Here is a 43,287-nt window from a genome sequence, read left to right as displayed (position 1 = left end):
AGGTCGCGGGCGGGTCGCCGGGTCCTCCGGCCGAGCCGCCCGCGGGGCACGGCACCTCGCGGGGCGGCGAGGTGTCGGGCGGATCACCGGCGGGAGCTGCTTTCCGGCGAGGATCAGCTCCAGTCGACGCTGAGGTACTGCGGCTCGGTGAACTCCTCGATGCCGAAGGCCCCGCCCTCGCGGCCGATGCCGGCCTGCTTCACGCCGCCGAAGGGCGCGCTCGGATCCGAGACTGCGCCCCGGTTGATGCCGACCATGCCGGCCTCGAGCCGCTCGCCGATCTGCATCGCGTGCTTCAGATCGCCGGAGTAGACGTAGGAGGACAGCCCCACCTCGGACTCGTTGGCGCGGGCGATCATCTGATCCTCGTCGGTGTAGACGACCACCGGGGCCACGGGCCCGAAGATCTCCTCGCCCAGGATCGCCGCATCGGCGGGGACGTCGGCCAGCAGCGTCGGGGCCACGAAGGCCTCCAGATCCAGCCCCTCGCCCGCCGGCGCGGCGGCCTGGTGGGCGATGCGCGCCCCGGCGGCGACGGCGTCGTCGATCATCCCGCGGATGCCCGCGGCGGCCTTCGCATGGATCACCGGGCCGACGTCGGCCCCTGCCGCGGGGTCCCCGACCTGCAGCGCCTCGATCTTCGCGCCGAAGGCGGCGATGAACTCCTCGGCGACGTCGGCGTGGACGTAGAAGCGGTTCGCCGCCGTGCAGGCCTGCCCGGAGTTGCGGAACTTGGCGACCATCGCCCCTTCGACGGCGGCGTCGACGTCGGCGTCGGCGGTGACGATGAACGGCGCGTTGCCGCCCAGCTCCATGGAGGTGTTGACCACCCGCTCGGCGCACTGGGCCAGCAGCGTGCGGCCCACCGGCGTGGAGCCGGTGAAGGAGAGCTTGCGGACCCGCTCGTCGGCGAGCCAGGCGGAGACCACGCGCGAGGAGCTGGAGGTGGTGGCGACCTGCACCGCGTCGGCGGGCACGCCGGCGCCGATGAGCAGCTCGACGATCCGCAGGGCGGTCAGCGGGGTCTCGCCGGCGGGCTTGACCAGCACCGTGCAGCCGGCCGCCAGCGCCGGAGCGATCTTGCGAGTGGCCATCGCCGCGGGGAAGTTCCACGGGGTGATCAGCACCGAGACGCCCACCGGGTGGCGGGTCACCACATTGCGCACACCGCCGGCCGGAGCCTCGGTGTACTGACCGGGCGCCCGCACGGCCTCCTCGGCATACCAGCGGAAGAACTCCGCGGCGTATTTCACCTCGGCGGCGGCGTCGGCGCGGGACTTGCCGTTCTCGGCGACCATCAGGTCGGCCAGGTGGTCGGCGTCGTCGAGCATGGCCCGGTGGGCGGCCATCAGCACCTCGGCACGGTGCCGGGGCGCAGTGGCCCGCCACTGTTCGAAGGCGGCCTGGGCGGCGTCGACCTGGGCCGCGGCCTGATCGGCGGTGGTGTCGGGGACGCTGTCGATCACCGCACCGGTGGCGGGGTTGAGCACGTCGAAGGTGGTCATGGGGTTCCTCCCGGAGGACGAGATGCCCGGCGGGGCGCCGCGCGGGCGGATGGATGGTTCAGGCCGCGGCCAGGGCGTCGGTGATGATCTGCAGCCCTTCGTCGAGGAGCTCGTCGCCGATGCTCAACGGCGGCAGCAGGCGGATCACGTTGCCGTGGGTGCCGCAGGTCAGGGTGATGACGCCGGCGTCGCGGGCCGCGGCGGCCGCCCGCGCGGTCAGCGCGGCGTCGGGGGCGCCGGTGGCCGGATCCACCAGCTCGACGGCGAGCATCGCACCGCGACCACGCACCTCGGCGATGCGAGCATCGCGCTGCGCCGCCGCGCGCAGATGGGCGACGGCGCGCTCCTCGATCTCCCGCGCCCGCTGCAGCAGCCCGTCGCGCTCGATGGTCTCGATCGCGCCGACGGCGGCGGCGCAGGCCACCGGGTTTCCGCCGTAGGTGCCGCCGAGCCCGCCGGCGTGGGCGGAGTCCATGACCTCGGCGCGGCCGGTGACCGCCGAGAGCGGCATGCCGCCGGCGATGCCCTTCGCGGTGGTGATCAGGTCGGGCTCGATGCCCTCGTGCTCGGAGGCGAACCACCGGCCGGTGCGGGCGAATCCGGTCTGGATCTCGTCGGCGATGAACAGCACGCCGTTCTGACGGCACCAGTCGACGATCGCCGGCAGGAAGCCCGGGGCCGGGACGATGAAGCCGCCCTCGCCCTGGATGGGCTCCATGATCACCGCAGCCAGGTTCTCCGCGCCGATCTGGGTCTGCAGCTGGTCGATGGCCCGGGCTGCGGCGGCGGCGCCGTCGAGCTGGTCATGCAGCGGGTAGGAGCCCGAGGCCCGGTAGATCTCCGGGGCGAAGGGCCCGAAGCTGTGCTTATAGGGCTTGTTCTTCGCCGTCAGCGCCATCGTCAGCGTGGTGCGGCCGTGATAGGCGTTGTCGAAGGCGGCCACCGCCTGCTTGCCGGTGTGCGCGCGGGCGACCTTGACCGCGTTCTCCACCGCCTCGGCGCCGGAGTTGAACAGCGCAGTGCGGGTCTCGCCGGGCACCGGGGAGAGCTCGGCGAGCTTCTCGGCGACCTGCAGGTACCCCTCGTAGGGGGTGACCATGAAGCAGGTGTGGGTGAACTGCTCGACCTGCTGCTGCACGCCGGAGACCACCCGCTCGGCGCTGGCGCCCACGCTGGTGACCGCGATGCCGGAGCCGAAATCGATCAGTCGGTTGCCGTCGACGTCCTCGACGATCCCGCCCGCGGCGCGCACGGCGTAAGTCGGCATGATCGAGGAGACCCCGGCGGGCACGACGGCGCCCTGGCGCTCCTGCAGTGCGCGCGCCTGCGGACCGGGGATCTCGGTGGCCAGCCGGCGGGACTGCGGCAGCTCGGCGGTCTCGGCGGTCTCGGCAGCGGTGGGTGCAGTGCTCATGGCGGCTCCTCGGGCGGGGGGGGGGCGGGAACGTCTCCCCTCGATGATGACGGGACCCAGATATGCCGTCTAATGCCCATTCTTCATGATCTGTATGCTTGGTAGGCATGGAACATCGTCTGCTGCGCTACTTCGTCGCCGTCGCCGAGGAAGGCACCGTCTCCGCCGCCGCCGACACGCTTCACATGACCCAGCCCGCCCTCTCCCGGCAGATCCGCTCGCTGGAGGATGACCTGGGACTGACCCTCTTCGACCGGACCGGCCCCCGGCTGGCGATGACCAGCGAGGGGCGCGCCTTCCTGACCACCGCGCGGCAGGTGCTGCAGGCCCACGACCACGCCCGCGGATACGCCCGCCGGCTCGCCGCCGGACGTCTGGAGCATGTCGGCCTCGCCGCGCCAGGCACCACGCTGGTCGACGTCGTCGCGCCGTTCGTGGCCACCTTCACCGCCGGAGACCCCGTCCCCTCGGTGACCGAGATCCCCGTCGACGCCGATCCGCGCCTGCTGGTCTCCGCGCACGACCTCGTGGTGGTCGCCCATGCGCCGGGCGATCAGGTCGCCTCACGACGGCTGGCCGAGCTGCCGGTGTGGGCCTGCGTGCCCGCGGGCCACCGGTGGGCCGGACGCGACGCCGTCGCGCTGGAGGAGCTGGTCGAGGAGCAGCTGGTGCTCACCTCGCGCGACTATATGGCCCGCCGCCTGCTCGACGGCGCCCTGGAGGTCGCCGGATCGGCCCCGCGCGGAGTGGTCGAGGCCCGGCACAGCCGTGTGGCTCAGGCCCTGGCGGCGGCTGGCCGCGGCGTCGCCGTGGTCACCGACGACCCGCACTTCGCGCTGGTTCCGCTGCGCATCATCACCGCCGGCGGGGACCTGCGGGTGCGACTGACCGCCGCGTGGCGTCCGGCGCACCACGCCGCGGCGACGCTGGAGGCGCTCGTCGAGCGGCTCCGCAGCTTCAGCGCCGAGCGCTACGGCCCCACGGTGGGCTGACCTCTCGGCGCCGCGCCCAGTCCGGGGCGTGCTCCGGGCGCGGTCCGATGCCGATCAGCGCCGCCGGCCCGACGGTCAGCTCCGGACGTCGCCGCAGCAGCTCTGCCGCGGCGCCGGGCATCCGCAGCTCGGCGCCGTCGTCGAACAGCCGCGCCAGGCCGCGGTGCAGCACGCGCTGCAGCCCTTGGATCGCGATCGCCGGCGGCCGGCGGCGGCGCTGGACCGCGGCGACGTCGGCGTCGCTGAGCGTCCCCTCGCGCAGCGGTGCCGCGAGCAGGCGCGCGGCGGCCACACCGTCCTGGACGGCAAGATTGATCCCGACCCCGCCGACCGGCGACATCGCGTGGGCGGCGTCGCCGATGGCCAGCAGCCCGCGCCGCCACCACCGGCGAGCACGGTCCAGCCGCACGTCCAGCACGTGGACGTCCTCCAGCGACAGCCCGGCCGCAGCCTCGACGAACTCCGGGAAGGCGGCGGCGACCTGCTCGCGGAACCAGCCGACCCCGCGGGCGCGCAGCGCGGCGTCGGAGCCTTTGGGGATGAGCATCGCCGCCTGGAAGTAGGTCCCGCGCGGGATCGCGACCACCGGCAGCTCGCCGCCGGTGCGCGGGAAGAGCGTGTGGCCCGCCGCCTCCTCCGACTCCGCGTCCTCGGCGTCGAGACGGAACCACCAGGCATCCATCGGCACGGCGTGCTCGATCATCGACAGTCCCGCCTCCCGGCGGACGATCGAGCCGCGGCCGTCGGCGGCGATCGTCAGCAGCGCGGAGAGCTCATGGGCGCCGCCGTCGGCGTCGCGCCATCTCACCCCGGTGATCTGCTCAGTCCCGGAGGCGTCGCGGCGTCGCCGCAGCCCGGTGACCTCGGCGTCCATGATCAGTCGGAAGCTCGGCTCCTCGGCGGCGGCCGCGGCGAGCAGGTCCAGCAGATCCCACTGAGGAGCCAGCGCGACGTAGGGGTAGGGGTGGTCCAGCCGGCGGAAGTCGCCGGTGGTGACCAGCGACCCGTCGGCGGCGGGCACCCGCGCGGTCTCCATGCGATGCCAGTCGATCTGGGCGAAGCGGTTCATCAGCCCGAGCTCGTCGAGCAGCAGCAGCGTGGAGGGGTGGATGGTGTCGCCGCGGAAGTCGCGGAGGAAGTCGCCGTGCTTCTCCAGCACGACGACGTCGACGCCGGCGCGGGCGAGCAGCAGCCCGGTGACTATGCCGGCGGGTCCTCCGCCGACGATCACGCAGGTGGTGTCCCGGTCCATGGAGTCTGCCCTCCCTCGGGCTCGTCGGGTGCCTGCCGGGCCGCGGCACATGCGGTGGCTCAATCGTCACCCTCTGACGACCGATCGACAAGGGACGATGCACGGAACCGCCGCTTCGCGACGGCATTTTGTGCAACAATCCATTGCCCCGATTGTTGAACAACCGCTACTGTGTGGTGCATTCGCCGAATAGATCCACGTCACATCCGGGCGGCATCATCGCCCGCCGACCAGCACCACGTCCGAGGGAGCAGATCTGTGACCGACCCCGCCGCGACCCCGCCGACAGCCTCGCCCGCCGAGACGACCCGCCGTCGCACCCGACGCCGCCGCACCGCGCTGCTGGGCGCCATGTTCCTGATGGCGACCAGCGCCGTCGGGCCGGGATTCATCACCCAGACCGCGACCTTCACCCACCAGCTCGGCGCAGCCTTCGCCTTCGCCATCCTGATCTCGGTGCTCGTCGACATCGCCGTCCAGCTCAACGTCTGGCGCGTGCTCGGCCTCTCCGGGCTCTACGCCCAGCAGCTGGGCAACCGGGTGCTGCCCGGCGCCGGCTGGGCCCTCGCGGCCCTGGTGTTCTTCGGCGGCATCGTGTTCAACGTCGGCAACATCGCCGGTGCGGGAATGGGACTCAACGCGCTGACCGGCCTCGACGCCCGCATCGGCGGCGGGATCTCCGTGGTCCTGGCGCTGCTGATCTTCCTCTCCCGCAAGGCCGGCGTCGCCCTGGACCGTGTGGTGGTCGCCTGCGGGGCGGTGCTGATCCTGCTGATGATCACCATGGCGGTCACCACCGCTCCCCCGGTCGGCGAGGCGATGCGTCAGACCGTGATGCCGGAGCAGGTCGACTTCTTCGTGATCACCACCCTCGTCGGCGGCACCGTCGGCGGCTACATCACCTACGCCGGCGCCCACCGGCTGATCGCCTCGGGCAACACCGGCGCGGAGAACATCGGCGCGATCACGCGCACCTCGGTGCTGGGCATCATCGTCGCCAGCATCATCCGCTTCCTGCTGTTCCTGGCGATCCTCGGCGTCGTCGTCACCGGGGCCTCGCTGGCCGAGGACGACGTCGCCGCCGACGCCTTCGGCGCCGCCCTGGGGGAGATCGGGCTGCGGACCTTCGGCCTGGTCTTCTGGGTCGCGGCGATCACCTCGATCCTCGGGGCGACCTTCACCTCGGTGAGCTTCCTGGTCACCGCACGCACCGGCGAGCGCACGCGCAACTGGTTGGCCGGCGGCTTCCTGGCGGTCACCGGCGCGATCTTCCTGAGCGTCGGACAGGCCCCGCAGACGCTGCTGATCATGGCCGGAGCCGTCAACGGCGCCGTGCTGCCGCTGGGCTTCACGGTGATCCTCTGGGCCGCCTGGCGTCGCCGCGACCTGATGCAGGGCCGACGGCACCCCGCCTGGCTGCTGATCATCGGGGTGCTGGCCTGGGCGCTGACGCTCTACATGGGCGCGAGCTCGCTGGGCGGGCTGGCCGAGCTCTGGCAGGCGGGCTGATCATGGATGCAGACTGCGTTGCCTCTGGAGTTCGGGCCCGAACCCCTCCGAACAGCACGGGGTTAAGGCCCGAACTCCAGAGGCAAAGCCCGAGGAGGGAGCGACGATGACGACGCCGACCGATGACCGACTCTCCCCCGCGCAGGCGCGGGGCCGGTTCCGCGCAGGACTGCGCACGCCCACCAGCGGGTGGGTGCCGGGGGCCGCGCAGGCCAACGTGCTGGCCCTCCCCCGCGACATGGCCTTCGACATGCTGCTCTTCGCCCAGCGGAATCCGAAGGCCTGCCCCGTCCTCGGAGTCCTCGAGGCCGGGCAGCTGAGCTCGGAGCTGCTGGCCGGCGGCGACATCCGCACTGACGTCCCCGCCTACCGGGTCTACCGCGACGGCGCCCTGGTCGCCGAGCCGGACGACGTCGTCGAGCACTGGCGCGAGGATCTGGTGACCTTCCTGCTGGGTTGCAGCTTCACCTTCGAGACGCCGCTGCGCCGGGCCGGCATTCCGCTGCGACACCAGCAGCTGGGCATCAACGTGCCGATGTTCCGCACCACGCGCCGCTGCGCCCCGGCCGGAATGCTCTCCGGACCGCTGGTGGTCTCGATGCGGCCGATTCCGGCCGAGCAGGTGGCCGACGCGGTCCGCATCTCCTCCCGCTTCCCCGGAGTCCACGGGGCGCCGGTGCATGTGGGCGACCCCGCCGCACTGGGCATCGGAGACCTCGCGGCCCCGGACTTCGGCGACGCCGTCGACGTGCCCGACGGCTGGCTGCCGGTGTTCTGGGCCTGCGGCGTGACCCCGCAGGCGGCGGTGATGGAGTCGCGCCCCGAGCTGGCGATCAGCCACGCGCCGGGACACATGCTGATCACCGACCTGCCGGAGGCCGAGCTCCAGGTGCCCTGAGCGCGCCTGCCGACCGCACTGCGGCGCTCACACCCCGAGGCCGTGCAGCCCGTCGGCGCCGCGATAGGCGGCCTTCTCCGGCGGCCGCCGACGCTCCAGGGCGGCGTCGTCGACGGCGAAGACCTGCACGCCCAACGGGTGGCAGTGGGCCAGCTGCTCCTCGGTCGAGGCCGCCTCGGGGCCCCACATGTGCACCGAGAGGTCCCCGCCCGGACAGGTGGACAGCGCCATGAGCAGGTCGACTTCGGCGAAGATCTCCACGTAGTCGTCCGGCCTCGCCGGGCAGGCATCCATGAAGTACTCGTGGCGGTGGTTGAGCCCGGCCATCTGGAAGACGTTGAGCACGTCGTGGACGTCGAGCTCGGTCAGCCCGTGGGGCAGCACCGCCCGGGTGAGATTCGAATGGCAGTGCCGGTCGAAGTCCTCGCCGGAGAGCATCCGGTTCACATACGGATCGCAGCGGGTGCCCAGCAGATCGTGGATCACCGCGGCGTCCGGGTGGTCGGCGAGCGTGTCGGCGATCATCGTCGCCAGCGGCCGCAGCGCCGGCAGCGTGGACCAGAAGCGGTCGTGGACGGTCATCGAGGAGCGCTGCAGCTGCCGGGTCCGCGCCGCCCAGAACCGCTCCCGCGGGTCGTGCAGGTTCCACAGGTTCAGGTCGCCGACCTGCGGACCGTCGGTCTGGTGGATCCGCACGATATGCCCGGCCGGCACCTGCCAGGCCCGCCCGGAGCGGATCGGGATCTCGAACTCCTCCACCAGCCGCCGGTCCGCGGCGGCGACGGCGGCATAGAGGCCGCGGTCGACGTCGAGCGCCCCGCCGGGCGGCGACTGGTAGGCCGCGCGCCGGGTGTAGATCCGGCCGGCGGAGGCGTCGTCGCCGCCGCGCGCGGGGCTCGTGCCGGCGCCGGGGCCGGTGTCGTCGGCAGTCATGGGGCCTCCTGTCGTCTCGTGCCGGCGCGGAGCGGCTCCGGCCGTCAGCCGCGCGGCGTCCGGAGCATCGGGCAGTGCGGGATGCCGTCCTCGAGGTAGTCCTCGCCGGCGCGGACGAATCCGAAGCGTCCGTACCACTGCTCCAGATGCGCCTGCGCGCCCAGACGGATCGTCGCCTCAGGGCGGCAGAGTTCGATCCCCCGCTCGAGCAGCGCGCCGGCCAGCCCACGGCCGCGGGCGTCGGCGCGGGTGACGACGCGGCCGATGGACGGCTCGGCGTCGTGCACGCCCAGCACCCGCTGGGCGGCGACCAGCTCCCCGTCCTCATGGGCGAGGAGCTGGACGGTGTCATCGAGCAGGTCCCGGCCGTCGATCTCCGCATACGGGCATTCCTGCTCGACGACGAAGACGTCGACGCGCAGCTTCAGCACATCGTGCAGCTCGCGGACGGTGAGCTCCTCGGGCCGTCGGGTGGTGAAAGTCGTGGTCACCTGCTCAGGCTATCGCGACACCTCCCCGAGGGAATGTCCGACGCTGACGGCGCGCTGCACCCGTCCGGCGCCGCCTCGACGCGGCGCCGAGCCGCCCGCGCCCGTGTCCCGCACGGACGCCTCAGCTGCAGGAGGAACCACGCAGACGTCATCGCGCCCCGCCTCGAGTCTCTCGGAGGCCCCCGGCTCCCCCGCCCCGCCGTCGCCGTCGCCGCGGCGCCTGCTGGTCGGCTTCTTCGCCGCCTCCGTCTCCCTGGTGCTGATCTTCGTCGGCGCCGGGACTCCGATCCCGCTCTTCCCCACCTACCGGCTCGAGGACGGGCTGACCAACGCCGACCTCGCCGCCGCGGCGGCGACCTACATGGTCGCCGCGGCCTTCTCGCTGCTGGTGCTGGGCCGGCTCTCCGACCACTTCGGGCGCCGCCCGGTCGCCGTCGTCGCGCTGGTGCTGGCCGCCGGCGGGATGGGGGCGCTGCTGACCGTCGACGGCGAGGCCCCGCTGCTGCTGGGACGCGGGCTCCAGGGGCTGGCCACCGGCATCGCCACCAGCGCGCTGGGCGCCTATGTCATCGACTCTGCCCCGAGACGACCGCCCTGGCTGGCGGCCGTGGTCACCTCGGCGGCGCCGATGCTGGGCATTCCGACCGGCGCGCTGCTCTCCGGCGCCCTGGTGGACCACGGCCCCGATCCGCGGCATCTGACCTACGGAGTGGTGCTCGTCGGGCTGCTGGCGGCCGGGCTCGCCGTCGCGCTGAGCCCGGAGACGACGGCGCGCACCTCGCTGCGGCGCGCGGCGGCCTCGCTGCGACCGCGGATCACGGTGCCGCGCGGCGCCGGCCGCCCGCTGCTGGCGATGTCCGCGCTGATCCTGGCGACCTGGTCGGTCGGCGGCTTCTACCAGTCCTTCGGCCCTTCGATCACCACCGACCATCTCGGCTCGACCTCGGCGCTGGTGGCCGCGGCGGTGTTCTCCTCGTTCACCATGCTGAACATGATCGGCGGACCGCTGACGGCGAGGCTGCGCCCGGTCCTCGGCCTCCGCCTCGGCGCGGCCGCCTACGTGCTCGTCCTCGCCGGGATCCTGGCCTCGCTGGCGGCCGGGGCCATCGTGCCCTTCGTGGTCCTCAGCCTGGTCGCCGGCATCACCCAGGGCGCGGCCCAGACCGGCGGGATGCGCACGCTGCTGCCGATGACCTCTCCCGGCGAACGTGCTGGCCTGGTCTCGACGATCTACCTGGTCAACTACTCCTCGGCGGCGATCCCCTCGCTGATCGCCGGACGACTCACCGAGCACCTCTCGCTGGTGACGATCGGCCTGGGCTACGGCGTGCTCGCGCTGCTGGCGGTCACCGCCGCACTGGTCCTCTCGCGGAGCCCGCGGCAGGGCTGAGGACGGCACGGCCCGGCCGCTCCGCGGATGGGCTCAGGACAGGCGGGCGCCCAGCAGCTGCTCGGCGTGGTCGAAGTAGGACTCCATATGCCGTTCGGCGCCGTCGCGGTCGTCGGCGCGCAGCAGCCGCACCAGCTCGGCGTTGCCGGCGGCGAACTCCACGTGGAAGGTCGGCTCGCCGCGCATCACGTGGAAGACCAGGCGCATCCGCGCCAGGATCCGCTCCATGAAGGTGCTCAGCTGCTCCGAGCCGGCCTGGGCGACCAGCCGGCGGTGGAAGCGCTGGTTGGCCTCGGCGACGGCGGCGACGTCGTCGGCCGCGGCGCGCTGCTGCGCATGTTCGACCAGGGCGGCCAGCTCCTCCAACGCCGGGGCGTCGAAGGCCGCCTGACGCACGGCGCCGATCTCCACGACCCGACGGACCCGGTAGATCTCAGCGAGATCCTCCAGCGTGGGCGCGTGGACGAAGACCCCGACGTTCGGCCGCCGCTCGGCCAGCCCTTCGGCGCCCAGAGTCTGCAGCGCGCTGCGCAGCGTGTGCCGCGAGACCTCGAGCTCGTCACAGAGCTGGACCTCGGGCAGCTTCGCGCCCGGAGGGATCTCCCCGGCGGCGATCCGCGCGCGCAGCACCGCCGCGGCGCGTTCGGCGCGCTGGGCCGTCTCGCCGCGCGGTTCGGCGTCCTCGGTGCGATCCATGGGCTCCACACTATCGAGTCCGCCCGGAGGCGGCGGCGCGGCAGCACGACGACGGCGAGCGCCGGGGACCGGTGAGGCTCAGCGGATCGTGCCGAGCCGCTGCCCGACCTCCAGCATCTCGCCGGGCTCCAGCTCAGCGTGCTCCAGCGTGCCGGCCTGCGGCGCAGTGACCGTGTGCTCCATCTTCATCGCCTCGACGACGGCGAGCGCGTCGCCGGCCGCGACGACGGTGCCGTCCTCGGCGGCCCAGCGCACCAGCGAGCCGCCGACCGGAGTGGTCACCGCACCGACCTCGGCACCCGACCGGTCGACGTCGGCGTCGGCTCCTCCCGCTCCGCCCGCCGGATCGCCCCCGCCCAGTCGGCGCAGCAGCGCGGCGGGCAGCCCGAGCCCCACCGTCCGGCCGTCGAGCTCCACGGTGGTGCGCAGCATCTGCTGCTCGCGGTGGCGCAGTGCGGCGGCCAGATGCTCGGACTCGCCCAGCGCGGCGTCGAACTCCTCCTCGATCCAGCGGGTGTGCACGCCGAAGCTGCGCGCGCCGTCGGCGGCGCGGAAGGCCGGGTCCTCGAGCACCGCCCGGTGGAAGGGCAACACGCTGGGCACGCCCTCGATGCGCATCTCGGCCAGCGCCAGCCGCGCCCGGCGCAGCGCGGTCTCGCGGTCCGGGCCGGTGATGATCAGCTTGCCGATCATCGAGTCGAAGGCCGCCGGGATCTCGTCGCCGCCGCGCACGCCGGCGTCGAGGCGCACCCCGGGCCCGGTCGGCGGGTCGAAACGTTCGACGAGGCCGGGAGTGGGCAGGAAGCCCAGCGCCGGGTCCTCGGCGTTGAGCCGGAACTCGATCGCGTGCCCGCGCGGCGCCGGATCCTCGGGGAGGCTCAGCGGCTCGCCCGCGGCGACGCGCAGCTGCTCGACGACCAGGTCCACCCCGGAGGTCTCCTCGGTCACCGGGTGCTCGACCTGCAGCCGAGTGTTGACCTCCAGGAAGCTGACCAGCGGCTCCGAACCGGCATCGTCGACGTCGCTGAGCAGGTACTCCACCGTGCCGGCGCCGACGTAGCCGGCCGCCGAGCAGATCGCGGCCGCCGAGGCGCGGATCCGCTCCTCCACTCCGGCGGGCAGGAAGGGCGCCGGGGCCTCCTCGACGAGCTTCTGCCCGCGGCGCTGCAGCGAGCAGTCGCGCAGCCCCACGACGACGACGTTCCCGTGCGCATCGGCGATCACCTGCGCCTCGACGTGCCGCGGGCGGTCGAGGAAGCGCTCGACGAAGCATTCGCCGCGGCCGAAGGCGCCCTCGGCCTCGCGCACGGCCGAGGCCCAGGCCTCCTCGACGGCGTCGAGGTCGCGGACGACCCGCATGCCGCGTCCGCCGCCGCCGTGGGCGGCCTTGATGACCACCGGCAGCCCGTGCTCGGCGGCGAAGTCCCGCACCGCCTCCGAGCCGTCGACCGGCCCGTCGGTGCCCGGGGCCAGCGGGGCGTCCACGGAGGCGGCGAGCTCGCGGGCGGCGACCTTGTCCCCGAGCGTCTCGATCGTCTCCGGCGAGGGGCCGATCCAGGTCAGGCCGGCGTCGATGACCGCACGGGCGAAGTCGGCGTTCTCGGAGAGGAAGCCGTAGCCGGGGTGGACGGCGTCGGCGCCGGTGGACTGCGCGGCCTCCAGGATCTTCTGCTGATCCAGGTAGGTCTCGGCCGCCGTGGTCCCGGCCAGCGGCACGGCGACGTCGGCCAGGGCCACGGCGAGCGAGTCGGCGTCCTGGTCGGCATGGACGGCGACCGTCTCCATACCCTGCTCGGCGGCGGCGCGGATGATGCGCACGGCGATCTCTCCGCGGTTGGCGATGAGGAGTCGTCTCATGGGGAGTCCTGGGTCGTGGGGTCGGAAGGGCGCGCGGCCGGTACGTCGACGCCGTCGACGGCACGCAGCCGCAGGTGCTGGCCGGGAGCAAGCTGCGCGGCGGCCGTGAGGTCCGCGGCGAGGACGACGCCGATCACCGGGTAGCCGCCGGTGACCGGATGGTCGTTGAGGAAGAGCACCGGCAGGCCCGACGGCGGCACCTGCAGCGCCCCGCGCGGCACGCCCTCGCTGGGCAGCTCGCCGGTGCGGGCCCGGCGCAGCGGACGCGGCGCGTCGTCGCCGGCAGAGGCGGCGGCAGAGGCTTCGGCCTCGCCGTCGGCGGCGCCGGCCTCCTCCCCCAGCTCCAGCCGCACGCCGATCCGGTCGGCCTGCGTGGAGACCCGCCAGACCTGGCGCTGCAGCCGCTCCAGCTCCGCGGCGTCGAACCAGTCGTCCCGCGGGCCGGAGATCATCCGCAGCGTGATCGCGCCGTCCTCGTCGGGCTCCGGCAGCGTGCTCGGCTCCTCCGCGCCGACCGGGGTGAGGGCACCGTCGGCGAGCGCGAGCCGGTCGCCGGCCTGCAGCGGTGCCGGCCCCAGCCCGGACATGGTGTCGGCCGAGACGCTGCCCAGCACCGGCTCGGCGGCGAATCCGCCGCGGACGGCGACGACGCCGCGCAGCCCGCGGCGCGGAGCGGAGAGGGTCAGCGTCTCACCGGCGGTCACCGCGAAGGGGGCGCGCAGCGCCGGCGCGCGCGTGCCGCCGTCGCCGCCGTCGCCGTCGTCGACGCGCAGGCCGATCTCGGCGCCGGTCACCGCGAGCACCACCGTCCGCCGCGCCTGCAGGCGCAGCCCGCCCTGGAGGGCCTCCAGCACGGCGGCGTCGGCGGTGTTGCCCACCAGCCGGTTCGCCTGGCGCATCGCGGCCTCGTCGGCGACGCCGGCGCGCGAGACCCCGAGGTCGCTGAGGCCTTCGCGGCCGAGGTCCTGGACCAGCGTCTGCAGACCGGGGTCGAGCACCTCGAGCGCCGCCGGCTCCGTCGCGGCGTCCGGACGTCCCTGGACGGCCTCGTCGGCCGCCGAACCCGGCCGCAGCGTGGCCAGCTCACGCACCGGCCGATGGCGGACGACGTCGCCGGGGCGCACCAGCGCCGGCGACTCCCCCGCCGCGGCGCGGTCGAGATCCCACATCGCCGCAGCGGTGCGGCCGATCAGCTGCCAGCCGCCCGGCGAGACGCGCGGGTAGACCGCGGAGAACTCGGCGGCCAGAGCCACTGAGCCGGCCGGCAGCGCCGTGCGCGGCGTCTCCCTCCGCGGCACCTGCAGCGCGTGGGCGGCGTCGGCCGGAGTGCAGTAGGTGAAGCCGGGCGCGAAGCCCCCGAAAGCCCCGGTCCACTCCTGGCCGGCATGCCAGGCGATCAGCGCCTCGCGGCTCATCGACACGGCGGCGGCGACCTCGTCGAGATCCTCGCCGTCGTAGACGACGTCGAGCTCGACCACGCGGGCCTCGGCGGCGGAGAAGCCGGCCACGCGCAGCCGGGCGAGCCGCTCGCGCGCGGCGGCGGCCGACGACGGCGCGTCGAAGCACAGCAGGATCGTCCGTGCGGCGGCCACCGCCTCGCGCTGGCCGTCCAGCGGGTGGGCGCGCAGGTGCTGATGGTGGGCCAGCACGTCGGCGAGGTCGGCGTACTCGGCCAGCAGCGCCCGGTCGCCGGCGGCGCGGACGCCGATCGGCGCCGCCCCGGCCGTCGCGCCCAGGGACTCGACAGTCCGCCCCGCCCCGCTCATGCCACGAAGCTGCGGATCTCGACGCCGGCCTCCTGCAGCCCGGAGCGCACGGCCGCGGCCATCTGCACCGCGCCGTCGGTGTCGCCGTGGACGCATATGCTCTCGGCGTCCACGGGCAGCACCGTGCCGTCGCGGGCGACGATCTCGCCGGCGGTGGCCAGCCGGACCATGTTCGCCACCACCTGGTCGGCGTCGTGCAGCACGGCATCCGGCTCGCGGCGGGAGACCAGGGTGCCGTCGGGCTCGTAGTTCCGGTCGGCGAAGGCCTCGGCCACGCCGCGCAGCCCGGCCTCGGCGGCGAGCTCCAGCCCGCGCGAGCCCGGCAGCAGCAGCACGGGCAGCGTGTCGTCGACGGCGGCGATGGTGTCGATGACAGCCCGCGCGTGGGTCTCATGGGCGATCATCGCGTGGTACAGCGCCCCGTGCGGCTTCACATAGCGGATCCGGGCGCCGGAGGCGGCGGCCATGGAGGCCAGTCCGCCGAGCTGGTAGCGCACGTCGGCGGCGAGCTCCTCATAGGAACACTCCAGGTGACGACGGCCGAAGCCGGCGAGGTCGCGGTAGGCGATGTGGGCGCCGATCGCGACGTCCTGCTCGACGGCGGTGCGGGCGGTCTCGGCGATGGTCATCGGGTCGCCGGCGTGGAAGCCGCAGGCGATGTTCGCACTGGTGACCGTCTGCAGGATCGCGGCGTCGTCCCCCAGGCGCCACCGGCCGAACGACTCCCCGACGTCGGAATTCAGGTCGATCTGTGCCACAGGTGCTCCTCCTCACGGTCCGAACTCCCAGCATGCCGCAGATCACAGGATTGTTCAACAATCTGTGTTCGGAGGCCACGGCGTCCGCCGATCGTATGCTTCATGAAACAATCCCCTGGTGATGGACGATGAGAGGCAGACCCCGCAGACCGGACCGCAGCAGCCCGCCGTCGACGCCGCCTCCGCCGCTGCTCGCGAGGACCGCCGCGAGGAGCCCCCGGTCGGCCGCGAGAAGCTCTTCACCCGCGACTTCCTGCTGGCCATCATCATCAACGTCGTCCTGGCCCTGGTCTTCTACATGCTGGTCACCGGCATGGCGGTCTTCGCCGTCGAGGAGTTCGCCGCCGACCAGACGGCCGCGGGCTTCGCGGCCTCGGCCTTCGTCATCGGCGCGCTGATCTCGCGCTTCGCCGCCGGCAAATACGTCGACTTCCTGGGCCGGCGCCGCACGGTGATCGCCGGGCTGGTGATCTACGTGCTGGCCGGCGTCGCCTATCTCTGGGTGGACTCCTACCCGGCGCTGATCGCGCTGCGGATGGTCCACGGCGTCTCCTTCGGCTTCGGCCAGACGGCGCTGAACGCGGCGGTCTTCGCGCTCATCCCGGCCAGCCGCCGCGGCGAGGGCGCGGGCTACTACATGCTCGCCGTGGCCCTGCCGCCGGCAGTGGGACCGATGCTCACCCTGCAGCTGACCGAGCTCTTCGACTTCTGGGCGATGTTCCTGGCCACCTCGGCGATCTCGGTGCTGGGGCTGCTCGCCGCGCTGTTCATCCGCCTGCCCGCCCCGCCGCATGTGCCGGACCGGTGGAAGGACCGGCTGCGTCTGCGGCCGGGCGACATCATCGAGCCGCGGGCCATCCCCCTGGCGACGATCGCGATGATGCTCGGCTTCGGCTTCGCCTCGGTGATGACCTTCCTCAACGGCTTCGCCCGCAGCGAGGGGATGGTCGACGCCGCCTCGCTGTTCTTCCTCATCTACGCCGCCGCCGTGATGGTCACCCGGCTGATCGCCGGGAGGATCCAGGACCGCTTCGGCGACAACACCGTCGTCTACCCGACGCTGGTGCTCTACGCGGTCGCCCTGGGCCTGCTGGCCTGGTCTCCGAACCAGGGCGTGATGCTGCTCTCCGGGGTGCTCGCCGGGCTGGGCTTCGGCGCGCTGCTGCCGGCCTTCCAGGCGACCATCGCCGCGATGCTGTCGCCCACGCGCACCAGCATCGGCATCTCCACGTTCTTCATCCTGCTCGACTCCGGCTTCGGCCTCTCGCCGATGATCCTGGGCCCGCTGCTCGAGCTGGGCGGCTACCGCCTGATGTATGCCGCCTGCGCCGTGCTCGTCGCCGCCACCATCGGGCTCTACTGGATCCTCCACGGGCGCCACGGGGTCAAGCAGGGCGTGCCGCGCCGGCTGCGCACCGACTGAGAGCGGAGATGGGCCGGGACCTGTGACCTCGACGCGAGCCGCGCCGACGTCCGCCGGACACGACGACGGCGGGATCCGACCGTGCTGGTCGGACCCCGCCGCAGTGCCCGGATCCGCCTCAGCGGATCGGCGGGACGACGCGTGTGCGTCGCCGTCGGTCGGACATGATCACTCCGTGACGGAGTCGATCAGGTCCTGGTTGTTCTCCACGAACTCCTCGGCGCCGGCGGCCGGGTCGTCCTCGTGCTGGTTGACCACCAGGTCCTCCAGCTCGCCGTACTGCTCGTCGTCCAGCGTCAGGTTGCCCATCCACTCCGCGACGTCCGGGAACTCCGAGGAGAACTCGGCGTTGGCGATCGCGTTCAGCGTCTCCGGCTCGCCCATGGCGCCCTTCGGGTCCTCCAGGTCCTTCACCGGGTACTCGGCGTTGGCCCAGAACGGACGCCACAGAGCCACCAGGATGTCCTCCTCGTTCTCCGTGGCCTCCTCGAGCTCGGTGAGCATCGCGGTGGTCGAGGACGTGACGTGCTCATAGTTGTCCCCGAGGTTGTACTCCGGGATGGCACTGTCGTCGATGACACCGGTCAGCCCCGCCCCCGGCTCGATGCCGGTGATCTGGCCGTCGAAGAGATCGGCGTTGTCATTCAGCTCGGCGATGGAGTCCACCTCGGTGTACTCCGGCACGGCCATGGTGAGGACGGCGCCCTCGTAGTACGCGCCCAGGTCCTCGAGGTCGTCGCCGTACTCCTCCATGTAGTCAGCGTGGGTGACCTGCGGCCAGGCCGAGGGGTACACGTCGTAGTCGCCCTCGGCGACGGCCGTGTACAGCGGGCCGGCCTCGGACATCTCCTCGATCTCGACGGTGTAGCCCTCGTCCTCCAGGATCACCTTCCACAGGTGGGCCATGCTCAGCCCATCGGTCCACGAGGGGAGGATGCCCAGCGTGACGGTGCCGCCGTCGCCGTCGCCCGAGTCCTCGGAGTCTCCGGAGTCTCCGGAATCCGAGCAGGCGGACAGCGCCAATGCGGCGGCCGCGGTCAGGCCGACGAACTTCGTGATCTTCCCTGTCTTCATTTTCCTTACCTCTTTCTTCGAGTGATGCGAGGGGTCGAAGGGTGGTCTATGGGGGGGGGGCTCGACTCAGGCGGCTGCGGCGTTCTTCGCGTCCCGGCGCCGCTGCAGCAGCCGGCTGAGCCGCCCGCCGCCGGCCGGTCGATTGCCGATGGCCGCGGTCACCCGGTCCAGGTAGATGGCCAGGGCCACCACGGAGAGCCCTGCTTCGAAGCCGAGGGCGATGTCGATCGTGCTCATCGCCTTGGAGACTTCGCCGCCGAGCCCGCCGGCGCCGACGAGCCCGGCGATGACGGCCATGGAGAGCGCCAGCATGATGACCTGATTGACGCCGGCCATGATGGTCGGCATGGCCAGCGGGATCTGGATGCGGCGCAGGATCTGGCCCGGCGTGCTCCCGAAGGCGTGGCCGGCCTCGACGACTTCGGCGTCCACCTGGCGGATGCCGAGCTCGGTGAAGCGCACGCCCGGGGGCAGGCAGAAGATCAGCGTGGCCACCACGCCGGGGGCGAAGCCGACGCTGAACAGCGCGACGACGGGCACCAGCCAGACGAAGGGCGGCATGGTCTGCATCAGATCCAGGACCGGACGGATCGTGTTGCTGACCTTCTCGGACCGAGCGGCCAGAATACCCACGGGAATCCCGATGATCAGCGCGATCGCGGCGGCGATCACGACCATCACGAACGTGTCCATCGCCTCCTGCCACATGTCGACGCTGATGATGAACGCCATCAGCACCGCGCTGAGCACTCCGAGCTTCCAGCTCTTCAATGCCCAGCCGATCAGCGCGAAGACGACCAGGAGCACGAGCGCGTCGAAGGACGTCAGCACGGCCAAGAACCCGTCACCCACGCTTGTGATGAAGGTGCTGACGAAGTCGAAGAACACCTCGAAGGTGTCCTTCAGCCAGTCGAAGCCGGTGTCGATCCACTCGCCGACCGGCACACGCGGGATCACCCGCGAGCCGTCGGCCTCCGCAGCTGCGCGGATCATCCGATCACCTCCATGGATCCGGTGGTCGTCGACGTCGGGTCGGCGAGGGCGTTGAGCAGCGTCACCCGGGGGATGACGCCCTGCAGCCGCTGCTCGTCGTCCACGACGGCGAGCGCCATCGGCGACTCGGCCGCTGCGGTCATCAGGTCGACCAGCGGGGTCTCGGCCGCGACGGCCGGCACCGGACGGATGATCCCGTCCAGGCTCTGCGTGCCGCTGCGCACCGCCTCGGCGACGTCGGTCTCGGTGACCAGGCCGACCAGTCGACGGCCGTGGGCGACGACCATCAGCGAGGTCGTCTGCCGCTCGCGCATCAGCCGGTGGGCGCTGCGCGGGCCCTGCTCGGCGCCGAGCGTGACCGCCGGCGGCTCCATGATGCTCTCCGCGGAGAGCACGCGGGTGCGGTCGACGTCCTGGACGAACTGGGCGACGTAGTCGGTGGCCGGGTCGTTGAGGATCTGCTCGGAGGTGCCGATCTGCACGATGCGCCCGTCGCGCATCATCGCGATGTGGTCGCCCAGGCGCATGGCCTCGTTGAGGTCGTGGGTGATGAACAGGACGGTCTTGCCCAGCTGGTGCTGCAGCTCGATGAGCTGGTCCTGCATCTCCCGACGGATCAGCGGGTCGAGCGCGCTGAAGGCCTCGTCCATGAGCATCACGTCGCTGCCGGCGGCCAGCGCGCGGGCCAGGCCGACGCGCTGACGCATGCCGCCGGAGAGCTGGTCCGGGCGCTGGCCGCCCCAGCCGTCCAGGCCGACCATGCGCAGGGCCTCCTCGGCCCGCTGCTCGCGCTCGGAGCGGTTCACGCCCTGGACCTCCAGGGCGTAGGCGGCGTTCTGGCCGACGGTGCGGTGCGGCAGCAGCGCGAAGTTCTGGAAGACCATCGAGACCTTCTCCCGACGGACCTTCCGCAGGTCGGCCGCTCCCATGCGGGCGATGTCCTCGCCGGCGATCTTCACCGAGCCGGCGGTGGGCTCGAGCAGCCCGTTGACCATGCGGATCAGCGTGGACTTTCCGGAGCCGGAGAGTCCCATGACGACGAAGATCTCCGAGTCGGAGACGTCGAAGGAGGCATCGATGACGGCGGCGGTGATGCCGTCCTCACGCAGGTCGTCCCGCGTCTCGCCGGCCTTCAGGCGCTCGACGCCGCGTTCGGGGCGACGCCCGAACACTTTGTACGCGTCGCGCACGCTGACGACAGGATCAGATATGTCCTGAGTCACGTTGTTCCTTCATTCGGGGGCAGGGGGCGCCGCCGAGCCGGTCGCTCCCGCTCCGCGCGGCGGGGGCTGCCATGGTGGGCAGAAGGATCCCCCGGCGGGGAGATGAGAGGAGTGACGACGAACTCAGGGCGCGAGTGCTTCGAGCCTACCAATCCTTCCGACGCCCCCGGAAAACTCCGTCCGGATTCGAGATTCCGATCCGATCACGATGTGAGTACGGTCTCGCGCGGGCGCATGCCCGCGCGAGTCCGCCCGGCACTGCGGGGATCACCTGGCGAGGGGCCCCTGGCATCGCCCGGTTCACCAGGAAGGACAGTCGATCCCGCAGTGTCACATTTCCAACCTCTCCGAGAGCAGATTCTGCGCGTATTTCGCGCTCCTCCTGCGGATCGGCCGCGTTCGAACGCCGTCGTCATATTCGATGCCACTTGTGGGGTGAATCACGCCTGCACGACGCGGCACGACCGGCTGCGCCGCCGGCCGCCGAGGGCCGACGTCGACCTCACTCCTCCGGCCGGTGGCGCTCCAGGAACTCGTAGACCTCGGTGGTGTCGACGCCCGGGAAGGCGCCCTGCGGCATGGCGGCCAGCAGGTGGGTGTTCGCCCGGGCCGCCGGCCAGGCCCGCCCCTCCCAGACCGCGGAGAGCTCGGTGGGCGGGCGTCGACAGCAGCTCGGATCGTCCGGGCATCGCGAGCGAGTGCGCTCGGAGGTGTCGCCGCCGCGGAACCAGCGGGCGTGTTCGAAGGGCACGCCGATGCTCAGCGAGTACTGCCCCGACGAATGGCCCTCGGTCCGCGCGGTGCACCAGAAGGTGCCGACGGCGGTGTCGGTGAACTGGTTGAACGAGCGGAACTTGTCCTCGGCGTCGAAGACCGTCCGCGAGGTCCACCAGCGGCAGACCGTCTGCCCCTCGATCGCCCCGGAGTGGTCGGCGGGGAAGTTCACGCCGTCGTTCTCGTAGACCTTGTGGATGATCCCGGACTCATGGACCTTCTGGAAGTGACAGGTGATGCCCAGATGCTCGGTGGCCAGATTGGTGAACCGATGGGCGGCCGATTCGTAGGAGACCGCATAGGCGTCGCGCAGATCCTCGATCGCCAGCTCGCGCCGAGACTTGGCCTCGCGCAGGAAGGGGGCGGCGGTGCGCTCGGGCATCAGCAGCGCCGCGGCGAAGTAGTTCGTCGCCACCCGCTGGCGGAGGAACTCCGAATAGTCCTGCGGCTCGGCGTGGCCGAGGACCTGGTGGCCCAGCGCCTGGAGCAGCACCGAGCGCGCATCCTGCCCCTCGCCGCGGGACTGCGCCAGGTAGACGATGCGGTTCCGCTGATCGGTGACCGAGCGGGTCGAATGCGGCAGCGAGGAGACGAAGCGGACCGTGTAGCCCAGATGGTCGGCGATGTCGGCGACGACGTGGTGGGACAGCGGGCCGTCGCCGTGCCCGACGGCGTCCAGCAGTCCCTGCGCCTCCGCCTCGATCTCCGGGTAGTGGTTGTTCCGCGCACGCATCTCGCCGCGCAGCTCGGTGTTCGCCCGGCGAGCCTCCTCCGGCGTGGCCGCCTGCTCCTCCATGCGTCGCCACAGCTCGCGCTGCAGGGCGACCAGCGACTCGAGCACGTCCAGCGGCAGCCGCGGGCTCACCCGCGCCGTCGGCAGCCCGAGCGCGGAGTAGAGCGGACCGCGCTGAGCCTTCTCCAGCTCGATCTCCAGCGCGGCACGGCGCGACGGCGGCTCGGCGCCCAGCAGATCGTCGAGGCTCACCCCGAGCGTGGCGGCCAGCTGGGTGAGCTGGCTGAGCTTCGGCTCGCGGCGGCCGTTCTCCAGCAGCGAGAGCTGGCTGGGGGCGGTGTCCAGCCGCTCGGCGACGTCGTCGAGAGTCATCCGCGCCTGCTTCCGCAGGTGTCGCACACGCCGGCCGAGGGCGACGAGGTCGAGCTCCTCGTCACCCTCGGCGGGCGCGCCGGGCGCAGTCTCGGACCGGGTGTCCATGGCGGCCATTCTAGGCTCCCGTGGCTCAGCTCACAGCCGCGGCGGGCTCGCGGCGGGCCTCGTCACGAGCCTCGTCGCGGGCCGGACGGTCCTGCCGCAGATGCCGGTCGTAGCCCGGCAGCGTGAGGAACTCCGGAAAGTCCTCGGCCAGCGCGCATTCGGCGAAGAGCCGCACCGCGTCGTCGATCCTGTCGTCCTCGGTCCGCGGCAGCCGGGCGACCTCCTCGTCGACCAGCCGGGCGACGAACGCCCGGGTGATCTCCTGCCCCGACGAGGTGTGGCTGCCGGTGCGGATCCACTGCCAGACCTGCGAGCGGGCGATCTCGGCGGTGGCGGCGTCCTCCATCAGGTGGTCGATGGCCGCCGCGCCCCGGCCGCGCAGCCAGGACTCCACGTAGCGGATGCCGACGGCGATGTTCGCCCGCAGCCCGGCCTCGGTGATCTCCCCGGCGTCGAGCGGACGTCGAGCAGCGCCTCGGCGTCGGGGACGACGTCCTCGCGGCCGCGGTCGATCTGATTCTCGATGCCGCCCATGTGCTCGTCGAAGACCTCCTCGACGATCGGGACCAGATCCGGATGCGCGACCCAGGAGCCGTCGAAGCCGTCGGTCGCCTCGCGGGTCTTGTCCTCGCGGACCTTCCGAATCGCCTCCTCGGTGGCCTCCGGGTCTCGACGGTCCGGGATGAAAGCGGCCATCCCGCCGATCGCCGAGGCTCCCCGGCGGTGGCAGGCCCGGACCAGCTGCTCGGTGTAGGCCCGCATGAACGGCGCGGTCATCGTCACCTGCGCCCGGTCGGGCATGACGAACTCCTCGCCGCGGTCGCGGAAGTTCTTGATCATCGAGAAGATGTAGTCCCAGCGGCCGGCGTTGAGCCCGGCGGAGTGGTGCTGCAGCGCGTGCAGGATCTCCTCCATCTCGAAGGCTGCGGTGATCGTCTCGATCAGGACCGTCGCCCGGATGGTGCCGTGCGGGATGTCGAGCATCTGCTGGGCCCGGGTGAAGATGTCGTCCCAGAGCTGCGCCTCCAGGTGGCCCTCGATCTTCGGCAGGTAGAAGTACGGGCCGCGTCCCTGGTCGATGAGCCGCCGCCCGTTGTGGAACAGGTGCAGCCCGAAGTCGACGAGCCCGCCGGACATCGGCTCGCCGTCGACCAGCAGATGCCGCTCCTGCAGGTGCCAGCCTCGGGGCCTGACGATGATCGTGGGCATGTCGGTCAGATCCGCCTCGCGCAGCGCGTAGTGCTTGCCGTTCTCCGCGGTGAAGTCGATCCGACGCTCCAGCGCGTCGGCGAGGTTCAGCTGCCCCTCGATCATCGTCGACCAGCAGGGTGTGGAGGCGTCCTCGAAGTCGGCCAGCCAGCAGCGGGCACCGGAGTTGAGCGCGTTGATCGTCATCTTCCGGTCGACCGGACCGGTGATCTCCACGCGCCGGTCCTCCAGCCCCGGAGCCAGCGGGGCCACCAGCCACGAGGAGTTCTCGCGGATCTCGCGGGTCTCGGGCAGGAAGCCGGGGTCCTCGCCGTTGGCGAAGCGGCGACGGCGCTCGGCCCGGTGGCGCATCAGCTCGCGGCGGCGCGGCTCGAACTCGCGGTGCAGCGCGGCCAGGAAGCGCAGCGCGTCGTGGGTGAGCACCTCGCCGAGCCGGGGGATCTCCGGGCCGGCGATGGTGACTCCGTCGATGGTCGGAGAGGTGGGGTGCGTCGGTGTCGTCGGGACGGGCATGATGATCTCCTTCGATCAGCAGAGCGGGGTCGAGGTGGGGTCGAGAGGACCGAGGGCGGGGATCAGCTGAACTGTCCCTCCTCGGTGGAGCCGGCCAGGGCGACCGTCGAGGAATCGGGATTCAACGTGGTGGAGACGGCGTCGAAGTAGCCGGTGCCGACTTCGCGCTGGTGCTTGGTGGCGGTGTAGCCGTGGGCCTCGGCGGCGAACTCCTCCTCCTGCAGCTCCACGTAGGCGGCCATCTGCCGTTCCTTGTAGCCGGCGGCCAGCTCGAACATCGAGTGGTTCAGCGCATGGAAGCCGGCCAGAGTGATGAACTGGAACGTGTAGCCCATCGCGCCGAGCTCGCGCTGGAAGCGCGCGATCGTGGCGTCGTCGAGATTCTTGCGCCAGTTGAACGACGGCGAGCAGTTGTAGGCCAGCATCACGTCCGGGTGCTCGGCCCTGACCTCCTCGGCGAAGCGCCGCGCGGCCTCCAGGTCCGGAGTGCCCGTCTCCATCCAGATCAGATCGGCGTAGGGAGCGTAGGCCTTGGCCCGGGCGATCGAGGGCTCGATCCCGCTGCGGACCTTGTAGAAGCCCTCGGCGGTGCGCTCGCCGGTGAGGAACTGCGCATCGCGCTCGTCGATGTCCGAGGTGATCAGCGTGGCCGCCTCGGCGTCGGTGCGGGCGATGAGCAGCGAGGGGACGTCGGCGACGTCGGCGGCCAGCCGCGCGGCCTGCAGCGTGCGGATGTGCTGGCCGGTCGGGACGAGGACCTTGCCGCCGAGGTGCCCGCACTTCTTCTCGCTGGCCAGCTGGTCCTCCCAGTGGACCGCCGCCGCGCCGGCGGAGATCATCTGCTTCATCAGCTCGTACGCGTTGAGCGGACCGCCGAAGCCGGCCTCGGCGTCGGCGACGATCGGAACCAGCCAGTCGGCGACGCTGCGCTCGCCCTCCAGATGTTCGATCTGGTCGGCGCGCATCAGTGCATTGTTGATGCGCCGGACGACGTTCGGCACCGAATTGGCCGGGTAGAGCGACTGGTCGGGGTAGGTGTGGCCCGAGAGGTTCGCGTCGCCGGCGACCTGCCAGCCGGAGAGGTAGATGGCCCGCAGCCCGGCGCGGACCTGCTGGACGGCCTGGTTGCCGGTCAGCGCGCCCAGCGCGTTGGTGTAGGCGCCGGCGGCGTGCTCGGCGGTGAGCTGCTCCCAGAGCTTCGAGGCGCCGCGGCGGGCCAGGGTCTGCTCCTCGAGCACCGAGCCCTGCAGCCGCACGACTTCCTCGGGGGTGTAGTCCCGGCGGACGCGGGCCCAGCGCGGGTCGGTCTGCCAGGCCCGGCGGATCTGCTCGGCGCGCTCGGCGTCGGTGCCGGCCTCGGCGGCGGGGGTCGTCGCGGTCGGACCGGGCCCGGAGGCGGTGGTCTCGTCCGCGGTGTTCCTCGTGGTCTCAGCAGCAGTGGCAGTCACGGTGTTCTCCTTCGAATCGGTGACCGGCGGCTTCTTCGCCGTGCATCCCACTCTGGGGCCGGTGCAACCCCGTTGTGCGAGGAATCCGGAGAGAATTTCTGCAGTTCTTCGCGACGGCGAAGAAATCGACGCCCTCGCGCCTCGCCGCGGCCCGTGACCTGCCGCCGACGCCTCCGTAGGCTGTGGACAGGAGCGACGACGTCACCGACGACGGCGAGGAGGACGACGATGGATCTTGCAGGCACCAGTGCGATCGTCAGCGGGGGCGGCCTCGGGACTCGGCCTGGCCGCGGCGACGCGGCTGCACGCCGCCGGCGCCGAGGTGGTCGTGCTCGACCGCCCGGACGACGCGGCCTCGAGGCGCGAACAGCAGGTCGCCGCGATCGGCGAGCGCGCACGCTTCGTCGGCGACGACGTCACCGATCCGGCCGCCGCCGCGGCTGCCGTCGACGCCGCGATCGACCGGGCCCCGCTGCGCGCGGCCGTCAGCTGCGCCGGCGTCGCCTCGCCGGGGAAGCTGGTGGGGCGCCGCGGCGTGCTGGACTCCGAGACCTTCATGCACGTGCTGGCGGTGAACACCGGCGGGACGATGAACCTCATGGCCCATGCCGCCGAAGCCATGCAGGCCAACGAGCTGCGCGGGGAGGACCGCGGAGTGCTGATCAACACCGCCTCGATCGCCGCCTTCGAGGGGCAGATCGGCCAGATCGCCTATGCCGCCTCGAAGGGGGCGGTGGCCTCGATGACGCTGCCGGCCGCCCGCGAGCTGGCCGCGACGCAGATCCGGGTGGTCACCATCGCTCCAGGGCTGTTCGAGACGCCGATGATGGCCGGACTGCCGGATCAGGCCCGCGCCTCGCTGGCGGAGAAGACCCCGCATCCGGCCCGGCTGGGCCGCCCGGAGGACTACGCGCTGACCGTCGAGCAGATCCTGACCAATCCGATGCTCAACGGCGAGGTGATCCGGCTCGACGGCGCGGTGCGGATGGAGCCGCGCTGACCGGCGGGGAGGGGCCCGCGAGCATCCCGGAGCCGCCGGACTTCTCCTGCACCTTCTACTACACTGCGTAGAAGAACCGCTCGTCATCCGCACCGACCCCGAAGGAGCCTCATGCCGCGCCTGACCATCGGCCTGGGCGGGATCCTCGTCCTGCTCGGCATCGTCGCCTACATCGCCACCGCCTTCGCCAGCGCCACCGCCCTGATCCCGTCGGCCCTCGGCGTGATCCTGGTGATCAGCGGGATCATCGGGGTGAAGCGTCCGAAGATCGGCATCCACATCGCTCTGGTGGTCGCGCTCGTCGGCGCGCTGGGCACCCTGATGCAGGTCTCGAGCCTGCCGGCGCTCTTCGCCGGCGAGGCCGAGCGGCCCGGCGCGGTGATCACCGGCACCATCGCCTTCGTGCTGCTGGTGGTCTACCTGGTCCTGGGCGTGCGCTCGTTCATCCGCGCCCGCCGCTGGGAGGGCCAGCAGGGCTGATCCTGCAGGACTGCCGGACCGCCGCCGGCCCGGTCCGTCGCGAGCGCACACCTCATGTGTCACCGAGGAGCGCCGACCGGACCTCCGGCGGCACATCAGGTGTGCCGCAGCACCGTCTCGGCGCGGCTCAGCGCACGGCCGCCCGGCGCCGCACCAGGTGGACGACGCCCATGATCGGCAGCAGGACCAGCCCGCCGAGCAGCGTGTCCAGCACCCGGTCGACGACCAGCTGGTCGACCGGTCGGGGCTGGGAGAGGTGGCTGACCATCAGCGCCAGCGGCGTGATGAACAGCAGGGCGAACCAGTAGACGCGGACCACGAAGAGCTCGGCGATGAACTGGAAGGCCGCCACCAGCAGGATCACCGCCGTCGTCGGCGGGTCCAGCGCCAGCAGCGCCCAGGCTCCGCCGACGCCCAGCGTCGTCCCGACGACGCGGTGGATGATCCGCGCCAGGCTCAGGGGAGCATGCGGCCGGGGCATGCAGGCGGCCACGGCCACCGCCGCCCAGTAGGAGTGCCCCAGTCCCATCAGGGAGGACAGCTGCATCGCCGCCGCCGTGCCCGCCGCCGCGAGGGCCGCCAGTCCCCACAGAGCCGGGTCGGCCAGCGCGTGCAGAGCGCGTCGGGGCGAGTCCAGCGGCCCGAGCAGCCGATGGTGCGGACCGGGCAGCCCGCGCAGCGGCCGGCCGACCAGGGTGAGGACCAGGCAGAACACGACGGTGGCTGCGGAGATGCCCAGCCGCGGCAGGAACTGCTCCGCCGTCAGCGGGATCGAGGAGATCACCCCGAAGGCGAACACCATGAAGATCGGGCCGAACGGCTTCAGCGCCATCGCCTGCGAGACCACCATGCCCAGTGCGGCGACGCCGGCGAGGCCGCCGACCACGGCGGCATCGGGCGAGCCCCGCAGCGCCACGGCCATCGCGGCGGCGATGACGGCCAGGAAGACCGCGCCGACGACGGCGAGGGTGGCCAGCCGACGCCGATACGTCTCGCCGCGGCCGTAGAGGATCACGAAGGCGGCGAAGGCCGCATAGGCGGCCAGGTCCTCGGCGCCGGCGGCGTGCAGCGCGAACAGCGAGACGCCCACGGCGACGGCGGCGCGCAGGCCGACCTCGACCTCCAGGCGCCCGAGCGAGGACGGCCAGACGAGCTCGCGCCGTCGGCGGCCTCCGCTCGGTGCCGGGGACTCGACCGCGGCGCCGCTCACGACGCACCCCCGCAGGACAGCCGCCCGGGGGTCGGCTCGACGTCGGCCTCCGTCTCCGGCCCGTCGTACTCGGAGCCGAGCACCAGATCGACGCCGAAGCTGCTCCGCCCGTCGAGGTCGACGACTGCCGCGGGCAGGTGCTGCTGCAGCGTGCGGGCCTGGCGCAGCCCGCGACCGCCGGCGCGGATGATGCTGTCGAACTCGGTGTCGGCGACGTATTCGTTGCCCACGTCGGTGACCCGGAAACCACGATCGCGCAGGTCGTCGGCGGCCTCTCCGGCCAGCCCGGACTCGTTGGTGGCGTTGTAGACGCTGATGCGCACCCGCTCCGGCACGACCGGGGCGAGCACGTCCTCGGGGCAGTCCTCGGTGTGCGGCACTCCCCCGCCGAGCTCGACGGAGAGCGTGCCGTCGATCATCAGCCAGCTCCCCAGCGTGACGGCGGCCAGCACCAGGCCCGAGGAGACAGCGACGAGGAGGCGGGACCGGCTCCGCGTCTCAGGAGGATCGGCCGGGCTCATGCTGACCATTCTACGAGCGTGGATCGGGCCGGGGGAGCGAGACGGCACGGTGCGTCGTCGCCCCCTCCGGCGCGACGTTCACTGTGCCGCCGATATGTTCACCCGAAGCACGAAGGCCGTGAACCCTGGATTTCCGAGGATCATCTTCTCCCCCTGCGCCTCTGCGTGATACTGTCCTGAACATAGTTGGATCACGAGAACCGGTCAGACACGGCTCTGGCTTGACCGGTCGGCAACCCTTTCCGCGTGACGGGGTGCCCCAGATGACGATCCGGCGCCGAGGATCAGCGGCATGCGCCGCCCGATCCGCAGGCGCAAGCACGGCGCAGGGGAAGCCTCCCTGTGGCGCCTCATGACCCATGGACGCTCCACACGGAGGTGACGATATGCCTGCATCCCTGCCCGCTCCGGGCATCACGACCGATTCGCCGCCCGACTCCGCACCGTCGGCGACGACCCCGAACACCTCGTTCCTGGTCCAGCGCACCCGGCGCACCTCGCTGATCTCCTTCGAGGTCTTCCCGCCGCGTCCGGGGCGCGCCGGCAGCAGCTCGACCGGCTCGCTGGACGAGGTCTGGCGCGGCATCGAGACGATGGCGGAGGCCACGCCGGACTACTTCTCCGTCACCCACGGCCACGGCCAGCCGGCCGGGGCCAATCGGACGGTCATCCGCCACCTGCTGGAGACCACCGACCAGCCGGTGATGGCGCATCTGATCTGCCAGGGCAGCACCACCGAGCAGATGCGCGAGACCGTCGCCGACCTGCTCGACGACGGCGTGCGCGACATCCTGGCGCTGCGCGGGGATCCGCCGCGCGGCGAGTCCGACTGGATCCACCAGCCCGACGGCCTGAACACCGGCGCCGCGCTGGTCCGCCTGATCCGGCAGATCGAGGCCGAGCGGCTGGAGGTCCCGGACGGTCCCGGCGCACGGCCGGTCTCGATCTCGGTGGCGGCCTATCCGCCGTCGGGCGCGGGCCGCGACCATGCCGCGGATCTGTGCGCCCTGTGGGAGAAGCAGGAGGCCGGCGCCGACTACGCGATAACCCAGGTCTTCTACGACGCCGAGGACTACGCCCGGCTGGTCGACGACGCCCGCTCGCAGGGCATCCATCTGCCGATCGTGGCCGGCATCGCTCCGCTGACCCATCCGAAGCGGCTGACGCGCCTGCAGGAGATCTCCGGCGTCCCGGTGCCGCAGCACCTGCTGGACCATCTGGACGTGGACCACGAGGCCGAGCGGCGCCGTCGCGGCGTGGCGGCCACGCTGCGACTGATCGACTCGGTGCTCGAGCTCGGCTGCCCGGGGCTGCACCTGTACACGTTCAACAAGCACCCCGCCGCTCTGGCAGTCCTGGAGCACCTGCGCATCCGCGACGCCGCCCGGCTCGCCCGCGCCTGAACCGGCGCTGCGTCCGCACCAGACCCCGCACCATCCCATGCCGCGACGCCACCACGCCTGCGACATGTCATGACTGACACAGGAGAATAGAATGACTGAGTCCACCCAGCCCCGCTCCGCCGCGACGGCCGGCGTGCCCAGCACGATTCTGGGCTACCCGCGCATCGGCCCGCACCGCGAGATCAAGCGCGCCCTGGAGGCTCACTGGCGCGGCGGCGACGTCGCCGAGCTGATATCCGCGATCTCGACCCACCGCACACGCACGGTCGAGCACCTCTCCCAGCTGGGCCTCGCCGGCGAGTCGGCGGTGCCCTTCGACGGCGCGGTCATCGACCAGGTGCTCGACGCCTCCGTGCTGCTGGGCCTGGTGCCCGCACGGTTCCGCGAGGCCGGCTTCACCGCCGCCGACCCGGACTCCGGCGCGGGCCTGGAGCTGCTGGCAGCACTCAGCCGCGGCACCGAGACGCTGGAGCCGCTGGAACTGACCAAGTGGTTCGACACCAACTACCACTACTACGTGCCCGAGCTCGAGGACGGCGTCGGCTTCGCCCCGGCCGCCGAGGCGCTGAGCGCCCGGGTGCGCGACCTCGTCGAGCAGACCGGCACCACGCTGCGCCCCACCCTGGTGGGTCCGGTGAGCTTCCTGCTGCTGGCCAAAACCGCCGCGGGCTCCACCGCCCCGCGGTTCGACCGCCTCGACGAGCTCACCGAGGCCTACGGCGCCCTGCTGGCCGCGCTGGCCGACGCCGGCGTCGAGCACGTGCAGCTGGAGGAGCCCGCGCTGGCCTCCGGCGGCTGGGACGTCGAGCGCGCCGAGGTCGTCGCCGGACTGCGGACGGCCTACGCCGCGCTGGCCGGGATCGAACAGCGCCCGCGGCTGGTCGTGCCGGTGGGCTACGGAGCCGCCGGCGACGACGCCCTGGCCGCTCTGGGTGCCGCCGGCGTCGAGGCGGTCGGCCTCGATCTCGAGCGCGGCGAGCTGCCCTCCTCAGAGGCGCTGGCCCCGCTGGCCGGCCGGCAGATCCTCGCCGGCGTCGTCGGGGGCCTGAACATCTGGCGCACCGCGGCCGGCGATGCCGCCCAGACTCTGCTGACCCTGCGTGAGCGCCATGACGGCCCGGTGGCGGTGAGCACCTCGACCTCGCTGATCCATGTGCCCCACGACGTCGAGCGCGAGACCGGTCTGGACCCGCAGGTCGCCTCCTGGCTGGCCTTCGCCGACCAGAAGGTCGCCGAGGTACTCACCGTGGCCGAGGTCCTCGACGGCGGCCGCGATCGCGCCGAGCAGCTGGCCGCCGCCGACGCCGAGATCCGCCGGGCCCGCGAGACCCACGCGCTGGTCCACGTGGACGCGGTGCGCCGGCGCGGCGAGTCGGTCAGCGTCGAGGACCGGCGCCGCGCCGACGCCGAGCACCGCCGGGCCGCCCAGGAGACCAGCCTGCGGCTGCCCGCGCTGCCGACCACCACGATCGGCTCCTTCCCGCAGACCGCCGAGATCCGCACGCTGCGGGCCGCCCATCGGCGCGGCGACCTGGACGCCGCGGAGTATCGGGCGGCGATCCGGGAGCAGATCACCGACTGCGTGGCCCGGCAGGAGGAGATCGGGCTGGACGTGCTCGTCCACGGCGAGGCCGAACGGAACGACATGGTCCAGTACTTCGCGGAGAACCTCGAGGGCTTCGTCACCACGACCCACGGCTGGGTGCAGTCCTACGGCTCGCGCTGCCTGCGTCCCCCGATCCTCTTCGGCGACGTCCACCGCCCCGAGCCGATCACCGTGGACTGGATCCGGCACGCCGCCGCGCAGACCGAGAAGCCGGTCAAGGGCATGCTCACCGGACCGGTGACGATCCTCGCGTGGTCTTTCGTCCGCGACGACCAGCCGCTGGCGACCACGGCGGATCAGATCGCGCTGGCGCTGCGCGACGAGGTCGAGGACCTGCAGGCCGCCGGCACGCGGATCATCCAGGTCGACGAGCCGGCGCTGCGCGAGCTGCTGCCGCTGCAGACCGCTGCGCAGGAGGACTACCTGCGCTGGTCGGTGGAGGCGTTCCGGCTGGCGACGTCGGCGGCGACGGCGGCCACCCAGGTGCACACCCATCTGTGCTACTCCGAGTTCGAGACGGTGCTGGGCGCCATCGACGCGCTCGACGCCGACGTCACCACCCTGGAGGCCTCGCGATCAGGCTTCGAGGTCGTCTCCGCGCTGGCCGAGCACGGCTACTCGCGCGGCATCGGCCCGGGCGTATGGGACATCCACTCCCCGCGCGTGCCCAGTGCGGAGGAGCTCGTCGAGCGTCTGCGCGTCGCCGCCGAGGGGCTGGACTCCTCGCTGGTCTGGGCGAATCCGGACTGCGGGCTGAAGACCCGCGGATGGGAGGAGACCGAGGCCTCGCTGCGCCGGCTGGTCGACGCCGCCGCCGTCGTCCGCGGCACGCTGGCAGAGTCCGAGCCGGCTCGGGCGGAGGCGTCCGCCGGAGTCTGAGGACCGCCCTCGCGATGCAGCTCAGTCCCGACGGGGCGTCGGGAACGCCTCCGCATCAGCACCGGTGACGGTGATGTCTCCGCCGCCGCTGGTCAGCCGCAGCGCGCAGTCGGCTCCGGACGCGTCGTCGGTCTCCCGCGAAGCTCCCTCCGCGGCGGCTTCCGGGAGATCGACGACGACCTCGCCGTCAGTGTCCGTCTCGACGGTGCAGCGCCCAGCGTCCGTCCCGGCCGGCAGTTCGATCGTGGTGGAGCCGGAGTCGAGGGACACCTCCACCGATCCCGGCAGCTCGGAGAACCTGAGGTCGACGGTGGAGCTGCCGCCCTGCACGGAGACCTCCTCGCTGCGCAGACCGGTGCCGCGGACCCATCCCGACTCGTTGACCACGTCGACAGCACCGGAGACGTCGTCGAGGACGGTGTCGGCAGACCCGGCGGAGAGCGTCAGCTCCCCGCTGATCCCGCTGACGTTCTGCGTGCCGCCCACGGCGACCATCTGCACCTCGACGTCCTGCGGCACGGCGAGAGAATGGGCTGCTCGGCATCGGGCCGCGCACTGCGAGCGGAGTGTCAGCCGGGTCCCGCGATCCACGCCCGCGCCGGCTCCGGATCCGTCGACGCCGAAGTTCATGTCCAGACGCACCTGCGCACGGTCTGAGGAGGCGCCGCGGACGGCGACGTCTCCCGCGTCGGCGCTCACGGAGACGGACTCGACCGGCTGCTCGATCGTGCGTTCCTCGACTCGGCGCGCCGCATCGGCCGGCCCCGTGACTTTGACGATGGCCGCCGTCGACGCCGGCACGGCGCAGGCCAGCACCAGAGCCGTCGCCGCCGCCCCGAGGCCGCCCCAGAGCCGGCGCGGCCAGACACCTGACGGTGGTGTCGTCGAATGCTGTTCCATGCTCATCGCGGCTCTTCCCCTCCTCCGTCTCCGCCGCGGATCCCTCGAGCACCGGCCGACAGGTGCTGCAGCACGGCCAGCACCCGACGGTTGTCGCTGCTCGCCGGCGGGATGTCCAACGTGCTGAAGATCGCGTTGATGTGCTTCGAGACCGCCGAGTCGCTCAGATGCAGCGCCGCGGCGATGCCGGCGTTGGAGCGGCCCTGGGCCATGAGCTCGAGCACCTCCCGCTCACGGTCGGTGAGCAGCTCGACGCCGTCGCGGCCGTGCTGCCGGCTCAGCAGCTGGGAGACCACCTCGGGATCCAGCACAGTGCCGCCCTCGGCCACCGACCGGACGGTGCCCAGGAACTCGTCGACGTCGGCGACGCGGTCCTTGAGCAGATAGGCGATCCCGCGGGTCCGCCCGGTGAGCAGGTCGACGGCATAGTGCTCCTCCACGTACTGCGAGAGCACGATGATCGCCAGCTCCGGGTGGTCGGCGCGCAGCTGCAGGGCCGCCCGGATGCCTTCGTCGGTGTGCGTCGGCGGCATGCGCACGTCGACGATGACCAGATCGGGGACCTCCTCGTCGACGGCGGCCAGCAGCGCCTGGGCGTCGCCGACCGAGGCGACGGTGACGAAGCCGGCGTGGTCGAGCAGCTTCACCACGCCTTCGCGCAGCAGCACGGAGTCCTCGGCGATGATCACCCGCATGGCAGCACCGCCTGCACCTGCGTGCCGCCGTCGGCGGGGCTGGAGATCTGCAGCCTGCCGTCGACGGTGTTCACCCGGCGGCGCAGCCCGTCCAGGCCCGTTCCGGCGGCGGGGTCGGCGCCGCCGCGGCCGTCGTCGACCACGGTCACCGTCAGCTCGTCGCCGGCCCGGCGGATCGTGATGTCCACGGCCTGCGCCTCGGCGTGGGCGATCGTGTTGGTCAGCGCCTCGGCGACGACGAAGTAGGCCGCCGCCTCGATCTGCACCGCCGGCCGCGGTTCGACGGCGACGTCGACGCGGACCGGCAGCGGCGCGCGGCCGGCCAGCGCGGAGACGGCGGCGTCGAGTCCTCGATCCTCCAGCACCGCCGGATGCAGCCCGCGGACCAGATCGCGGATCTCCTGCAGGGCGCAGGTCACCTCGCCCTGGGCACGGGTGAGCGTCTGACGCAGCGTCTCCGGATCCTCGGCGTGGGCCCTCCGGGCCAGCCCCAGGTCGACGGCGAGCGCGGTCAGCCGCTGCTGGGCGCCGTCGTGCAGGTCCCGCTCGATCCGGCGGCGCTCGGCGTCGGCGGCGACCACGGCGTCGGAGCGCGCCTCCTCGACATGCTGCAGGCGGGCCTGCAGCCGAGCGGTCTCATCGGTGCCGTAGAAGGCCCGCAGCAGACGGCGGTCGAGCTGACTGAGCCGGTGGACGATCCAGGGCGAGGCCGCGAGGACGGCGACGGCGAGGATCGTGACCACCGGTCGAGACCGGCCCTGGAAGAGCGACGCGCCGGTGGGCACGCCGTCGCTGGTCAGCGAAAGGGCCAGCAGCACGGCGGCCGTGACCGTGCAGGCGATCGTCCCCGCGACCAGCAGCGTGGAGACCGCCGCTCCTGCCACGACGCGGCCGAGCATCCCCGGCTTGGTGCGGTCCTTGCTCCACATCAGACAGCGCCACCAGGGCCTGCCGTCGGGTGTGGGCGGCGGGCGGCAGCGTCTCGCCGAGCAGATGCGTCGCCCGCGCATGCTGCAGCTGCTCGGCCAGGCGTGCCGCCGCGGGCAGCACGAGGACCATCACGGCGACGGCGACGGCGATGCGCGGCACCAGCGGCAGCTGGCTCGGAAGCCCGAGGAGACGGTCGATCGGCGGCCAGCCGCCCGGCTGCATCAGCCGCATGTACACCAGGACGCTGCCGAATCCGAGCATCCAGACCAGCCAGCCGGTGACCAGCGAGATCAGCTCGGTGACCATCCGCTGGAAGAGCTCCGGCCGGCGGCCCGGCGCCCGGCCCGTCGCGGCCTCGGCGTCCGGACCGGACGCGGCCCCGGGGACCGCTCCGGAGACCGCACCGGGCGCCGTCGTCGGCTGGTGACCCTCCTGCGCCGCTGTGCGGCGCCGCTCCGTCGTCGTCTCCATCACCTGCGAGCCTATGCGGACAGCACGGCGGGCGACGAGCGAGGTGACTGCCGGATCGAGGTGCAGTTTCCTGCACCCCGACCCGGGCCGGGTCCGCCTCGGCTCAGCGCTTCAGCGCCTCGGCGACGTCCTTCAGCAGCTGCGGGACGTCGTCGCGGCCGGTGATCGCCTCGATGAGCACCAGCTGGTCGCGGTGGGCCATCGTGTCCCGGCAGGCCTCGAGCAGCTCGGCCTCGGTGGTGACGCGGTGATACCGATACCCGCCCTCGGCCGCGCCGAAGAGCTGCGGCACCAGCTCCCAGCGCCACCGGGCGATGTCGTTGTAGGACTGGTCGGCACCGTGGATGGCGCGCTCGACCGTGTAGCCGTCGTTGTTGACCAGCACGACCACGGCCGGCAGCTGCTCGCGGATGATCGTGCCCATCTCCTGGATGGTCAGCTGCGCGGAGCCGTCGCCGATGAGCAGCACCGGCCGGCGCTCGCGGTCGGCCAGTCCCGCTCCGAGGATCGCCGGCAGCGTGTAGCCGATCGAGCCCCACATCGGCTGGCCGATGAACGTCGACGACGCCGGGAACCGGTGGGCGGCCATGCCGAAGTAGCTGGTGCCCTGGTCGGCGGCGACGATGTTGCCCGACTCCAGCTGGGACGCCAGGGTCGACCACAGCGCGTCCTGGGTGAGCGGCCCCTCCCCCGGCTCGTGCGGGGTCGTCGGGTCCTCGGCGGTCTCGTGCGGCATCGCCGCGACGTCGCCGAGATCGGTGATCACCCGGTGGACCACCTGCAGCGCGACCTCCAGCGAGATCGGAGTGAAGACCTCTCCGGCGACCCGCGCGCCGAAACGCGAGATCTCGATGAGCCTCGACGCGTCCAGGTCCATGGAGAAGCCGGCGGTGGTGTTGTCGGTGTACTCCACCCCGACGGTGATCAGCGCCTCGGCCTCCTCGATCACCTCGCGCACCTGCGGCTGCGAGGCCGCCCCGGCGTAGATGCCGACGAAGTGCGGATCGGATTCGTCGACCAGCGTCTTGCCCCAGGCCAGCGTGGCGAAGGGCAGCCGGGTCTCGGAGAGCATCGCCGAAAGCTGCTCGGTCGCGCCCAGCCGGTGGACCATCAGATCCGCCAGCACCGCGGCCCGACGGCCGGAGAGGAAGCGCCGCACGGCCTGCTCGAAGGCCGCCTCGGCGCCGGGGGTGGTCTGCACCAGGTCGGTGGCCAGCGGCTCGGCGGGCGGGAAGGTCGGAACCTCGGCGACGTCGTGGGCCAGCATCAGGTAGCCGGGCTTGCGGCGGAAGACCACCTCGCGCAGAACCCGGTCGATCTCCCAGGTGGCGGTGGCTGCGTCGAGGTCGGCATGGGCGCAGGTGACCTCGGCGGCCATGCGCACGAAGTGCTTGAAGTCGCCGTCGCCCAGCGAGTGATGGATCTTCCGGCCCGAGGCCTGGACCTCTTTGGGCGGGGCGCCGACGATCTGCACCACCGGCACCGACTCCGCGCATGAGCCGGCCAGCGCGTTGATCGCCGAGAGCTCGCCGACGCCGTAGGTGGTCAGGAAGGCCCCGACCCCGCGGATGCGGGCGTAGCCGTCGGCGGAGTAGCCGGCGTTGAGCTCATTGGCCGAGCCGACCCAGCGCACCGTGTCATGGGAGACGACGTGGTCCAGGAAGTGCAGATTGAAGTCGCCGGGGACGCCGAACATCTCGGTCAGCCCGAGCTCGGCCAGCCGGTCGAGCAGGTAGTCGCCGATCGCGTAGTCGCGCCGGACCTGCCGGGTCTCCGGATCATGCTGAATCTGCTGGTCAGCGGGTGCGGACATGGAGGTCACCTTCCATCGGTCGTCGAGCATGCGCCCGCCCTTGTGGGACTTTCCGCATGCTGTGCAGTGAGGCACACTGGATGCACACGCCACGGGGCTGTGGCGATCACCGTGTCCTCCGAACAGGGGGCGCCTCGGCGGGTCGCGCAGCTCGCGCCCCGCCCTCCATTGTCCTGTGAACGTCCGGATTCTGCACGGCCCGCCCGGCAGACACGACCCGAGGAGCCGCGACGATGCCCACCACCACTTCCTGGTCCTCCGCCCCGCTGCTCGCGCTGGGCACCGTCGCGCTGCTCGCGCTGACCGGCTGCCAGGGCGACGGGGGCGACGCCGGCGGAGACCTGGACGACGGGACGTCGCCGAGCACCTCGGCGGCGCCGAGCGCAGACGCCGACGGCGGCGTGGACGCGAACGCCGGCGAGGAGTCTCCCTCGCCCGCGGACTCGCAGGACCCGACCGGAGACACCTCGACGTTCACCTCGGCGGAGGGCACCTACAGCTGGGAGGTGCCCTCCGGGCTGAGCCTCGGCGAGAACACCGCCGAGGAATATCCGGGATGGGCCGACGGCGAGTCCTCCCAGCGGTACTCCATCACCAGCTCCTCGGGGGAGAACTACGGCGAGATCGTCATCAACACCGCCACCGATGCCGGAGGCGCGCCGGCGATGCACCGCGAGCTCCTCGACTCGCAGCGGCTGACCGACGCCGGCCAGGGAGACACGGAGACGTGGGCGCAGAGCCTGCTGTCCAGCAACTGCCTGACCACCACCCAGATGGTCCCTCCCGAGGGGAGCCGTACCTCGGACGACGCGTCCGGCCCCGAGGACTGCGAGTACCGGATCGTCATGAGCCTGGTGTCCGTCGAGCCCGATCAGGAGCTCGAGGACTCCGACGTCTGGACCTTCTTCCACGACACTCCCGAGGAGCACGCCGGCAACGTCATGATGAACGCGACTCTCCCCCCGCCGCCGGAGGGCGGAGACCCGACCTGGCTGAGCCGCGAGGACGCCGAGGCGCTGACCGACGCTCCGGAGTACCAGCAGCTGTGGGAGCTGTTCACCAGCTTCGCCCTGCACGAGGAGGCCGTCGAGGGACCTGAGGAGGCGGACGCCGGTGCGGCGAGCGGGAGCCCGTCCGACGCATCGGACGATCCGGACGACGAGGCGCCCGAGAGTCAGGAGGGGGCCGACGACGACGGCTGATCGGCTTCCGGGGCGGCAGCCGACCCGGCGCCCGCGCCGGTCTCCGAGGAGGCCTCGGACCGCCCTGAGTCCTCGGTCTTCCCGCGACTCTCCGCCCGATTCTCGGCGGCGGCCATCGCCCCGACGCCGATCCCGCCCACGACGGCCATGACCGGACGCGGCCGCCGAACACCGATCCCGCGCAGTCCGCGTTCGGCGGCGTCGTCGGCCCACAGCGAGAGGCGGGCGATGCCGTGCGCCGTCCCGCCGACGACGGACCCGATGACGAGGCCGGCGACGACGCGGCGCAGCGGCGAGGCGCGTCGCTCCTCCGGGGTCTGCTCGGCAGACCGCTCGGCCCGCTGCTCGATCTCCTCGGCGGCGGTCGCCGACGGCGCGGACGCCAGGGACATCGCGGCCAGCCCGCCGCCGAGGAGCACCGCGGGGCCCCACAGGTAGATCTCCCGCACAGCGCGCGGCCAGCGGCGCGCAGGGATCAAGGTCAGCAGGCCGGACACCGCGCCCTGGACCCAGGGATCGTCGACGGCACGCCGTGTCGTCGGGCAGGCGGATGACCGGAGGCGGGAGGACGATGAACTCATGACCCGCACCCTAGGACGACGCGAGCCGGCCGCCATCCTCCCCGGGGATGATCCCGCAGCACGCGGCGCGGCCGCGGCCGGACGGCCTGGGGCCCGCTCGGGCGTGGAAAGGCCCCACGTGCACCTGCCAGAGCCCACCTACCCTTGCTACCTTCCGGTCCTGGGGGAGTTCAGCAGGATGACACCACACGTGGGGCCGACATCCATACTAGCCCTCGCCGACTCGGCTTGGCCAACCAGCACCCGCGCGGCTCCGGCGGGACGACTCACGCGCCGATCCGAGGTCTCGATGTGCGTTCCGCCCCCGATGTCCGCTAGGATGAAATCTGCTTTCGCGGCATCGCCGCGTGCACCTGAGGGTGCCGCCGGTCAGGATGCCGCGGACAGCGGCCAGGAGGATTCGCCTAGCGGCCTATGGCGCACGCTTGGAACGCGTGTTGGGTTAACGCCCTCGAGGGTTCGAATCCCTCATCCTCCGCCGATCGAGGCCCGGAGCTCCCACGGAGCTCCGGGCCTCTTCGTCGCTCCGGACCGGCTGAGGGCCCTCCCCCGGCGCATCGAGTGGCGGCTCCCAGCAGCTTCTGCCGCGGCGACACGGCGCGTCGTCGGGGAGATGCCGCTCGGAGCCGCCACTCGACGCAGGGGCCCAGGACGGGACCCCAGGACGCGCAGGGCAGGAGAGCCGCCCGCAGCAGCTCAGGTCCGCAGTCTCAGATCAGCATCCCCGCTCAGGACGCCGGCTCGCGCACCACCGCCAGACTGAAGCCGTCCCACCCCTTCGCGCCGACGGTCTGCACCGCAGTGGCCTCCAGCCACGGGTCGTCGCCCTGGTCCTGCAGGAACTGCCGGATGCCGCGGATGTCAGGGTCCGACGAGTCCGCATCGAGCACGGCGCCGTCGCGGACCACGTTGTCGCCGACGATCACCGTGCCCGGACGCGCCATCTGCAGGGCCAGCTGCAGGTACCGCGGATTGCCCGCCTTGTCGGCGTCCAGGAAGACCAGGTCGAAGGCCGCGCCGTCGCCGCCGCGGAACTCCTCCACCAGCTGCTCCAGCGTCTGTTCGGCCGCGCCGACGCGGATGTCGACGCGGTCGCCGACGCCGGCGGCGTCCAGATTGGTCCGGGCGACGTCGGCATGGGCAGGCTCGGACTCGCAGGTCACGACCTCACCGTCCTCGCCGACGGCGCGGGCCATCCAGAGCGTGGAGAAGCCGGCCAGCGTGCCGACCTCCAGCACCCGGCGCGCCCCGGAGATCTCGGTCAGCAGCCCGAGGAGCTTGCCCGTGCCGGACGAGACCTCGATGCCGGGCATCGAGGCTTCCTGCGCGCGGCGCTGCACCTCGGCGAACTGGTCATCCGGGCGGACGATGCTGTGCTCCAGGTGTGCGTCGACGTCGGCCCAGGAGCTCGTCGTGCGATCGGGGCCGGACTGGGTCACGGGAGTCGAGGAATCATCCATGGCGCCAGCCTATGGACCCCGACCCGCGCGCGGAAGGACGGATGGAACGGCGACCATCTCCGCCCGCTACACTGAGCTCGGCACACCCGCCCGATCCCGCACCAGGACCGCCTCCGCCGCTCATGTCTGCCCCCACCAGCCTCCACCTCCCCCGCCGTTCCGCCGGGGCCCGCCGGCGCGCGCCCGCGCATGGACTGGATGGATCTGCTGCGCGGCACCGCGGTGCTGCTCGTCGTCGTGCTCCACGCGGCGACCATCCCGGCCTCGACCGGCGATGCGATCCGCGAGTGGGTGCTGATCAACCGCTACGTCGAGCCCTTCCGCATGCCCATGCTGATGCTGCTCTCCGGCATGCTGCTGCCGACGTCGCTGACGAAACCGACCGCGCAGTATCTCTGGGGCAAGGTCGCCGGGATCGCCTGGCCGGCAGCGGTCTGGATGGTGCTCTACGGCGTGCTGGTCTTCCGCAACGGCCCCGGAGATCCGGACTACTGGCTGACCGGGGACTACCTGTGGTTCCTGCTGGCGCTGACGGCCTGCTACCTGGCCGCGCTGCTGCTCCGGGGCGTGCCGTTCGTCGGCGTCGCCGCGGCGATGCTCGTCGTCGTCACCTCCGTCGACGTCCCCGGCGGGCTGGCGACCAAGACCCTCTACTACGGGGCGTTCTTCTTCCTCGGCGCCGGACTCGGCCATCTGGTGCCCCGCTGGGTCCGCGCTCCCTGGCCCGTGGTGGCGCTGCTCGGCGTCGCCGCGGCGGTGCTGTCGCATCTGGGGCTGGAGGACCAGCGCCTGCGGCTGGGCACGCTGGAGGCGGCCGGCATCTCGGTGCTGGGGCTGCTGGTGATCCTCTGGGTCGCGCCGCGGCTGCCCGTCGGCGGGGCCGCGCGCTTCCTGCGCTGGGTCGGACGGAGCTCGATCGTCGTCTACGTCGCGCACTTCCCCCTCCTGGTGCTGGTCCACCGCGGGCTCGAGCGCCTGGGCGCCGACCCGTTCTGGCACGTCACGCTGACCACCGTCGTCGGGCTGGCGCTGACGGTGCTCATGGTGCGACTGCGGCCCCGCATGCCGTGGCTGTACGTCGCCCCGGGCGCCGCGCGGATCGCCGGGCGGCTGCGGGCCCGCACCGAGGCGCGAGCCGGGGCAAGCACCGGGGCCCGCACCGGGGCCAGCACCGGGGCCAGCACCGGGGCTCCGACGAATGCGGACGTCCGCGCTGCACGGTAGGGTCATGTCAGTGAGCACCGCCCTGTATCGCCGCTACCGCCCGGACACGTTCGCCGACGTGATCGGACAGGAGCATGTCACCGCTCCCCTGGTCACGGCGCTGGGCAAGAATGCCGTCTCGCACGCCTACCTGTTCTCCGGACCGCGCGGCTGCGGCAAGACCACCAGCGCCCGCATCCTGGCGCGCTGCCTGAACTGCGAGCAGGGCCCGACCGGCATGCCCTGCGGCGAGTGCGAGTCCTGCCGCGACCTGTCCACCGGCGGCTCCGGGTCGCTGGACGTCATCGAGATCGACGCCGCCTCCCACGGAGGCGTCGACGACGCGCGCGACCTGCGCGAGCGGGCCACCTTCGCCCCGGTGCGCGACCGCTACAAGATCTTCATCATCGATGAGGCTCATATGGTCACCGCCGCGGGCTTCAACGCGCTGCTGAAGATCGTGGAGGAGCCTCCGGAGCACATCAAGTTCGTCTTCGCGACGACCGAGCCGGACAAGGTCATCGGCACCATCCGCTCGCGCACCCACCACTACCCGTTCCGCCTGGTCCCGCCGGAGCCCCTGCTGGAGTACCTGCAGCGGCTCTGCACCGAGGAGCAGGTCCCGGTCGACCACGGCGTGCTGCCGCTGGTCATCCGCGCCGGCGGCGGGTCGGTGCGCGACACGCTCTCCGTGCTGGACCAGCTCATCGCCGGCTCCGAGGCATCGGGCATCGACTATGACCGCGCCGTCGCCCTGCTGGGCTTCACCCATGCCAGCCTGCTCGACGACGTCGTCGGCGCCGTCGCCGCGCTCGACGGCGCGACGGCCTTCAGCGTGGTCGACCGCGTCGTGCAGTCGGGCCAGGATCCGCGGCGCTTCGTCGAGGACCTGCTCGAGCGCATGCGTGACCTGATCATCGTGAAGTCGATGCCGGAGAACCCCGGGGCGATCCTGCGCGGCGTCCCCGACGACCAGATCCGCGGCATGCAGCAGCAGGCCGCCGCCGTCGGCCACGCCGAGCTCTCGCGCGCCGCCGACATCACCGCCCAGGCACTGACCGACATGGTCGGCGCCACCTCGCCGCGGCTGCACCTCGAGCTGCTGATGGCCCGGCTGCTGCTGCCCCAGGCGGAGTCGGGCGTCTCGAGCCTGGCCTCCCGGCTGGAACGCATGGAGCGCCGGCTGGACTTCGCCTCGGAGGCGGGCATGACGCCTGCCGCCCCGGAGACTCCGGCCGCGGAGGCCGGTGCCGCCGAGGCCGCGCCGACGCCGTCCGCGACGCCGGAACGACCAGACGACGCCGCGGCCGGCGCGACGCAGCCGGTCCAGGAGCGGCCCCAGGAGCCGACTCCCCAGCCCGCTCAAGCACCGACGGTCGCGGCCGCGGAGTCCTGGGGCACTGCGCCGAACCGGTCTGAGCCGACGTCGGCACCGGCGGCCGCGCAGCCCGCCGCCGAGTCGACGCCTGCGCCGCCCGCTGACTCGTCCACCGAGCCGGCGGAGGAGTCGATGCCCGCGCCGGGTGCCGGCTCCGCCGACGAATGGGCGACGCCGGGCGTGCCGCGCGCCGCCGAGGGGGCGGCGGAGCGGCCGGAGGAGCA

At 72.5% G+C, this 43,287-nt stretch carries 35 protein-coding genes, 1 tRNA gene, 1 other RNA gene, 1 pseudogene and 1 riboswitch; of the genes and pseudogenes, 14 read left to right on the top strand and 24 right to left on the bottom strand.

The features are described from left to right. Window positions 1-113: 113 nt before the first annotated feature. Together GU5_RS0100420 and gabT are read right to left on the bottom strand one after the other, a co-directional pair. Window positions 114-1,505 (bottom strand): NAD-dependent succinate-semialdehyde dehydrogenase, encoded by a 1,392-nt coding sequence (locus GU5_RS0100420; protein ID WP_010523606.1) that lies wholly within the window; start codon window positions 1,503-1,505, stop codon window positions 114-116. 58 nt (window positions 1,506-1,563) lie between these two features. Then, a complete protein-coding gene (gabT, locus tag GU5_RS0100415) occupies window positions 1,564-2,919 on the bottom strand; it encodes a 4-aminobutyrate--2-oxoglutarate transaminase (RefSeq protein ID WP_010523605.1) in 1,356 nt (451 codons plus the stop codon). 107 nt (window positions 2,920-3,026) lie between these two features. Here gabT and GU5_RS0100410 point away from each other — a divergent pair, with 107 nt between their 5' ends. Further along, window positions 3,027-3,911, top strand: coding sequence for a LysR family transcriptional regulator (locus GU5_RS0100410; protein ID WP_010523604.1), 885 nt, complete (start codon window positions 3,027-3,029; stop codon window positions 3,909-3,911). Here GU5_RS0100410 and GU5_RS13200 read toward each other — a convergent pair. Next, the gene (locus GU5_RS13200; protein WP_010523603.1) at window positions 3,877-5,163 is read right to left on the bottom strand and encodes an FAD-dependent oxidoreductase; all 1,287 of its coding nucleotides are present in this window, start codon (window positions 5,161-5,163) and stop codon (window positions 3,877-3,879) included. The two genes, GU5_RS0100410 and GU5_RS13200, sit on opposite strands and share 35 nt — an antisense overlap. Window positions 5,164-5,421: 258 nt before the next feature. Between GU5_RS13200 and GU5_RS0100400 the strand changes: the two genes are divergently transcribed. After that, window positions 5,422-6,672, top strand: a complete 1,251-nt coding sequence (locus GU5_RS0100400) for a divalent metal cation transporter (protein ID WP_010523602.1) — start codon at window positions 5,422-5,424, stop codon at window positions 6,670-6,672. Between the two features lie 106 nt (window positions 6,673-6,778). Next, the gene (locus tag GU5_RS0100395; protein WP_010523601.1) at window positions 6,779-7,570 is read left to right on the top strand and encodes a putative hydro-lyase; all 792 of its coding nucleotides are present in this window, start codon (window positions 6,779-6,781) and stop codon (window positions 7,568-7,570) included. A 27-nt stretch (window positions 7,571-7,597) separates the two neighbouring features. Here GU5_RS0100395 and GU5_RS0100390 read toward each other — a convergent pair whose 3' ends face one another. Together GU5_RS0100390 and GU5_RS0100385 are read right to left on the bottom strand one after the other, a co-directional pair. Beyond that, entirely contained in the window at window positions 7,598-8,503 is a 906-nt protein-coding gene (locus GU5_RS0100390; protein ID WP_010523600.1) for an urea carboxylase-associated family protein, read from the bottom strand. A gap of 44 nt (window positions 8,504-8,547) precedes the next feature. Next, window positions 8,548-8,994: a GNAT family N-acetyltransferase gene (locus GU5_RS0100385; RefSeq protein ID WP_010523599.1), complete on the bottom strand. Its 447-nt coding sequence runs from the start codon at window positions 8,992-8,994 to the stop codon at window positions 8,548-8,550. 103 nt (window positions 8,995-9,097) lie between these two features. On the opposite strand from GU5_RS0100385, the gene GU5_RS0100380 reads away from it, so the two are divergent. Further along, entirely contained in the window at window positions 9,098-10,384 is a 1,287-nt protein-coding gene (locus GU5_RS0100380; RefSeq protein WP_010523598.1) for an MFS transporter, read from the top strand. A gap of 33 nt (window positions 10,385-10,417) precedes the next feature. Here the strand turns inward: GU5_RS0100380 and GU5_RS0100375 are convergent, their stop codons facing one another. The 4 genes from GU5_RS0100375 to GU5_RS0100360 form a co-directional block, all read right to left on the bottom strand. Beyond that, the gene (locus tag GU5_RS0100375; RefSeq protein WP_010523597.1) at window positions 10,418-11,080 is read right to left on the bottom strand and encodes a GntR family transcriptional regulator; all 663 of its coding nucleotides are present in this window, start codon (window positions 11,078-11,080) and stop codon (window positions 10,418-10,420) included. A gap of 78 nt (window positions 11,081-11,158) precedes the next feature. Then, on the bottom strand, window positions 11,159-12,937 hold the full coding sequence (locus tag GU5_RS0100370) for a biotin carboxylase N-terminal domain-containing protein (protein ID WP_010523596.1): 1,779 nt from the start codon (window positions 12,935-12,937) through the stop codon (window positions 11,159-11,161). Beyond that, on the bottom strand, window positions 12,934-14,703 hold the full coding sequence (locus GU5_RS13195; RefSeq protein ID WP_010523595.1) for a carboxyltransferase domain-containing protein: 1,770 nt from the start codon (window positions 14,701-14,703) through the stop codon (window positions 12,934-12,936). The genes GU5_RS0100370 and GU5_RS13195 overlap by 4 nt, the downstream gene beginning before the upstream one ends. Then, a complete protein-coding gene (locus GU5_RS0100360) occupies window positions 14,700-15,461 on the bottom strand; it encodes a LamB/YcsF family protein (protein ID WP_010523594.1) in 762 nt (253 codons plus the stop codon). The genes GU5_RS13195 and GU5_RS0100360 overlap by 4 nt, the downstream gene beginning before the upstream one ends. A gap of 121 nt (window positions 15,462-15,582) precedes the next feature. On the opposite strand from GU5_RS0100360, the gene GU5_RS13190 reads away from it, so the two are divergent. Continuing rightward, the gene (locus tag GU5_RS13190) at window positions 15,583-16,884 is read left to right on the top strand and encodes an MFS transporter (protein WP_010523593.1); all 1,302 of its coding nucleotides are present in this window, start codon (window positions 15,583-15,585) and stop codon (window positions 16,882-16,884) included. 168 nt (window positions 16,885-17,052) lie between these two features. Here GU5_RS13190 and GU5_RS0100350 read toward each other — a convergent pair whose 3' ends face one another. The 6 genes and pseudogenes from GU5_RS0100350 to aceA all read right to left on the bottom strand — a co-directional run bounded on the left by GU5_RS0100350 (window position 17,053) and on the right by aceA (window position 25,208). Beyond that, a complete protein-coding gene (locus GU5_RS0100350) occupies window positions 17,053-17,958 on the bottom strand; it encodes a glycine betaine ABC transporter substrate-binding protein (protein ID WP_010523592.1) in 906 nt (301 codons plus the stop codon). A gap of 66 nt (window positions 17,959-18,024) precedes the next feature. Beyond that, window positions 18,025-18,951, bottom strand: coding sequence for a proline/glycine betaine ABC transporter permease (locus GU5_RS13185; RefSeq protein ID WP_010523591.1), 927 nt, complete (start codon window positions 18,949-18,951; stop codon window positions 18,025-18,027). Beyond that, complete coding sequence (locus tag GU5_RS0100340) at window positions 18,948-20,174, bottom strand: glycine betaine/L-proline ABC transporter ATP-binding protein (RefSeq protein ID WP_237704632.1); 1,227 nt, start codon at window positions 20,172-20,174, stop codon at window positions 18,948-18,950. Before GU5_RS0100340 ends, GU5_RS13185 begins: the two co-directional genes overlap by 4 nt. A 502-nt stretch (window positions 20,175-20,676) precedes the next feature. Continuing rightward, entirely contained in the window at window positions 20,677-22,170 is a 1,494-nt protein-coding gene (locus tag GU5_RS0100335) for a helix-turn-helix domain-containing protein (protein ID WP_010523589.1), read from the bottom strand. A gap of 16 nt (window positions 22,171-22,186) precedes the next feature. After that, window positions 22,187-23,883 (bottom strand): annotated as a pseudogene (gene aceB / locus GU5_RS15715) (malate synthase A). 62 nt (window positions 23,884-23,945) lie between these two features. Beyond that, entirely contained in the window at window positions 23,946-25,208 is a 1,263-nt protein-coding gene (aceA, locus tag GU5_RS0100325) for an isocitrate lyase (protein ID WP_050806535.1), read from the bottom strand. A 358-nt stretch (window positions 25,209-25,566) separates the two neighbouring features. Between aceA and GU5_RS15710 the strand changes: the two genes are divergently transcribed. Further along, window positions 25,567-26,331, top strand: a complete 765-nt coding sequence (locus tag GU5_RS15710) for an SDR family NAD(P)-dependent oxidoreductase (RefSeq protein ID WP_369750438.1) — start codon at window positions 25,567-25,569, stop codon at window positions 26,329-26,331. A 111-nt stretch (window positions 26,332-26,442) separates the two neighbouring features. Beyond that, window positions 26,443-26,811, top strand: coding sequence for a hypothetical protein (locus GU5_RS17140; protein WP_010523586.1), 369 nt, complete (start codon window positions 26,443-26,445; stop codon window positions 26,809-26,811). A 127-nt stretch (window positions 26,812-26,938) separates the two neighbouring features. On the opposite strand, the gene GU5_RS0100310 is transcribed toward GU5_RS17140, so the two are convergent. Next, window positions 26,939-28,021: an FUSC family protein gene (locus GU5_RS0100310; RefSeq protein WP_010523585.1), complete on the bottom strand. Its 1,083-nt coding sequence runs from the start codon at window positions 28,019-28,021 to the stop codon at window positions 26,939-26,941. Beyond that, a complete protein-coding gene (locus GU5_RS16105) occupies window positions 28,018-28,542 on the bottom strand; it encodes a LytR C-terminal domain-containing protein (RefSeq protein ID WP_010523584.1) in 525 nt (174 codons plus the stop codon). The genes GU5_RS0100310 and GU5_RS16105 overlap by 4 nt, the downstream gene beginning before the upstream one ends. 189 nt (window positions 28,543-28,731) lie before the next feature. Next, a riboswitch (SAM riboswitch) is annotated at window positions 28,732-28,869 on the top strand. A 59-nt stretch (window positions 28,870-28,928) separates the two neighbouring features. Between GU5_RS16105 and GU5_RS13165 the strand changes: the two genes are divergently transcribed. Together GU5_RS13165 and metE are read left to right on the top strand one after the other, a co-directional pair. After that, window positions 28,929-29,945: a methylenetetrahydrofolate reductase gene (locus GU5_RS13165; protein ID WP_010523583.1), complete on the top strand. Its 1,017-nt coding sequence runs from the start codon at window positions 28,929-28,931 to the stop codon at window positions 29,943-29,945. 91 nt (window positions 29,946-30,036) lie between these two features. Further along, a complete protein-coding gene (gene metE / locus GU5_RS0100295) occupies window positions 30,037-32,430 on the top strand; it encodes a 5-methyltetrahydropteroyltriglutamate--homocysteine S-methyltransferase (protein ID WP_010523582.1) in 2,394 nt (797 codons plus the stop codon). A gap of 21 nt (window positions 32,431-32,451) precedes the next feature. On the opposite strand, the gene GU5_RS0100290 is transcribed toward metE, so the two are convergent. From GU5_RS0100290 to GU5_RS13160, 3 genes are read right to left on the bottom strand one after another with little or no spacing between them, the layout of a single operon-like run. Further along, on the bottom strand, window positions 32,452-33,336 hold the full coding sequence (locus tag GU5_RS0100290; RefSeq protein ID WP_139084236.1) for a DUF4097 domain-containing protein: 885 nt from the start codon (window positions 33,334-33,336) through the stop codon (window positions 32,452-32,454). Further along, window positions 33,333-34,025, bottom strand: a complete 693-nt coding sequence (locus tag GU5_RS0100285; RefSeq protein ID WP_010523580.1) for a response regulator transcription factor — start codon at window positions 34,023-34,025, stop codon at window positions 33,333-33,335. The genes GU5_RS0100290 and GU5_RS0100285 overlap by 4 nt, the downstream gene beginning before the upstream one ends. Continuing rightward, window positions 34,016-34,954, bottom strand: coding sequence for a sensor histidine kinase (locus tag GU5_RS13160; protein ID WP_010523579.1), 939 nt, complete (start codon window positions 34,952-34,954; stop codon window positions 34,016-34,018). The genes GU5_RS0100285 and GU5_RS13160 overlap by 10 nt, the downstream gene beginning before the upstream one ends. Before the next feature lie 230 nt (window positions 34,955-35,184). Between GU5_RS13160 and GU5_RS0100275 the strand changes: the two genes are divergently transcribed. Then, on the top strand, window positions 35,185-35,382 hold the full coding sequence (locus GU5_RS0100275) for a hypothetical protein (RefSeq protein ID WP_010523578.1): 198 nt from the start codon (window positions 35,185-35,187) through the stop codon (window positions 35,380-35,382). Window positions 35,383-35,529: 147 nt separating this feature from the next. Here the strand turns inward: GU5_RS0100275 and GU5_RS0100270 are convergent, their stop codons facing one another. Further along, a complete protein-coding gene (locus GU5_RS0100270; RefSeq protein ID WP_139084235.1) occupies window positions 35,530-37,239 on the bottom strand; it encodes an alpha-keto acid decarboxylase family protein in 1,710 nt (569 codons plus the stop codon). 233 nt (window positions 37,240-37,472) lie between these two features. On the opposite strand from GU5_RS0100270, the gene GU5_RS0100265 reads away from it, so the two are divergent. After that, window positions 37,473-38,441 (top strand): hypothetical protein, encoded by a 969-nt coding sequence (locus GU5_RS0100265; RefSeq protein ID WP_010523576.1) that lies wholly within the window; start codon window positions 37,473-37,475, stop codon window positions 38,439-38,441. On the opposite strand, the gene GU5_RS0100260 is transcribed toward GU5_RS0100265, so the two are convergent. Then, entirely contained in the window at window positions 38,414-39,022 is a 609-nt protein-coding gene (locus GU5_RS0100260; protein ID WP_139084234.1) for a hypothetical protein, read from the bottom strand. The two genes, GU5_RS0100265 and GU5_RS0100260, sit on opposite strands and share 28 nt — an antisense overlap. A 104-nt stretch (window positions 39,023-39,126) precedes the next feature. Beyond that, an RNA gene (gene ffs / locus GU5_RS16535) (signal recognition particle sRNA small type) lies at window positions 39,127-39,223 on the bottom strand. A gap of 192 nt (window positions 39,224-39,415) precedes the next feature. Here ffs and GU5_RS0100255 point away from each other — a divergent pair. Further along, a tRNA-Ser gene (locus GU5_RS0100255) sits at window positions 39,416-39,500 on the top strand. 250 nt (window positions 39,501-39,750) lie between these two features. On the opposite strand, the gene GU5_RS0100250 is transcribed toward GU5_RS0100255, so the two are convergent. Next, the gene (locus GU5_RS0100250) at window positions 39,751-40,482 is read right to left on the bottom strand and encodes an O-methyltransferase (protein ID WP_050806532.1); all 732 of its coding nucleotides are present in this window, start codon (window positions 40,480-40,482) and stop codon (window positions 39,751-39,753) included. 198 nt (window positions 40,483-40,680) lie between these two features. Between GU5_RS0100250 and GU5_RS0100245 the strand changes: the two genes are divergently transcribed. Beyond that, on the top strand, window positions 40,681-41,706 hold the full coding sequence (locus GU5_RS0100245) for an acyltransferase (protein ID WP_010523573.1): 1,026 nt from the start codon (window positions 40,681-40,683) through the stop codon (window positions 41,704-41,706). Between the two features lie 4 nt (window positions 41,707-41,710). Beyond that, on the top strand, window positions 41,711-43,287 hold a 1,577-nt coding region (locus tag GU5_RS0100240; protein ID WP_139084233.1), incomplete at its 3' end, for a DNA polymerase III subunit gamma and tau.

Origin of the sequence: Nesterenkonia sp. F (assembly GCF_000220985.1) — a bacterium.
GTDB lineage: Bacteria > Actinomycetota > Actinomycetes > Actinomycetales > Micrococcaceae > Nesterenkonia.
Note: the sequence above shows the minus strand (reverse complement) of the source record. Positions and strands in the feature narration are given on the sequence as shown.

What these genes read in the sequence shown, in the direction of transcription:
- GU5_RS0100420 (WP_010523606.1), bottom strand. Translation starts at nt 1,505, where the DNA reads ATGACCACCTTCGACGTGCTCAACCCCGCCACCGGTGCGGTGATCGAC.
- gabT (WP_010523605.1), bottom strand. Translation starts at nt 2,919, where the DNA reads ATGAGCACTGCACCCACCGCTGCCGAGACCGCCGAGACCGCCGAGCTG.
- GU5_RS0100410 (WP_010523604.1), top strand. Translation starts at nt 3,027, where the DNA reads ATGGAACATCGTCTGCTGCGCTACTTCGTCGCCGTCGCCGAGGAAGGC.
- GU5_RS13200 (WP_010523603.1), bottom strand. Translation starts at nt 5,163, where the DNA reads ATGGACCGGGACACCACCTGCGTGATCGTCGGCGGAGGACCCGCCGGC.
- GU5_RS0100395 (WP_010523601.1), top strand. Translation starts at nt 6,779, where the DNA reads ATGACGACGCCGACCGATGACCGACTCTCCCCCGCGCAGGCGCGGGGC.
- GU5_RS0100390 (WP_010523600.1), bottom strand. Translation starts at nt 8,503, where the DNA reads ATGACTGCCGACGACACCGGCCCCGGCGCCGGCACGAGCCCCGCGCGC.
- GU5_RS0100375 (WP_010523597.1), bottom strand. Translation starts at nt 11,080, where the DNA reads ATGGATCGCACCGAGGACGCCGAACCGCGCGGCGAGACGGCCCAGCGC.
- GU5_RS0100370 (WP_010523596.1), bottom strand. Translation starts at nt 12,937, where the DNA reads ATGAGACGACTCCTCATCGCCAACCGCGGAGAGATCGCCGTGCGCATC.
- GU5_RS13195 (WP_010523595.1), bottom strand. Translation starts at nt 14,703, where the DNA reads ATGAGCGGGGCGGGGCGGACTGTCGAGTCCCTGGGCGCGACGGCCGGG.
- GU5_RS13190 (WP_010523593.1), top strand. Translation starts at nt 15,583, where the DNA reads ATGGACGATGAGAGGCAGACCCCGCAGACCGGACCGCAGCAGCCCGCC.
- GU5_RS0100350 (WP_010523592.1), bottom strand. Translation starts at nt 17,958, where the DNA reads ATGAAGACAGGGAAGATCACGAAGTTCGTCGGCCTGACCGCGGCCGCC.
- GU5_RS13185 (WP_010523591.1), bottom strand. Translation starts at nt 18,951, where the DNA reads ATGATCCGCGCAGCTGCGGAGGCCGACGGCTCGCGGGTGATCCCGCGT.
- GU5_RS0100335 (WP_010523589.1), bottom strand. Translation starts at nt 22,170, where the DNA reads ATGGCCGCCATGGACACCCGGTCCGAGACTGCGCCCGGCGCGCCCGCC.
- GU5_RS17140 (WP_010523586.1), top strand. Translation starts at nt 26,443, where the DNA reads ATGCCGCGCCTGACCATCGGCCTGGGCGGGATCCTCGTCCTGCTCGGC.
- GU5_RS16105 (WP_010523584.1), bottom strand. Translation starts at nt 28,542, where the DNA reads ATGAGCCCGGCCGATCCTCCTGAGACGCGGAGCCGGTCCCGCCTCCTC.
- GU5_RS13165 (WP_010523583.1), top strand. Translation starts at nt 28,929, where the DNA reads ATGCCTGCATCCCTGCCCGCTCCGGGCATCACGACCGATTCGCCGCCC.
- metE (WP_010523582.1), top strand. Translation starts at nt 30,037, where the DNA reads ATGACTGAGTCCACCCAGCCCCGCTCCGCCGCGACGGCCGGCGTGCCC.
- GU5_RS0100290 (WP_139084236.1), bottom strand. Translation starts at nt 33,336, where the DNA reads ATGAGCATGGAACAGCATTCGACGACACCACCGTCAGGTGTCTGGCCG.
- GU5_RS0100285 (WP_010523580.1), bottom strand. Translation starts at nt 34,025, where the DNA reads ATGCGGGTGATCATCGCCGAGGACTCCGTGCTGCTGCGCGAAGGCGTG.
- GU5_RS13160 (WP_010523579.1), bottom strand. Translation starts at nt 34,954, where the DNA reads ATGTGGAGCAAGGACCGCACCAAGCCGGGGATGCTCGGCCGCGTCGTG.
- GU5_RS0100275 (WP_010523578.1), top strand. Translation starts at nt 35,185, where the DNA reads ATGTACACCAGGACGCTGCCGAATCCGAGCATCCAGACCAGCCAGCCG.
- GU5_RS0100270 (WP_139084235.1), bottom strand. Translation starts at nt 37,239, where the DNA reads ATGTCCGCACCCGCTGACCAGCAGATTCAGCATGATCCGGAGACCCGG.
- GU5_RS0100265 (WP_010523576.1), top strand. Translation starts at nt 37,473, where the DNA reads ATGCCCACCACCACTTCCTGGTCCTCCGCCCCGCTGCTCGCGCTGGGC.
- GU5_RS0100260 (WP_139084234.1), bottom strand. Translation starts at nt 39,022, where the DNA reads ATGAGTTCATCGTCCTCCCGCCTCCGGTCATCCGCCTGCCCGACGACA.
- GU5_RS0100250 (WP_050806532.1), bottom strand. Translation starts at nt 40,482, where the DNA reads ATGGATGATTCCTCGACTCCCGTGACCCAGTCCGGCCCCGATCGCACG.
- GU5_RS0100245 (WP_010523573.1), top strand. Translation starts at nt 40,681, where the DNA reads ATGGATCTGCTGCGCGGCACCGCGGTGCTGCTCGTCGTCGTGCTCCAC.